This window comes from Staphylococcus simulans (assembly GCF_002902285.1).
Taxonomy (GTDB): domain Bacteria; phylum Bacillota; class Bacilli; order Staphylococcales; family Staphylococcaceae; genus Staphylococcus; species Staphylococcus simulans.
On record NZ_PPRU01000007.1, the window covers coordinates 57,672 to 112,396 of the forward strand.

General features: G+C 35.6%; 53 protein-coding genes (1 of these 53 only partly in view). 38 read left to right on the forward strand and 15 right to left on the reverse strand.

All coding sequences use genetic code 11. From position 1 onward, the window contains the following. The 5 genes from CD112_RS01560 to CD112_RS01580 all read left to right on the forward strand — a co-directional run. Positions 1-1,902 carry the 3' portion of a bifunctional glycosyltransferase/CDP-glycerol:glycerophosphate glycerophosphotransferase gene (locus tag CD112_RS01560; protein WP_002479996.1) on the forward strand. Its footprint begins 273 nt before the window's first position, so 1,902 of the gene's 2,175 nt are visible here — the last part of the coding sequence; its start codon lies off the left edge, out of view; it ends in the stop codon at positions 1,900-1,902. 87 nt (positions 1,903-1,989) lie between these two features. Continuing rightward, positions 1,990-2,562 carry a DUF488 domain-containing protein gene (locus CD112_RS01565; RefSeq protein ID WP_057510092.1) on the forward strand — a complete coding sequence of 191 codons (573 nt, stop codon included), beginning with the start codon at positions 1,990-1,992 and terminating at the stop codon, positions 2,560-2,562. A gap of 206 nt (positions 2,563-2,768) precedes the next feature. After that, positions 2,769-3,161 carry a (deoxy)nucleoside triphosphate pyrophosphohydrolase gene (locus CD112_RS01570; RefSeq protein WP_061055170.1) on the forward strand — a complete coding sequence of 131 codons (393 nt, stop codon included), beginning with the start codon at positions 2,769-2,771 and terminating at the stop codon, positions 3,159-3,161. Between the two features lie 5 nt (positions 3,162-3,166). Beyond that, positions 3,167-6,040, forward strand: coding sequence for a DEAD/DEAH box helicase (locus tag CD112_RS01575; RefSeq protein ID WP_170121951.1), 2,874 nt, complete (start codon positions 3,167-3,169; stop codon positions 6,038-6,040). Positions 6,041-6,225: 185 nt separating this feature from the next. Next, the gene (locus CD112_RS01580; protein WP_231911525.1) at positions 6,226-6,726 is read left to right on the forward strand and encodes an AAA family ATPase; all 501 of its coding nucleotides are present in this window, start codon (positions 6,226-6,228) and stop codon (positions 6,724-6,726) included. A gap of 56 nt (positions 6,727-6,782) precedes the next feature. On the opposite strand, the gene CD112_RS01585 is transcribed toward CD112_RS01580, so the two are convergent. Both CD112_RS01585 and CD112_RS01590 read right to left on the reverse strand, forming a co-directional pair. Next, positions 6,783-7,931: a low temperature requirement protein A gene (locus tag CD112_RS01585; RefSeq protein ID WP_103363728.1), complete on the reverse strand. Its 1,149-nt coding sequence runs from the start codon at positions 7,929-7,931 to the stop codon at positions 6,783-6,785. A 199-nt stretch (positions 7,932-8,130) separates the two neighbouring features. After that, positions 8,131-9,021 carry a fructose bisphosphate aldolase gene (locus CD112_RS01590; RefSeq protein WP_103363729.1) on the reverse strand — a complete coding sequence of 297 codons (891 nt, stop codon included), beginning with the start codon at positions 9,019-9,021 and terminating at the stop codon, positions 8,131-8,133. Between the two features lie 229 nt (positions 9,022-9,250). Between CD112_RS01590 and CD112_RS01595 the strand changes: the two genes are divergently transcribed. Next, positions 9,251-9,952, forward strand: a complete 702-nt coding sequence (locus tag CD112_RS01595) for an MOSC domain-containing protein (protein ID WP_023015593.1) — start codon at positions 9,251-9,253, stop codon at positions 9,950-9,952. Positions 9,953-10,381: 429 nt separating this feature from the next. Here CD112_RS01595 and CD112_RS01600 read toward each other — a convergent pair whose 3' ends face one another. Both CD112_RS01600 and fmdA read right to left on the reverse strand, forming a co-directional pair. Further along, positions 10,382-10,642, reverse strand: a complete 261-nt coding sequence (locus CD112_RS01600) for a zinc ribbon domain-containing protein (RefSeq protein ID WP_023015592.1) — start codon at positions 10,640-10,642, stop codon at positions 10,382-10,384. Then, entirely contained in the window at positions 10,642-11,835 is a 1,194-nt protein-coding gene (gene fmdA / locus CD112_RS01605) for a formamidase (RefSeq protein WP_002479988.1), read from the reverse strand. Before fmdA ends, CD112_RS01600 begins: the two co-directional genes overlap by 1 nt. 178 nt (positions 11,836-12,013) lie before the next feature. Between fmdA and CD112_RS01610 the strand changes: the two genes are divergently transcribed. Continuing rightward, positions 12,014-12,367: a DoxX family protein gene (locus CD112_RS01610; RefSeq protein WP_103363730.1), complete on the forward strand. Its 354-nt coding sequence runs from the start codon at positions 12,014-12,016 to the stop codon at positions 12,365-12,367. 76 nt (positions 12,368-12,443) lie between these two features. On the opposite strand, the gene CD112_RS01615 is transcribed toward CD112_RS01610, so the two are convergent. Together CD112_RS01615 and CD112_RS01620 are read right to left on the reverse strand one after the other, a co-directional pair. Then, positions 12,444-13,124 (reverse strand): type 1 glutamine amidotransferase domain-containing protein, encoded by a 681-nt coding sequence (locus tag CD112_RS01615; protein ID WP_070626800.1) that lies wholly within the window; start codon positions 13,122-13,124, stop codon positions 12,444-12,446. Between the two features lie 50 nt (positions 13,125-13,174). Next, positions 13,175-14,092 carry an NAD-dependent epimerase/dehydratase family protein gene (locus tag CD112_RS01620; RefSeq protein ID WP_103363731.1) on the reverse strand — a complete coding sequence of 306 codons (918 nt, stop codon included), beginning with the start codon at positions 14,090-14,092 and terminating at the stop codon, positions 13,175-13,177. A 403-nt stretch (positions 14,093-14,495) separates the two neighbouring features. On the opposite strand from CD112_RS01620, the gene adhE reads away from it, so the two are divergent. Then, positions 14,496-17,117, forward strand: a complete 2,622-nt coding sequence (gene adhE, locus CD112_RS01625; protein WP_103363732.1) for a bifunctional acetaldehyde-CoA/alcohol dehydrogenase — start codon at positions 14,496-14,498, stop codon at positions 17,115-17,117. 129 nt (positions 17,118-17,246) lie between these two features. Here the strand turns inward: adhE and CD112_RS01630 are convergent, their stop codons facing one another. Together CD112_RS01630 and CD112_RS01635 are read right to left on the reverse strand one after the other, a co-directional pair. Further along, the gene (locus tag CD112_RS01630; protein ID WP_061055178.1) at positions 17,247-18,200 is read right to left on the reverse strand and encodes an alpha/beta hydrolase; all 954 of its coding nucleotides are present in this window, start codon (positions 18,198-18,200) and stop codon (positions 17,247-17,249) included. A 92-nt stretch (positions 18,201-18,292) separates the two neighbouring features. Then, positions 18,293-18,598: an ArsR/SmtB family transcription factor gene (locus CD112_RS01635; protein ID WP_002479982.1), complete on the reverse strand. Its 306-nt coding sequence runs from the start codon at positions 18,596-18,598 to the stop codon at positions 18,293-18,295. A 255-nt stretch (positions 18,599-18,853) separates the two neighbouring features. On the opposite strand from CD112_RS01635, the gene CD112_RS01640 reads away from it, so the two are divergent. From CD112_RS01640 to CD112_RS01670, 7 genes are all read left to right on the forward strand, one after another. Continuing rightward, on the forward strand, positions 18,854-19,924 hold the full coding sequence (locus tag CD112_RS01640) for a MupG family TIM beta-alpha barrel fold protein (RefSeq protein WP_231911526.1): 1,071 nt from the start codon (positions 18,854-18,856) through the stop codon (positions 19,922-19,924). Further along, complete coding sequence (gene murQ / locus CD112_RS01645; protein ID WP_103363734.1) at positions 19,914-20,798, forward strand: N-acetylmuramic acid 6-phosphate etherase; 885 nt, start codon at positions 19,914-19,916, stop codon at positions 20,796-20,798. Before CD112_RS01640 ends, murQ begins: the two co-directional genes overlap by 11 nt. A 14-nt stretch (positions 20,799-20,812) precedes the next feature. After that, complete coding sequence (locus tag CD112_RS01650) at positions 20,813-22,252, forward strand: PTS transporter subunit EIIC (protein ID WP_103363735.1); 1,440 nt, start codon at positions 20,813-20,815, stop codon at positions 22,250-22,252. 5 nt (positions 22,253-22,257) lie between these two features. Next, positions 22,258-23,118: a MurR/RpiR family transcriptional regulator gene (locus CD112_RS01655; RefSeq protein ID WP_023015584.1), complete on the forward strand. Its 861-nt coding sequence runs from the start codon at positions 22,258-22,260 to the stop codon at positions 23,116-23,118. A 32-nt stretch (positions 23,119-23,150) separates the two neighbouring features. Next, positions 23,151-24,014, forward strand: coding sequence for an alpha/beta fold hydrolase (locus tag CD112_RS01660; protein ID WP_103363736.1), 864 nt, complete (start codon positions 23,151-23,153; stop codon positions 24,012-24,014). Positions 24,015-24,124: 110 nt separating this feature from the next. Next, the gene (locus CD112_RS01665; RefSeq protein ID WP_002479976.1) at positions 24,125-24,742 is read left to right on the forward strand and encodes a CadD family cadmium resistance transporter; all 618 of its coding nucleotides are present in this window, start codon (positions 24,125-24,127) and stop codon (positions 24,740-24,742) included. A 40-nt stretch (positions 24,743-24,782) separates the two neighbouring features. Next, positions 24,783-25,118 (forward strand): ArsR/SmtB family transcription factor, encoded by a 336-nt coding sequence (locus tag CD112_RS01670; RefSeq protein ID WP_373364848.1) that lies wholly within the window; start codon positions 24,783-24,785, stop codon positions 25,116-25,118. Positions 25,119-25,188: 70 nt separating this feature from the next. Here the strand turns inward: CD112_RS01670 and CD112_RS01675 are convergent, their stop codons facing one another. The 5 genes from CD112_RS01675 to CD112_RS01695 form a co-directional block, all read right to left on the reverse strand. Continuing rightward, a complete protein-coding gene (locus CD112_RS01675) occupies positions 25,189-25,380 on the reverse strand; it encodes a hypothetical protein (RefSeq protein WP_103363738.1) in 192 nt (63 codons plus the stop codon). 82 nt (positions 25,381-25,462) lie between these two features. After that, complete coding sequence (gene yydJ / locus CD112_RS01680) at positions 25,463-26,185, reverse strand: YydJ family epipeptide exporter permease subunit (RefSeq protein WP_103363739.1); 723 nt, start codon at positions 26,183-26,185, stop codon at positions 25,463-25,465. 18 nt (positions 26,186-26,203) lie between these two features. Then, positions 26,204-26,836, reverse strand: coding sequence for a YydI family epipeptide exporter ATP-binding subunit (yydI, locus tag CD112_RS01685; protein ID WP_103363740.1), 633 nt, complete (start codon positions 26,834-26,836; stop codon positions 26,204-26,206). A gap of 369 nt (positions 26,837-27,205) precedes the next feature. Then, positions 27,206-28,333: a hypothetical protein gene (locus CD112_RS01690; protein ID WP_060804432.1), complete on the reverse strand. Its 1,128-nt coding sequence runs from the start codon at positions 28,331-28,333 to the stop codon at positions 27,206-27,208. A 20-nt stretch (positions 28,334-28,353) separates the two neighbouring features. Further along, the gene (locus tag CD112_RS01695; protein WP_103363741.1) at positions 28,354-29,565 is read right to left on the reverse strand and encodes a hypothetical protein; all 1,212 of its coding nucleotides are present in this window, start codon (positions 29,563-29,565) and stop codon (positions 28,354-28,356) included. A gap of 197 nt (positions 29,566-29,762) precedes the next feature. On the opposite strand from CD112_RS01695, the gene CD112_RS01700 reads away from it, so the two are divergent. The 11 genes from CD112_RS01700 (at position 29,763) to CD112_RS01755 (ending at position 39,835) form a co-directional block, all read left to right on the forward strand. Next, the gene (locus tag CD112_RS01700) at positions 29,763-30,647 is read left to right on the forward strand and encodes a hypothetical protein (protein WP_103363742.1); all 885 of its coding nucleotides are present in this window, start codon (positions 29,763-29,765) and stop codon (positions 30,645-30,647) included. A gap of 10 nt (positions 30,648-30,657) precedes the next feature. Beyond that, positions 30,658-31,353, forward strand: coding sequence for a hypothetical protein (locus CD112_RS01705; protein WP_103363743.1), 696 nt, complete (start codon positions 30,658-30,660; stop codon positions 31,351-31,353). Positions 31,354-31,924: 571 nt separating this feature from the next. Beyond that, positions 31,925-32,485 carry a tyrosine-type recombinase/integrase gene (locus CD112_RS01715; protein ID WP_103363745.1) on the forward strand — a complete coding sequence of 187 codons (561 nt, stop codon included), beginning with the start codon at positions 31,925-31,927 and terminating at the stop codon, positions 32,483-32,485. 54 nt (positions 32,486-32,539) lie between these two features. Continuing rightward, on the forward strand, positions 32,540-35,023 hold the full coding sequence (locus CD112_RS01720; protein WP_103363746.1) for a DUF4040 family protein: 2,484 nt from the start codon (positions 32,540-32,542) through the stop codon (positions 35,021-35,023). Continuing rightward, complete coding sequence (locus CD112_RS01725; RefSeq protein ID WP_002479965.1) at positions 35,010-35,435, forward strand: monovalent cation/H+ antiporter subunit B; 426 nt, start codon at positions 35,010-35,012, stop codon at positions 35,433-35,435. Before CD112_RS01720 ends, CD112_RS01725 begins: the two co-directional genes overlap by 14 nt. Continuing rightward, positions 35,432-35,779, forward strand: a complete 348-nt coding sequence (locus CD112_RS01730; RefSeq protein ID WP_023015572.1) for a Na(+)/H(+) antiporter subunit C — start codon at positions 35,432-35,434, stop codon at positions 35,777-35,779. The genes CD112_RS01725 and CD112_RS01730 overlap by 4 nt, the downstream gene beginning before the upstream one ends. Then, positions 35,766-37,262, forward strand: coding sequence for a Na+/H+ antiporter subunit D (locus CD112_RS01735; protein WP_373364846.1), 1,497 nt, complete (start codon positions 35,766-35,768; stop codon positions 37,260-37,262). The genes CD112_RS01730 and CD112_RS01735 overlap by 14 nt, the downstream gene beginning before the upstream one ends. Further along, positions 37,262-37,750 (forward strand): Na+/H+ antiporter subunit E, encoded by a 489-nt coding sequence (locus CD112_RS01740; RefSeq protein ID WP_002479962.1) that lies wholly within the window; start codon positions 37,262-37,264, stop codon positions 37,748-37,750. The genes CD112_RS01735 and CD112_RS01740 overlap by 1 nt, the downstream gene beginning before the upstream one ends. Continuing rightward, on the forward strand, positions 37,747-38,043 hold the full coding sequence (locus CD112_RS01745; protein WP_023015570.1) for a Na(+)/H(+) antiporter subunit F1: 297 nt from the start codon (positions 37,747-37,749) through the stop codon (positions 38,041-38,043). The genes CD112_RS01740 and CD112_RS01745 overlap by 4 nt, the downstream gene beginning before the upstream one ends. Next, positions 38,021-38,491: a Na+/H+ antiporter subunit G gene (locus CD112_RS01750; RefSeq protein WP_103363748.1), complete on the forward strand. Its 471-nt coding sequence runs from the start codon at positions 38,021-38,023 to the stop codon at positions 38,489-38,491. Before CD112_RS01745 ends, CD112_RS01750 begins: the two co-directional genes overlap by 23 nt. 351 nt (positions 38,492-38,842) lie before the next feature. Then, positions 38,843-39,835, forward strand: coding sequence for a D-lactate dehydrogenase (locus tag CD112_RS01755; protein ID WP_103363749.1), 993 nt, complete (start codon positions 38,843-38,845; stop codon positions 39,833-39,835). 131 nt (positions 39,836-39,966) lie between these two features. Here CD112_RS01755 and CD112_RS01760 read toward each other — a convergent pair whose 3' ends face one another. Continuing rightward, positions 39,967-41,340 (reverse strand): amino acid permease, encoded by a 1,374-nt coding sequence (locus CD112_RS01760; RefSeq protein ID WP_103363750.1) that lies wholly within the window; start codon positions 41,338-41,340, stop codon positions 39,967-39,969. 309 nt (positions 41,341-41,649) lie between these two features. Between CD112_RS01760 and CD112_RS01765 the strand changes: the two genes are divergently transcribed. The 4 genes from CD112_RS01765 (at position 41,650) to CD112_RS01780 (ending at position 45,397) form a co-directional block, all read left to right on the forward strand. Continuing rightward, positions 41,650-42,318, forward strand: coding sequence for an NDxxF motif lipoprotein (locus tag CD112_RS01765; RefSeq protein ID WP_103363751.1), 669 nt, complete (start codon positions 41,650-41,652; stop codon positions 42,316-42,318). 125 nt (positions 42,319-42,443) lie between these two features. Further along, positions 42,444-43,343 carry an ABC transporter ATP-binding protein gene (locus CD112_RS01770; RefSeq protein WP_023015569.1) on the forward strand — a complete coding sequence of 300 codons (900 nt, stop codon included), beginning with the start codon at positions 42,444-42,446 and terminating at the stop codon, positions 43,341-43,343. 1 nt (position 43,344) lies between these two features. Next, positions 43,345-44,937 (forward strand): ABC transporter permease, encoded by a 1,593-nt coding sequence (locus CD112_RS01775; protein ID WP_103363752.1) that lies wholly within the window; start codon positions 43,345-43,347, stop codon positions 44,935-44,937. Positions 44,938-45,046: 109 nt separating this feature from the next. Next, positions 45,047-45,397 (forward strand): zinc ribbon domain-containing protein YjdM, encoded by a 351-nt coding sequence (locus tag CD112_RS01780; RefSeq protein WP_103363753.1) that lies wholly within the window; start codon positions 45,047-45,049, stop codon positions 45,395-45,397. Positions 45,398-45,468: 71 nt separating this feature from the next. On the opposite strand, the gene CD112_RS01785 is transcribed toward CD112_RS01780, so the two are convergent. Beyond that, a complete protein-coding gene (locus tag CD112_RS01785) occupies positions 45,469-45,705 on the reverse strand; it encodes a hypothetical protein (RefSeq protein WP_103363754.1) in 237 nt (78 codons plus the stop codon). Positions 45,706-45,890: 185 nt separating this feature from the next. Here CD112_RS01785 and dhaK point away from each other — a divergent pair, with 185 nt between their 5' ends. The 8 genes from dhaK to CD112_RS01825 all read left to right on the forward strand — a co-directional run. Further along, the gene (dhaK, locus tag CD112_RS01790; RefSeq protein ID WP_070462755.1) at positions 45,891-46,856 is read left to right on the forward strand and encodes a dihydroxyacetone kinase subunit DhaK; all 966 of its coding nucleotides are present in this window, start codon (positions 45,891-45,893) and stop codon (positions 46,854-46,856) included. 21 nt (positions 46,857-46,877) lie between these two features. After that, positions 46,878-47,456 (forward strand): dihydroxyacetone kinase subunit DhaL, encoded by a 579-nt coding sequence (gene dhaL, locus CD112_RS01795; RefSeq protein WP_057510060.1) that lies wholly within the window; start codon positions 46,878-46,880, stop codon positions 47,454-47,456. 4 nt (positions 47,457-47,460) lie between these two features. Then, the gene (gene dhaM, locus CD112_RS01800) at positions 47,461-47,823 is read left to right on the forward strand and encodes a dihydroxyacetone kinase phosphoryl donor subunit DhaM (protein ID WP_002479950.1); all 363 of its coding nucleotides are present in this window, start codon (positions 47,461-47,463) and stop codon (positions 47,821-47,823) included. 173 nt (positions 47,824-47,996) lie between these two features. After that, a complete protein-coding gene (tagD, locus tag CD112_RS01805; protein WP_103363755.1) occupies positions 47,997-48,392 on the forward strand; it encodes a glycerol-3-phosphate cytidylyltransferase in 396 nt (131 codons plus the stop codon). Positions 48,393-48,662: 270 nt separating this feature from the next. Further along, positions 48,663-49,055: a glycerol-3-phosphate cytidylyltransferase gene (gene tagD, locus CD112_RS01810; RefSeq protein ID WP_002479946.1), complete on the forward strand. Its 393-nt coding sequence runs from the start codon at positions 48,663-48,665 to the stop codon at positions 49,053-49,055. Positions 49,056-49,102: 47 nt separating this feature from the next. Beyond that, positions 49,103-51,604, forward strand: a complete 2,502-nt coding sequence (locus tag CD112_RS01815) for a glycosyltransferase (RefSeq protein WP_103363756.1) — start codon at positions 49,103-49,105, stop codon at positions 51,602-51,604. A gap of 251 nt (positions 51,605-51,855) precedes the next feature. Continuing rightward, a complete protein-coding gene (locus CD112_RS01820) occupies positions 51,856-52,950 on the forward strand; it encodes an acyltransferase family protein (RefSeq protein WP_103363757.1) in 1,095 nt (364 codons plus the stop codon). Between the two features lie 224 nt (positions 52,951-53,174). Then, positions 53,175-54,725 (forward strand): CDP-glycerol glycerophosphotransferase family protein (locus CD112_RS01825; protein ID WP_103363758.1); only part of this gene is annotated, 1,551 nt, incomplete at its 3' end.

Below are 54,725 nucleotides of genomic sequence, written 5' to 3' on the forward strand. Positions count from 1 at the left end.
GCGGATGATGAATTAGCTTCTTATGCGATTCAATTCTATTTAAAAACAGTGAATGGTCTAGATGCCTTAATTGCACCGATTAATAAGTTTACACTCAATCAACCGCAATACATCGATCAGAATAAAATTAGATTGGAATATATGAACGCTGAGACAAACCCTAATTCATTCTTAAGAAAAAATACGGCTTGTAACATTTTATTTAAAACAGCAATCGTACACGCGCATCAACTTCAATTCGATGAGGCATTGAAAACGTATGTCGACAATTCTTTTGTAGTGGATTATCTGACATATGCAGAACGCTTTGTGCGTATTTTAGGTTTCCCGTTCTATTTCAGAGGAGAGGTTTATGATCCTTTTGAAACAGAACAACTGACACAACAAGCGTTCGACCAATTATTTGAAGATTACGCTGATGCTTATCTGCATACTGTGCAGAAAGTGAAAAATAAAAAAGTCCGTCAATTTATGACGCATAAAATGGCAAGTATGATTCGTAACGGTTTTGACCCTGCGAATAAACAAAATGCTTACCACTATGCACAACATCAAGACACACTTATTCAATTAGCTCAAAAATTGAAATGGCATCTCTTACAAGAAACAGATGGCGGTTCATTGTTTAAAGTAGAAATGTTGGCGTTAATGTTTAATCAACCTGACGCCGCAATTGCGATCAACAAATACAGAGGCATGTTACGTCATGTGAAGAATGTTGTGATGCGTAATAAAAATAAAAACCGTTCTATGTATCAGTTAACAGATGCGCCAGAAAATGTTTCTAACAAAACAATTGTTTTTGAGACATTCGGCGGTAAAAACTATAGTGATAGTCCAAAATACATTTATGAATATATGCAGAAATATTATCCGTACTATAACTATATCTGGGTATTAAAGAACCCGGCTAAAACTTATGTTCCAGGTAATGCGACTAAAGTGAAAAAAGGTTCGAAAGCTTATTATGAAGCTTATTCAAAAGCACATTACTGGGTTACGAACGCTCGCACGCCGCTTTATATCAATAAGAAAGAGAATCAAACGTATATTCAAACATGGCATGGTACGCCGTTGAAACGTTTGGCGAATGATATGAAAGTGGTACGTATGCCAGGGACAACAACGCCCGCATATAAACGTAATTTCAGAGAAGAGACAGAACGTTGGGATTATTTAGTATCACCGAACCGTTATTCTACTGAAATTTTTGAATCGGCCTTTTGGATGGATAGAGACCGTGTCTTAGAAATCGGTTATCCAAGAAATGATGTGCTTGTTAATCGTCAAAATGATACTGAGTATCTTAAAGATATTCGAGAGAAGCTTAATATTCCTAAAGATAAGAAAGTCATTACTTACGCACCGACATGGCGTGATGATGAGTTTATTAAAAAAGGACAATACTTATTCAATCTTAAAATCGACTTAGATAATTTATATAAACAATTAGGTGATGACTATGTCATTTTATTACGTATGCATTATCTGATTGCGAATGCTTTAGATTTATCTGGTTATGAAAACTTTGCGATAGATGTATCTGATTATGATGATGTCTCAGAAATCTTCTTGATTTCAGATGCATTGATTACAGATTATTCATCTGTGATGTTCGACTATGGTATTTTAAAACGTCCACAGTTCTTCTTTGCGTATGATATTGAGAAATACGGTAAAGGTTTACGTGGCTTCTATATGGATTACCATAATGATTTACCAGGACCTATTTTCACAGATGCGCACAAACTTGCTGAAAGCTTAAAAGATTTACCGAAAGTACAAGCAGAATATCAAGATAAGATTGATGCATTCTACAATCGTTTCTGCAGTATCGAAAACGGTAAAGCATCAGAATATATCGGTGAATTGATTCATCAAGGTATTGAAGAAAAAGAATAATACGTTAACACGCAAAAGTAGCCTTTAAAGAGACTGTTTTTGCGTGTTTTTCTTTTAACAGGCTATAGTAAGAGAGAGGTGAACATTATGGGACAAACCAAACAAAAGGTGATTTATACTGTCGGTCATTCTGATCATGATAAAGAAACATTTCTTGAAATGTTGAAACAATATCATGTTGAAGTCTTAATGGATATCAGAGCCTTTACGAAGAGCCGTAAACATCCGCAATTTAAAGACGACAATATGAAGTCATGGTTGAAAGAAGCGGGGATTGAGTATCAAACTGACCAATTTCTAGGTGGGCGCAGACAACCCAGTGAAACAGTGGGACGTACTTTGAATAGTGGTTGGCAAAATGAATCTTTCCATAACTATGCGGACTATACTTTAACAGACGACTTCAAAGAAGGGATTAAAAGATTAACAGAAACAGCCCAAAACCAAACGACAGCCTACATGTGTTCAGAACATCATCCAGCACGTTGTCATCGTCTGATTGTCAGTAATTATTTAGCTGCACATGGTTGGGACGTGTATCATATTATGCAGAATAATAAAGGTGACATTATTGCACAACCACATAAGTTAGGACAATGGGGTGCGATGCCAATTATTGAAGATGATGGGGAAGTAGTATATCCAAAAAAAACAGATTGACATATATAAATGAATGAGGTGTTTCTTTTATGAATCAGAACAACATATTGAATCAGCAACAAGTTAGAAGAAAATGAACAGACAGGCCGCGCCTGTCTATTTTTTATGAAAAAAATAAAAAATTGCTGCAATTGTGTGGCAATCTTTTATAAAAAATGAGATCCTGCTTATAAGTAATGAAATATTGATATGAGCGGAGGATACATATGAAAAAGTTAGTCAGAGTCGTAGGTGCAGTGATTGAACATCAAGGTAACATTTTATGTGCACAACGCAGTGAACAAATGAGCTTACCGTTATTATGGGAATTTCCGGGTGGTAAAATTGAACAAGGTGAAACAGATATTGAAGCGTTAAAACGTGAAATTCAAGAAGAAATGAAGTGTGATTTAGCAGTGGGTGAGAAAGTCACGACGACTACACATGAATATGATTTTGCGATTATCGAGCTGACAACGTATCGTTGTACTTTACAAGAAACGATGCCGACATTAACTGAACATAGCCAAATTAAATGGTTAGACCCTAAAGCGTTACACCAATTAGAGTGGGCACCGGCAGATATTCCGGCAGTCGACTTACTTGTTGAACAAGGGTAATGCCTATGGAACATTTAATTGAAGATTTAACCCAGTCGCTTCATAAAGGCTTTATTGATCGTTCTATTGTGCATCAAGGGCACCATGTGCCGAAATTGTTGCTGAATAATCAAGAAGAAAATGTGCTCGCAACGCTCATCGATGAACTAGAGAAATGTCAGTCCTTTATGATTTCGGTTGCTTTTATTACGCCGAGCGGTCTCCAAAGTCTGAAGTCACATTTATATGATATGGCACAACGTGGTGTTAAAGGCAAAATATTAACTTCCAATTATTTAGGTTTCAACTCCCCAAAAGTGTATGAAGAGCTGATGAAGTTAGACAATGTTGAAGTCCGTGTAACAGATGTCTCAGGCTTTCATGCGAAAGGTTATATTTTTGATCATGACGCCTATTCTACGTTAGTTGTGGGGAGTTCGAATTTAACTTCTAATGCTTTGAAAGTTAATTATGAACATAATATTTTATTATCTTCTCATCAAAATGGTGATTTAGTCCATAAAGTGAAAGACCAATTCAATGGGTTATGGGAAGAGAGCACTCCTTTAACAGAAGCTTGGATTGAGGCGTATCGTGAGGTTTATCAACCACAAATGACACAACGGTTGTTTGAAGAAAGTCAGAAACAAACGTTGTTGGAAAATAAAATACATGAAGCGGTTAAAATTGAACCGAATTTAATGCAGATAGAAGCGTTAAAAGGTTTGGCAGAGATGCGTGCACAAGGTGAAAATAAAGCATTGATTATTTCTGCGACAGGGACAGGTAAGACGATTATGTCTGCGTTAGATGTCCGTGCATTTAAACCTAAACGTTTCTTATTTGTTGTGCATAGTGAAACCATCTTAAATGATGCATTGGCAGCTTATCGTAAAGTGTTGGCAGATGAAAATGAAGCGGACTTTGCGAAGTTGACGGGGACTGAGAAGAATTTGGATGCGAAGTATTTATTCGCGACTGTACAAACAATGTCGAAGCCTGACATTTATCAACAGTTTGACCCGGCAGCTTTTGATTATATTGTCTTTGATGAAGCACATCGTTCAGCAGCACAAAGTTATCAAAATATCTTCCATTACTTTCAACCGAAATTTATGTTAGGGATGACCGCAACACCTGAACGAAGTGATGATCTCAGTGTCTTCGCGCAATTTAATCATAATGTTGCTTATGAAATTCGACTTCAGAAGGCATTAGAAAGTGATATTTTATGTCCATTCCATTATTTTGGTGTCTCAGATTATATTCAAGAAGGCCAAGTTGTGGATGATAACACACAAGACTTAAAATTCTTAGCGTCTGATGACCGTGTGAAATATATTCTAGAGAAAACGGATTATTATGGTTATTCTGGTGACGAATTAAAAGGGCTAATCTTTGTCAGTCGTAAAAAAGAAGCACAAGCTTTAGCACAAAAGTTAAATGCCAAAGGCATACCCACACAAGCTTTAACAGGTTCAGATTCACAAAAACAGCGTAACGAAGTGATTCAACAGTTAAAAGACGGCAGATTAAATTATATTATCACCGTAGATTTGTTTAACGAAGGAATTGATATTCCTGAAATCAATCAAGTGGTGATGTTACGGAGCACACAATCAAGTATTATCTTTGTACAACAATTAGGACGTGGTCTTCGTAAGAGTGCGAATAAAGATTTTGTGACAGTCATTGATTTCATTGGAAACTATAAAAATAACTATATGATTCCGATAGCACTGTCAGGTGACCATTCCCATAATAAAGATAGTTATCGAAAATTTATTTCAGACTATGCGCCATTAAAAGGCGTTTCAACAATTAATTTTGAAGAAGTTGCTCAAAAGAGAATTTTTGATTCGATTCAATCTGCGACTTTAAATAAGAAAGCTATGATTTTACAAGCATTCAATGAAGTGAAAGCACGCATTGGTCGCACGCCAAGTTTAATGGATTTCATTCATCAACATTCGATTGATCCAGAAGTGATTCTTTCGAAGTATGGGAATTATGAACAATTTCTAGTGGAGAAAACAGATATTACGACAAGAATCTCTGAAAATGCCTCTAAGAATTTGACGTTCATTTCTCAAGAATTAGCGAAAGGTTTGAAGAATACCGATTATTTAGCACTAGAGTTGTTGATGAGCCAAGATGAAAGTTTTGAACGTTTAGTTGAAAAACTTCAACATAGAGATAGTGAAATTGAAGAAGCGGATGTGCGTACCAGTTTGAAGGTATTAGATGAAACTTTCTTCAGTAAGAATATAGATAAAAGATATGGCACACCGATGGTTGAATGGGATAAAAAGACTAATCTTATCGGTCTTACTAAACCGTTTAAAATGAACTTGAAAAATGAAGCCTTTCGTCATCACGTCAATGATTTGATCGAAGTAGCCCAATATAAACATAAGCATGTCTATCAAAATCAAAATGACTTTATCTTGTATGAACGTTATTCGAGAAAAGATTTTGTGAAAGTGATGAACTGGGATAAAGATGAGTCTGCAGTTATTAACGGTTATAAACAAAAACATCATACATTGCCAATTTTCATTACGTATCACAAAAGTGAAGATATCAGCGACAATACAGCGTATGAAGATCAATTCATTAATCAAAATGAGCTGAAATGGTTCACGCGTTCACCAAGAAAGTTAAGTTCTGATGAAGTTCAAAAAGTAATGCGACACCAAGAACTCAATACACCAATGTATCTTTTCGTGAAGAAAGAAGACGGTGAAGGAACAGACTTCTATTATTTAGGTAAAGCTCGCTTTATGTCAGGTACTGAAGCACAAACGAAGATGCCGGATGGCAAAGATGTAGTCACAATGCATCTTGCTTTAGATACGCCGGTTCGAGATGATATTTACCGCTATTTAGTTGAGAAATAAACTGATTGCCTGACTCGAAAAAGAGTCAGGTTTTTTGTGATATATAGGTCAGAATAGAGATGAATCAGTCTTTTTGACCATAGATTTGCTTGTATGCGCATAGATGCATATAATCTTGATTAAACACATGATAACGATTCACTATTAAGAGGAATGAGACGGATAATAAGGCGGAAAGGATTCTGGTGATTGGCAGCCCTGGCACAGGAAAATCAACATTTGCTAAACAGTTAAGTCAGAAAATGAATATTCCAGTCTTTCATTTAGATAAACTGTTTTGGAAAAATGATCATGAAACAATTAATCAAGAAGAGTTTATAAAACAAGTCGAAAAAGTAATTGCTGAAAATGAATCTTGGATTATAGATGGGAATTATAGAGACACTTTACCTTTGAGATTAGAACAAGCAGAACTTGTCATTTGGTTGAAAGCACCACGTTGGAAATGTATTTTGAATGTGGTTAAACGTTATTTTAGATTATTAAAGAATGAGGATACTGGCGGCAATCCGAAGTCACTGCGATTCGAATTTGTAAAATATATTTGGGACTTTCCAAGCAATCATTTTCTTTCTATGATTCAAGCTAAAACAAATAGTTTAAATCGAGCAAAATGGATTGAGTTAAATGGGTTTAAAGAAATGAAGCATTTTATGCGAGAAAGTGAATTTAAAATAAAACACTAGCCCAAATGATTATTTTGGACTAGTGGTCATAGACAATGAAAATAAACTTTAAGTGCTTACTGATGTATAGCAATACTTGCACGTGTCAGTTTACGTTTATTTTTATAATAAACAAGTGCGATGGTTGAATTGACCATAGCGGACGAAATAATCAAGACATCGTCGTATTGGACGAAGGTGATACTGATGATATAACCAGTAATAATCAACGATACGGATATGATGAATAAACGCAATTTTCGATAGTAATCATGGAAATAGGACATATTCATCCATAATCCGAAGAAGAATAAGAAAATGCTGGCATACATAAAGTGTACTTCAAATAATCGATTGATTTTACCACTGCTGCTGAAGATAATAGCCGCATTCACGCCGCCTAATGCAATATTAATGATAAGGTGTGAATAATTTAATTTAAACCCGATGGTGCGATGACGATGGTTAATATAAAACTCTGTAATTGCCCAATAAGCTAAGAATAATCCAATTAAAATCATGAATTGGAAAATATAAAGATAATCAAATGTCGTAATACTGAAGATACTTGCGATACCTACTAATAATTCTCCAAATACGATGATAGTCAAAAGAGCATAACGTTCTACTAAATGCATCATATTGACAGGAGATTCTTTTAAATATTTACGAAATGGTACTAAACCTATTGCAGCAATCATCAATCCTAAGTTCCCTGGCACAAAGCGATAAGGTGGCGGTGTAAATGAACCAATGATTGAAAAGATTGCAACAAAAGATGTGACAATGACATAAGCAATACATGTCATTTTATCGCCTTTTGATTTTGTATGTCGTATTTGTAGTAAATATTGTAGACAAATACTTAAATAAAGTAATGACATATAAGTCATAAAGGGTACAAAGGTTTTATTGAAATCTGGATAGAAACTGTTGGATAAGAAAATCAAAAGAAAAATATTCACAATAGTGAAGCCTACATCTTTTGGTAATAGCTCACCAAAGCGGTTAGTGAAGACTGTTTGATGTGCCCATAATAGCCATAAAAATAGACTCATTAAAATATAAATAATAAAGGTATTTAAGGTTAAAGTGCCGTTACCTGTAAGTTGAAGTAATACATGTGCAATTTTCTGCAAAGCATATACGAAAATCAAGTCATAAAAGAGTTCATGAAAGTTAGCACGTTTATCTTGTAAGTAACGTGGTGTTAAATTAGACGCCATTTGTGTCATCTCCTGTTGTATTTAGTAGGCGACTTGTATTCTCTTTTTTTAAGTCTCTTGTATTTTAGTATGAATGGAATCAAAATAAAAGTGATTACATTTAGTGTTAACATGTAATCATTTAGATGATTAAATCAATATTAAGGCATAAAAAAAGCGAACCTCTTAGTAGAGATTCGCCTCAATAATTGAATGATAATTATGCTTTGTTTACTGATGCGTCGTAGATTGTATCAATCGCATCTTGTAATTTATTGTTAAATTCTTCGTCTGATTGGTTAACGTTCAAGTCAGTTACTAATGCACGAGAGAAGCTTGCGATTAAGCCATCGTTTTCTTTTAAGATTTTGTTTGCTTCTTCACGGCTGTAACCACCAGATAATGCAACAACACGTACCACTTGAGGGTGTTCGATAAGTTCTTTATAAGTGTTTGCTTTTGTTGGAATTGTTAATTTCAACATAACATTTTGATCTTTATTTAAGTTGTCTAACTCAGCTTTGATTGCTGCTGCTAAGTTTTCTTCGATTGCTTCTTTATCTTCTGCGTGAATGTTAACTTCTGGTTCGATAATTGGTACTAAACCAGCCGCAATGATTTCTTTAGCAACTTCGAATTGTTGTTTAACAACTTTTTCGATACCTTCTTTGTTGTTTTCTAAAATGTTAGAACGCATTTTTGTACCGAAGATATGACGTTCGTTTGCGCGTTTCAATAATTCATCTAAATCTGGAATAGGTTTCATTAATTGAACGCCTTCATTTTGGTCGGCTAATCCTTTGTCGACTTTCAAGAATGGTACGACACCTTTGCTTGCTAGGAAGTCACCAGTGTATTGTCCTTCAATTTCACGATCTATTGTTTGCTCGAATAGGATAGCTCCTAGGATTTTGTCTCCGTTGAAAGCAGGTGAAGTAATGATGCGTGTACGCATTTCGTGTACAAGGTCAAACATTTCATCATCGTTTGAGTATTCATTTTCTTCAATTCCGTAAGCTTTAAGCGCTTTAGGAGTACTACCACCGCTTTGGTCTAATGCTGCGATAAATCCTTTACCATTTTTAATTTTGTCAAATTGTTCTTGGTTCATTTATTGACACTCCTCTTTCCGCATTTTGCTATATCTCTTTCATCTCTAGTATGGTAAAAATGAAGTGATTTCGCAAATAGTTTAACTCATAAATGTAAAATAAATCACAAACGGAATTTTAGATGGATTATTGGCTTGAAACTAGGACATTAAACGTCTTGTTAGTATTCATTTGAAACTAAAATACGTTACAATAGTGTGAAAGGGATTTGTTGAAAGGGTGAAGACGGTGAGCAGAATAGAAACGTTATTTGTAGGCGGTGTGGAAACAGTAGGGCATCCGCACGCCGTTAATAAACTGGATCAGCAGTGGATGACTGCTGCGTATAAGAAAGCCATGCCGATACCTGTTTTTCTGACTAAAAGCGGTTTGGAAGGTGATGATGTGGGAGATAAGAAACACCACGGCGGACCAGAAAAAGCATTATTTGCGTATAGTGTCATTCATTATGATAAATGGGCAGAAGAATATCCAGATGCAGAATTCAAAGCTGGGACAAATGGTGAAAATGTATCTGTGACAGATATGGATGAAACGACGGTATGTATCGGAGATATTTATCGAGTCGGTGAAGCGTTAGTACAAGTCTCACAACCACGCAGACCTTGTTGGAAACCAGGCAGACGGGTGAAATGGATTGACTTCGGACAACGTATTCAAGATACAGGGCGTACAGGTTGGTACTTCAGAGTGCTTGAGGAAGGTCGTATTCAACAAGGCGATGTGTTTGAGTTAGTAGAACGCCCATGTGAAACATGGACAATTGCGAAGATGAATGATGTATTATATCATCATACAGACCATCCGCAACTGATGCGTCAGCTAATGGATAATGACTATACACCGCCGTCTTGGAAAGAAGAGTTAAGTCAATTGCTTGAAGGAGAAGCGGTGGATCATACACCAAGACTCTATGGTCCGAACATTTAAAAAAATACTTATTGTAATAAAAATAAAAGACACATGCACCGAAATGGCGACATGTGTCTTTCTTATTCATCTTATCTTATTGTCTGTCAGCCTCATGGCTGCGAAGGGGAGAAAACAGCCATGAGTGATTTATGACAGATTAACCTTTTACTTTTGTGGCAATGATTGGATAGGATTATTTAATCCAGTGTCGTTGCACGTTAACATCTTCAATATCGGTTTATTATTTTTATTATGTGCAACATTTCATATGCCAAGTGTTTGTATGGACATCAAGCATCATTCATTGAGGAGGGTATAACTCAACGTAGATGGATGTGCCTGGTTTAATTTTCAGTTGTAGGTTTATTGATCGCATGCAAATGGGCTGTATGTTTGTATGCGAATTTTATCATTTGTATGATGGGTATTCGATTTTTTTAGTATTGATTAGACCATCCAAGGACGGTTATGCGTATTTTGTTGTTTCGGTTTGTTTGGGAGTTTATCGTGCGAAACAACTTTTGGTTCTTGACCAGATTCAATTCTTCTTTTTAATTTTGAATCAATCTTTGAAGTATTGAATGGGACGAAGACGCGTTTTGCGTCTTGATTGCAGTCAGGGCAAACTGCATAATCATGATTTTCATTCATAGATTGATTTAGCGTAAATTCACCGTGTTTTGCGCATGCATAAGTGTAATTGGGCATTACTCATCAGGCTCCAAATTCGGAATGATATCATCTCTGAAGATTTCACGAGGTATTGCAATTGTACAACAAGCGTTTGGAACATCCACGATACCAGCAACTGTACCTTGGACGGGCGCTGTTCCAAGTAACATATAAGCTTGTTCACCTGTAAAGCCTCGTGTTTTTAAGAATTCAATCGCGTTTAAACAAGCGTTGCGATAAGCGGTATTCGCATTTAAATACTCTTGTTTTCCGCTGAATTCATCTACTGAAATACCTTCGAATACAATATAATCTGTATAGTTCGGCATTACAGGTCCTGGTTTGAAGGCTGGGTTCTTTTTAATTTGATATTTTTCCATGCCATTTTTAATCACGTTGACGCGTAAATCAATCCAACCAGGCATTTCGATACCGCCGCAGAATGTAATTTCACCATCACCTTGTGAGAAATGCAGATCGCCGACAGATAACTTTGCACCGTCGACAAAGACTGGGAAATAAATGCGGGAACCTTTCGATAAGTTTTTGATATCGCAGTTACCGCCGTTTTCTCTAGGAGGAACGGTTCTGGCACCTTCTTTAGCGACGCGGTCGAAATCTTTTCCTTCTAAAGTGCCAAGCACTACAGCATCCGTATCAGGTAAGTTTGCTAATACCGGCTCTCTGTTCGGATCTGTATCTACCAATGCTTGTTCACGTCGGTTCCATTCATCCAACATTTCTTGGGAAGGCGCAACCCCAATCAATCCTGGGTGAATCAATCCGACAAATTCTACACCAGGTACATGACGACTTGTCGCATAAATACCATTGAAATCCCAAATCGATTTTTGGGCATTCGGATAATGGTCAACGAGGAAACTGCCACCGTTTGTCACGTCGAAAATTCCGTTAAAGCCCCATTCGTGTTCTGGGAATGCGCCGATATCTAAGATGTCGACGACGAGTAAGTCGCCAGGCTCAACACCGTTGACATATACGGGACCACTCAGTACATGTACACGGTTCAAGTTGACATACTTGATATCGCTTGGGTCGTCATTGTTTGAGACTTGACCATCGGTCCAGTCTAAACATTCCATCCTAAATGATTCCCCGGGTTCAACTGAAAATGCAGCCGGAATGTCCGGGTGCCATCGGTTGTGTCCGGGATGTGCTTGCTGATCCATTTTCTTATTCAAATCCACACTAAATAATTTCTTAGGCATATGCCTACCCCCTTGCCGAAATAATTTGTGACTGAAGATTCTGACTAGAAATAGTATTCCTCAAAAAGTTACATTTTAAACTCGTTTTCTGAATTTTTGTGAAAAATATTGATTTTTTGTTAAAAAGTTACAATTTGTGAAATAATAGAAAGGATGACTATAAAAAGAAGGTGACGAAATGCATAAAGGATTACGTTTGGTTTTAGGAGGTCTATTCAGCCTAGCAGGAGTCATGCACTTTGTGCGTTCTGATGCTTTTACTCGCATCGTTCCGAAGTATTTACCATTACGTAAAACAGCAGTAATTGTAACAGGTATTGTTGAACTAATCATTGGTGGCGTTCTATTCTGGAAACGCCCAAGCCAAGCATTTAAACGAGGTATCAATGCTTTTTTAATTTCGGTATTTCCAGCTAATATTTATATGGCACGCAAACAATTACCGTTAGGCGATTATCAACTACCTAAGTGGGCTTTATACAGCCGCTTGCCATTGCAATTTGTCTTAATGGCATTCATTCGCAAACTATAAATAATATAAAAATAAAGCTTCTCCTTGTTTTGAAAATTAAACAAGAAGAAGCTTTTTTTAGTCTTTAATGATTCAATTAAAGAAGTCGACTGACTGCTTGTGCCACTTGTTTAGGTGACTGTGGATTTTGGCCTGTTACAAGTCGTCCATCTGTTTCAACTTCAGGTGTGAAAGGTAACATGGCTTTTTGATAATCTGCGCCACGACGTTTAATTTCATCTTCTAACATGAATGGAACAAGTTTTTTACGATTTGCGAGCAATTCTTCTGTATTAGAAAAGCCTGTCATTTGTTTTTGGTCAATGAAGTATCTGCCATTATTGTCTTTAACGTTTAATAACGCTGCGATACCATGACATACAGCTGCCACAATACCGTTGTGACCATAAACTTCATTAATCGCATTTTGAATGTATTTATTATTAGGGAAATCAAACATTACCCCATGGCCGCCAGTGAAGTAGATAACATCGTATTTTGATGGATCTGCTTCTTTAATCGATTTAGAGTATTTTAATTGTGTCATAAATTTTTCATCATCATAATAACGTTTTGTCACTTTATCTAAAAAGACAGAGTTCAAGCTGACTGGGTCTATTGGCGTTTCGCCGCCTTCAACACTGAAAATGTCGATTTCGTAGTTGCCGTCGTTAAAATAATCATAAAAGTGAACAAGTTCTCCTAACCAAAGTCCTGTTGGTTTTGAAAATTCACCGAAATGATCTGTACTTGTGTTGACTATCATAATTTTTTTCATACTTTAACCTTCTTTCTATGGAAAAGCCCACTTCTTCTTAAATACCCTGTTTAAGCATTAAATACTGTTTTAATTCCTTCATCGTAAGAAGTGATGTGGAATTCTGGGAAACGTTGCTTAAATTTATCTGAATTGAAAATATTATTGTATTTATATCTTGGCAGTAATTCCATCAGTTCTTTGACTTGATCATTGAATAAGCTGCCAATTTTAAAGCCCCACATTGGTAAGACATGGTAGCCGATTTTTTGATGGAGTACTGCTTCTGTTTTTTTGATGAGCTTCTCATATGTCAGACTGCCGGCTACTGGTAAATGCCATGTTTGGCCATAAGCGTCTGGTGTATTGCCAAGTAACGCTAGCGCACGACTTGCATCTGGTGTCCAAATTAAAGTACGCAACACTGAAGCACTGACAGGAATAATCGCTTTTTTGCCAGCTTTAATACGATTGAATACTAAAGTATTGGTAATACTTTGTGTTTTATCAGGACCATAGAATTCAGGTGCACGACCAATTACCACTTGTAAATTTTGTTCATTCATCGCTTTGAGGACCATTTCAGCCATCTGTGCACGGACCACTGATTTGCGTCCTACAGGTACAAATGGGCTAGATTCTGTTTGTACATTTGCGTTTTTTTCATACATGTATGTGTTATCGAAGAAAGCCAGTTTAGCATTGGTTTCAAGGCAAGCTTTAATAACATTTTTCATCATGACAGGGAAGCGTTGTTCCCACATTTCAGAATTGGCAGGCAAGCCGACTGCGAAATAAACAACATCACTGCCTTCAATTGCATGGTATGCTTCTGCGTAGTTCATTAAATCTGCGGCAACGAGTTCATCACTATCATGAATTTCTTTAGGTTTTCTGCCGACTAAACGAATGTCTTTTGTGTAATTTTTATAAAGTTCTCTTGCAATTTCGTGGCCGATTTGGCCATTACTTCCTAGAACAGTTTGCATGCTTTATCACTCCAAATTTGTGTGTTTATTTTACTTTTTCCTTATGTTCAAGTTCGTAAACATAGTTGGTAAAAAATTAAGCAGTGACTTCTAAAATATCAACTGCTCCTTAAATGATCATCTAAGTAAAATTTATTTTACCTTGCTCAATGTGAAATAGGAATTGATATGCTCACAACAACTTAATTTTTTTCAGAACAATTAACAAGGGTAATGTAAGCGCTTAACTAATTGCGGTTCTAAGTCTTATATGAATTTGTTTAATTATGATGTTCACACAATCGTAACGAAATAAAATAAAAATATGTGTTTTTCATTTACTCCAAGTAAAAAATAGGATATTCTTTTTGTGAAATAATTCACAAAGTAATTCAGAAGCATTCATGTCGAGGAGGAAATAGAAATGACTACATCTACTCAAAATGAGAAACAACCAACAGAAGTACAACCTGAAATTAATCCCACGCAACAAATGATTGATGCACTTGCAGAAAATGGACAACATGCATTACGTGAATTAGCAAAGCTTGATCAAACACAAATTGATCACATTGTTCATGCGATGGCAATGGCAGCTGTAGACAAACATATGGAACTTGCGAAAGTTGCCTATGAAGAAACAGGCCGTGGTATTTATGAAGATAAAGCTATCAAGAATCTATATGCATCAGAATATATCTGGCAATCTATCAAATACAATAAAACAATTGGTGTCATTGATGAAGATGAACAACGTGGTTTGACGTATGTAGCTTCACCTGTCGGTGTAGTATGTGGTGTAACACCGACAACGAACCCGACTTCTACAACAATTTTTAAAGCAATTATCGCAATTAAAACAGGTAACCCGATTATCTTCGCTTTCCATCCAAGTGCACAACAATCTTCTGCACTTGCGGCGAAAGTCATTTATGAAGCAGCACTCAAAGCAGGAGCACCAGAACATATTATTCAATGGATTGAACATCCATCATTAGAAGCAACTAAATTATTAATGAACCATGACAAAGTGGCATTAGTACTTGCGACAGGTGGTGCAGGTATGGTGAAATCTGCGTATTCAACAGGTAAGCCAGCATTAGGTGTAGGACCAGGTAACGTACCGGCATATATCGAAAAGTCTGCGAAAATCAAACGTGCAGTCAATGATGTCATTGTATCTAAGACTTTTGATAACGGCATGATTTGTGCTTCTGAACAAGGTGTCATTGTAGATAAAGAAATCTATGATGAAGTGAAAAAAGAATTTGAAGCACATCAATGTTATATCGTTAAGAAAAAAGAATTATCTAAATTAGAAAGTATCGTGATGCGTGAAGACCGTTGTGCAGTCAATGCAGATATCGTAGGTAAACCAGCCACTGAAATTGCGGCATCAGTCGGAATCAAAGTGCCTGAAGGTACGAAAATGTTAATTGCGGAACTTGAAGGTGTAGGACCAGATTATCCGTTATCTCGTGAAAAGTTATCTCTAGTACTCGCAATGGTTAAAGCAGAAAACCGTGAACATGGCTTAGAATTATGTGAAGGTATGCTTAATTTAGGCGGCTTAGGTCATACTGCAGTCGTGCATACAGAAGATGAAGCTTTACAAAGAGAATTCGGTATTCGCATGAATGCTTGTCGTGTGTTAGTCAACTCTCCATCAGCTGAAGGTGGTATCGGTAATATCTATAATGAAATGATTCCATCATTGACGTTAGGTTGCGGCTCTTATGGACATAACTCAGTTTCTCATAACGTTTCAGCTGTCGATTTAATCAATATAAAAACAATCGCTAAAAGGAGAAATAATATGCAATGGTTCAAACTTCCACCTAAAATTTTCTTTGAGAAAAACTCTCTTATGTATTTAACGCAAATGAAAGAAGTTGAACGCGTTGTAATCGTGACAGACGAAGGCATGGTAAACCTTGGTTATGCGAAACGTGTACAAGAAGTACTAGCACGACGTAATGATGCACCTGATGTGCGTATCTTTAGCGATGTTGAACCCAACCCATCAACTAACACTGTCTATAAAGGTTTAGAGTTAATGGTTGAATTCCAACCGGATACAATTATCGCAATCGGCGGCGGATCTGTTATGGACGCGGCGAAAGGTATGTGGGCATTCTTCGAACACCCAGATTTATCATTCTTTGGTGCGAAACAAAAATTCTTAGACATTCGTAAACGTGCTTATAAAATTATGCCAGCACAACGTGCGAAAATGGTTTGTATTCCAACCACTTCAGGTACAGGTTCAGAAGTTACACCATTTGCGGTTATCACAGATAGTGATACGCATGTCAAATATCCATTAGCAGATTATGCCTTGACGCCAGATGTAGCTATCGTAGATTCACAATTTGTATTAAGTGTGCCGAGAGGGGTCACTGCTGATACAGGTATGGATGTGTTAACACACGCAATTGAATCTTATGTATCCGTAATGGCGAGTGATTATACACGTGGCTTGAGCTTACAAGCGATTAAAATTGTTTTCGATGATTTAAAAGCTTCAGCGAATGATGGAGATCCAGATGCAAGAGAACGTATGCATAATGCTTCAACACTTGCAGGTATGGCGTTTGCTAATGCATTCTTAGGAATCAGTCACTCAATCGCACATAAAATCGGTGGAGAATACAACATTCCGCATGGTCGTACGAATGCGATTTTATTACCGCATGTCATCAGATATAATGCGAAAGATCCGCAAAAACATGCGATGTTCCCTAAATATGATTATTTCAGAGCGGATCAAGATTATGCAGATATTGCGAAATTCTTAGGCTTAAAAGGTAAAACAACAGAAGATTTAGTGGAAGCTTTGGCAGATGCTGTTTATGAATTAGGTCAAAGCGTAGGTATCGAAATGAATCTTAAAGCACAAGGTTTAACACAAGAAGTATTAGATAAAACAGTAGACCGTATGGCTGAACTTGCATACGAAGACCAATGTACAACTGCTAACCCTAAAGAACCATTAATCAGTGAACTAAAAGATATTATCATCACTGCTTATGATTATCAAAAATAAGTCGCTATGACCTTTCCAAATGACTAAAATTCAATCATCCATTCAAAACACGTCCTTGATATAAGGGGCGTGTTTTTTGATACATAGAAAAAGACCGATGCTTTTGACATCGGTCTTAAAGTGAATACTTTATTGTTCGTTTTGTTTGTTGATCCAGTCTGTAGATAAATCCATTGCTGCACGTGTCGCATTTGTTTTGTCTAAATCGTTAACCATCACAAAGTCATGAATTGTACCTTGCATACGTGCATGTGTCACATCATTACCAGCTTCTCTTAATTTGTGTGCATAAGCTTCGCCTTCATCACGTAATACGTCAGCTTCAGCGTTAATAATCATCGCTTTTGGTAAGTCTTTTAATTCTTCTAATGATGCACGTAATGGTGAAGCAGTAATTTCTGCGCGTTCATTTTCATCTGTTGTATATTGATCCCAGAACCACTGCATACCTTCTTTAGTTAAATAGTAACCTTCCGCAAATTCATTATAAGAATCTGTGTCAAACGCAGCATTTGTTACAGGGTAATAAAGTAATTGTTGATGGATTGGTAAGCCATTACGTTGTTTTGTCATTAAAGTCATTACAGCTGACATATTACCGCCGACTGAATCACCCGCAACTGTTAAACGGTTTAAATCTAAGTTTTTATCCTCTGCGACATCTTTTAATTGTTGTAAGACGTCGTAGTTTTGTTCAATTGCTGTCGGATATTTCGCTTCAGGTGATAAATCATAATCAGGGAATACAACGACTGAATTTGTACGTACCGCAAGTTCTCTGACAAGTTTGTCATGTGTATGCGGGCTTCCGAATACCCAACCTGCACCATGAATATAATAAATCACTGGTAATTTTTCTTGGTTTCCTTTTGGACGAATGAATCGAACAGGAACTTCGCCATAAGATTTTGTTTCAAATGTTGTATCTTCAATATCTACATCATATTTTTTAATATCTGATGATTGTACATCTTCTAATAATTTTCGACCTTCTTCTGGAGGTAACTCATATATACGTGGATGTGGGTCATTGGCTTTCGCAAAGTCAAGTGCTGCTTGTTCTAAAATAATTTTTTGAGTCATAATCAAGCTCCTTCATATATAGAATGTCTCTTTCTCTGGTAAAAGTATACCACTACGTTTACGAACTTAAACATAGATATGCTCAAAAAATGTTATTTTTGTAAATCATCTTCAAGAGAAGCAGTTAAAGCCTTTAACCAATCCAGTGTCGGACCTAGGTCAGAGCGATAGTAACGTTCAAGTCCTTTTTGTTCAACAGAAAGTATTCCTGCATCTAACATCAACTTTAAATGATGTGAAACTGCAGGGCGTGAGATGGTTACTAGTTCAGTTAATTGATTTACAGTTAAAGGTCCTTTTTTACATAACAGTACTAATAGTTCTTGGCGTCTACCATCTTGTAAGATGTTTAAAATCGGTGTGCCTTCATTAAAAAGTTGAAGTGTTTCTTTAATCATAGTCGGCCTCTTTTCTAGCATTAATGTGATATTACTGCCTATTGTAGCACGTCTATAAGGTGTAGTGGAGGTTTGAAAATAAAAATATTTTTGAACTCTCGTTACAAAAATACATATATTCAAGATTGATATTGTAATAGTATTACAACTATGTGATAATGTAAGCGATTACACATAATTGATTGCTTAATTTGATTCTCAGTCTTACATACTAAAAAGCAGTTGATTTAAATAGAAATAAAAATTTAAAAAGAGGTGGTTGGATTGGACTTAGGGTTTTCTGTCTATTTAGGAGAAGCGTTTGACGAAACATATATCGACAAAATGTTGAATCATGGATTTCGATATATATTTACATCACTTCAAATTCCAGAAGATGACCAAGATACGTATTTGACGCGGTTAAAACAGTTAGCCGTAATAAATGGGAACCGTGCACAAATTATTGCTGATGTGAATGGACAAACACTGCGTCAACTGGGTTTGTCTTTGAGTGCACCAGAATCGATTCGTGATGTGGGCATTGATATTGTTCGTTTGGATGAAGCGGTCGATATAAATAGTTTGGCAGAGTATGTAGAAGCAAAATATTCAGTGATGTTGAATGCGAGCACAGATGCATTTCAAATTCTACGTGAGTTGAGTGATCGCGCAATTTCTCAAGAGAATATCTTAGTTGCACATAATTATTATCCTAGACCTGATACAGGCTTGGAACGTACTTTCTTTCAACATATAAACGAGCGATTAAAAGGAGCATTTCCTGAAATTCAAATCATGGCGTTTGTCCCTGGTACTCTATTAAGAGGACCTATCTATCGCGGTTTACCAACACTAGAAGACCATCGTCAGTATCATCCATTAGCCGCAGCAGTCGAGCTGGAAGAGGATTTGTGTGATATTGCTTGTGTGGGAGACAGTCAAATTGACGATTTTATGATTCATCAATTCGATACGTATTTCAGATTAAACCGTGTTGTTTTACGAACAAATTTAAGCTCAGACAGTAAATATTTAGGGACTTATCATAATCGACCAGATGTCGCACGTGATGTTGTGAGAGCCATTGAAGCACGAAAAACATTTACTGAAGAAGTATCGCCGCATAATGTAGTAGAACGTCGTAAAGGTGCTGTGACGATAGACAATGCATTATATGGTCGTTATATGAATGAACTTCAAATTGTAAGGTGTGATTTACCTAAGGATGAAGCGGTCAATGTATTAGGTTATGTCGACGCCCGTGATTTAAATTGTATAAATATGATTGGGTCGAATACCGCATTTGAATTCGTTTCAGTTGAGGAGGAAAGTCATGGACATTAATAAAATGACAACTGAGCAACGTAATGAGAAAACGATGCATCTAGATGAATTAAGCACTGAAGATTTTGTTGCTTTGATGAACCAAGAAGATCAAACCGTAGCACAAGCGATTGCGAAAGAAAATACGTCTATTGCACGTGTGATTGATATTGTTATTGAAGGATTTAAGCAAGGCGGCAGATTGATTTATATGGGTGCAGGTACGAGCGGCAGGCTAGGTGTGTTAGATGCTGCTGAGTGTGTACCGACTTTCGGTGTAACTCGAGATGATGTGATTGGTTTAATCGCAGGTGGTGCTAAAGCAATGACTGAAGCTGTAGAAGGTGCTGAAGATAGTAAAACGCTTGGCGAACAAGATTTAAAGCATCTTAAACTTAATGAAACTGATACAGTGATCGGATTAGCAGCGAGTGGCAGAACGCCTTATGTCATTGGCGGTCTAGAGTACGCGAATACGATAGGTGCGAACACAGCAGCGATTGCTTGTAATAAAAATACAGCGATTGGTGCAGTTGCGGATATTGTGATTGAAATAGAGGTGGGTCCTGAAATTCTGACAGGTTCTACACGCTTGAAGTCTGGAACAGCACAAAAGTTAGTGTTGAATATGATATCAACTGGCGCAATGGTCGGTATCGGTAAAGTTTATGAAAACTTAATGGTAGATGTTCAACCGACAAATGAAAAATTGAGAAGACGTGCGTTAAATATCATTTCAGAAGTGGCTAATACTTCAGAATCTGAGAGTAAAAAGTTATTTCATGACAGTAACGGTCATGTGAAAGCGTCAATTGTTATGGGATTACATGATATTACGTATGAAGAAGCTGTTGAACGTTTAGAAAAAGCGAATGGTTTTATCAGAAAAACATGAGGAGCTGAACAACAATGTCAAAAGAAAAAAAGATTGCCCAGGAAATATTAAATAATGTTGGCGGCAAAGCAAATTTAGAACGTGTGATTCATTGTATGACACGTGTACGTATGGATATTATTGATTACTCTAAAGTGAATCTAGAAGGACTCAAAGCAATAGACGGTGTCATGGGAGTAGTAGAAGATGAAACACTACAAGTTATTGTAGGCCCAGGGACTGTCAATAAGGTCGCACATGAAATGAGCGAAATGATTGGCACACCTTTAGGTGAAAAAATCGTTCATCATGAACCTTCGCATCAAACAGATAAAGAACATGTAGAATCAGAAGCACAACTCTTTAAAAGTCAGATGAAGGAAAAACAGAAAAAGTCTAAATGGAAAAAAGTACTGAGAGTCATCGCAAATATTTTTGTACCTTTAATTCCGGCATTTGTTGGTGCAGGATTAATCGGTGGTATAGCGGCAGTGCTGACGAACCTATTGTCTGCTGGTTATATTGAAGGTGCGATGTGGAAGCAGTTGACTTTAGTCTTTGATATTATCAAAAGTGGTTTGCTAGCATACTTAGTCATCTATGTCGGGATTAATGCAGCTAGAGAATTTGGCGCAACTCCAGGACTCGGCGGTGTGATTGGTGGTACTACCATGTTGACAGGCATGACACCTGAACAACCATTGCATAATATCTTTAACGGTGAAGCATTAGCGCCTGGACAAGGTGGGGTTATTGGTGTCATCTTTGCGGTTTGGTTACTATCAATTGTTGAAAAACGTCTGCATAAAATTATTCCGAATGCGGTGGATATTATTGTGACACCTACGATTACCTTATTAATTATGGGACTTGCGACGATATTCTTAATTATGCCGATAGCGGGTGTAATCTCAGAAGGTCTATTAGGTATTATTAACTGGGTGCTAGATATTGGCGGTGCATTTAGCGGATTTATCCTTGGTGCGACATTCTTGCCATTAGTTATGTTTGGTTTACATCAAGTTTTAACACCGATTCATATAGAAATGATCAACCAAGATCATGCAACTTTCTTATTACCGATTCTTGCGATGGCTGGTGCAGGTCAAGTCGGTGCGGCATTAGCGCTTTGGGTAAGATGCCGTAAGAACAAAAAGATTATTCGTTTATTAAAAGGTGCATTACCTGCAGGAATATTAGGTATTGGAGAACCTTTAATTTATGGTGTGACTTTACCATTAGGCCGTCCATTCATTACAGCATGTATTGGTGGAGGTATCGGCGGTATCGGACACATTGGTGCTGTTGCTATTGGACCGAGTGGTTTATCATTGATTCCTTTAATTTATGACAATATGTATTTAGGCTACATTGCAGGAATATTAGCTGCATATGCGGGAGGATTTATCGCAACATACTTCTTCGGAACAACAAAAGAAATGACTGCACCTCAAGATGTTGAAGAAGAGGTGTAAAACATATGGGAAATGAACAACTATTAATTTATATTGAAGAACAGATGGAACAACTGACTAAAAACGAACAACAAGTGGCACGATATTTGATTGAAGCACCGGAAGCGGTATTAGAAATGAGTGCACAAGCGTTAGGTAAAGAAACGCAAACAAGTTCAGCTACTGTTATCCGTTGTGTGCATAAATTAGGATTCAAAGGGCTAGTGGATTTGAAGTTAGCCATTTCGAGTTATTTACCTAATCATCAGGCTAGTGTGTATCAAGAAATGGAGCAAGATGAACCTGCTAATGAAATTAAAAGTAAACTGTTCAATCGAGCAGCGTATACTCTGAAAACAACAGAAACTTTATTAGATGATCAAACGTTAGAAACAATTGCTGAAAAATTAAGACAATGTAAGAAGTTAGTTGTGTTTGGAGTAGGCGCAAGTCATATTGTGGCAGAAGATATCTTTCAAAAATTTACAAGAGCTGGCATGAATGTTGTTCATAGTTCGGATGCACACATTATCGCTACAACGCTAGCTGGAAGTAACAATGAAGGTACTTTAATGATAGGTATCTCAAATTCAGGCCAAAACCGAGAAACATTAAAGTTAGCGCAAGTCGCGCGCCATTATCATGTTCCGGTTATCGGTATGACCAGTCGAAAAGATTCAGAACTCGCCAATGAAGCGGATGAGTGTTTGTTCCATGACGCAAGCTCAGATCGTAGTTTACGATTAGCCGCAACAAGTTCGTTAATCGCACAGCTCATCACTGTTGATACTTTGTTTTACACATATCTTGCAAAAGACTATACAAATCATATCGCACATTTAAGTCAGACAAGAGATGCAGTTGATTTATATGTTGATGGAGATTGAGGTATGATGATAGTAATGATGGAGTTAAAGGAATGAGAGAAATGTATGCTTTAGAAACAAATAATGCAATCATTCGTTATGACATGATGGGACATGGACCGATTTTGTTATGTATTCCTGGCGCTAGCGGAATCAATGATAGTTATTTGGATTTAGCACATAAGCTAGAAGATCATTTTACTGTTGTCTTACCTGATAGACGAGGTTATGGAGCAAGTGAATTGTTAACGGCTTTACCAAGTTCTATCGCAAACACCAAAGATACGTATTGTTTAACCATGGATGTTGAAGATATTAAAACATTAATACAAACGCTTAGTAATCATCCTGTTTATCTTTTTGCGACAGACACAGGTGCTGTGCCTGCATTAGAATTTGCGTGTATGTATCCAGAATTGGTTAAGACATTACTTGTTCATGAGCCTTTAAATACTTCTGTACTTCCAAACAGAGAAGATTATGTGCCGCAAACTGAACAAATCGCACGTACTACAATGATTGAAGGAGTGCCGGCTGCAATGCGTCAGTATGAACGTTTGATTAATCCTTCGCACTCAGATATGCAGGTGTTAGTAGAGAATACGATTGCTCCTTGTGCGGTTTGTTCACCGAGTACTTCACAAATACGCAGTAGTGAATCAACAAACATTTGGCTTCAATATGAACTCCGGCAATATATCAATTATCAAATTGATATAGAAACTTTGAAGGCCAAAGATGTTTCAATCAAGTTCTTACAAGGTGAACAATCGAAAGAATCGCTAGGGTATGAAGCGGCTAAATATTTTGCGCATAGCTTAAATGCAAATCTGTTTCAAGTTACAGGTGGACATTACGGTTATGCACAACAACCTAAACAATTTGCGAAAGCTGTTAAAAAGATACTGCGTTCATAATGATAGAGTTCAAGACCTTCGTTATATGAAGGTCTTTTTATTATGACCTGTGATTTTAACTTTTAGAGTGTTATAATACATTCAAATTTATTTTTGAATGAGGTGACAAAGTGATACAGACCGCTTTGACTGCAGTCATACTTTATACAGCGACTGCTTTAGATTTATTAGTGATTTTGTTGATTTATTTCGCACGTGCACAAACCAAACGTGAGTATCGTGATATTTATATTGGACAGTTTTTAGGTTCAGGTGCCTTAATTGTCATCAGTTTGTTTTTTGCGTTTGTCTTACACTATGTACCTGAGAAATGGATGTTAGGTTTATTAGGTATCATCCCTCTATATTTAGGAATCAAAGTTGCATTGTTTGATGATTGTGAAGGGGAAGCACGTGCCAAGAGAGAGTTGGATAAAAAAGGACTGTCCAAATTAGTTGGCATTGTTGCGCTTGTTACCCTAGCAAGCTGTGGAGCAGATAATATCGGTTTATTTGTACCGTACTTTGTCAGTTTGACTTTAGCGCAAGTTATTGTGACATTAATTGTATTTGTAATCATGATTTTCTTATTGGTATTCTCTGCACAAAAATTAGCAAAAGTTCCGGGTATTGGTGAAACTGTGGAGAAATATAATCGATGGATTATGGCAATTATCTATATTGGCTTAGGTTTATACATTTTGATTGAAAACAAAACTATACAAACATTGTTAAGCTTTGTTTCATAGAAAGGATGGGGGATAGGTGTCTAATGAACAATGTGACATCATGTATGTGCATGAAGATAAAGTAAAAAATGCTTCTAACTTCTTAAATGAAACACACACTATTAAGGCAATGAATACTTTAAACGCAATAGGTGATAAAAAGAAATTAACGATTTTATTTGCGTTGCTTGAAGAAGAGAAACTGTGTGTTTGCGACATTGCGAAATTGCTTCAAATGAGTATTGCCTCTACTTCTCATCATTTACGCATACTCTATAAAAAAGAAGTTATAGATTTCCGCAAAGAAGGGAAAATGGCGTATTATTTCATCAAAGATCCTCAAGTTGATAAATTGCTGCGCTTTATGCTGATAGAAGTAGAAAACGAAAATAGTTAAATATATAAATAACTGTTGTGAATCAATTTTGCAGAATGATAGCACAACAGTTATTTAAAAATATACAACGCTATTTGTTTTGTCTTTTACGATTAGTGTTATAAATGATAGAAGCAATTGCCACATAAATTAATGGACCGACAATTAAAATAATAGAAGCCATGCTTGCTTGGATATAAAATTTAAATAATAGAAAACCTAAAAAGGCAACCATTAAATACACAGGTATCATGAAAGGTTTCCAGAACATTGAGTCATTCATATTTAATGTACACACCTTTCTATTAGGGAGTATGTAGAAAAAAGAGGCGGATTTAACTCTGCCTCTTGTTTATGTTTTCAAGTTATAGCCCTAATTGCAACCAACGTTTTCGCGCAAAGAAAAGTACGACGAAGTTGATCGCAAAGAGTAAAAAGAAATAAACAATCAGTAATGTAATATCGTAAGAAGTCAGTGCTAAGGTATCTCCATTCAATGTAGCATCGACGTTAGGGTACATGACATTGCTTGCTTCAAAAGGCGAAAGGATGCCGAAGATGGTTGGATTAAGCATTACTAAGACAATAGAAATAACCCAATAGATTAGGCTGACAATAACACTGATTAAAATTTTGGAAATTAAAATACTGATTGTTCCAATGATTAAGATATACTGCAAGATTAATAAAGAAAACATGATGATTAAAAAGAAATAATGCGAGAAATTACCAAACATCAAAGAAATGGCAGTGATGCCAATACATACAAATACAAAGCATTCTAAGAAAATGACAAACATCTTTTTGTAAAAGAAGGTGAAGTCTGTATTTCCTAATAACTTATAAAATAAGATATTTTGATCTGCATACTCTTTATTGAAGTAATAAGCGATGATGAATGAAAAGAGTATGAATCCAGTTTCTACCGCAATCGTATATGTGTTGAAGAAATATTCACCATATGACAAGCTTTGACCATCATTCATAAAGGTGGTAAAGCCATAACCTAAAACGAATAGTAATAAAAAAAGCGAACCAAGAATCAGTGTTATTTTGTTAAACGCTGTTTTTCTTAACTCTAACCTCATTTTGTACACCTCAAGTTTTTAGAAACAAATGTATTCATCGACAACTGCTTCTTTAGAATCATATTCTTCAATCGTCAGGTCTTTAAATAAAAAGTACTTACCAGGTAGGTATGTTAAATCTTTTGCGCTATGTGTAATATTGATAATTACTTTTTCAGGATTATCCGAAATATAGTTATTAAAGAAAGTATAGAAGTCGTGAACTGTTGTTTCATCTAAGTCTTTTGTGATCTCATCTAAAATGATGATAGGTTTGTCTTCTGATAGAAAACTTAATAGCTTCAGCTTTTCTTGTTGTCCTTTGTTTAATTTTCGAATAGGGATGTGATCAGGAATAGTTTCAATCCCTAACAAGTCACCCAAGTAATCGATTTTGACGGTACAAATAAAATAACTCTTGAGTAATTGAATGAGAAAATCTTTAGTGATATCTCTTGGAATACATGATGCATTACTAATCAAAGTTGTGTTTTCTGTAATCTCTGGGCGCATATGACCGCTGTAATTGAGTACGAAATCTTTAGCTAATTGAGACTTGCCAACTTCATTTCTGCCAATAATATGATTGATTTCACCTTTGTGAAATACCAAGTCAGTCGGCTGTAATAGGATTTTGCTTTTGATACGCAATACATACTGCTTGATTTCCATTTAACTCGGCTCCCTCGCTAAAATTGTAAAGTTTCGAGTGATACTATTTAACAAGTTTTAACAAAATTTTTAGGAATTCTTAAATATAGCGTATCATAAATATCAAATCATTATAATTTGTCTTTTGGTAATAATTTGTGAATTTTTTGTCATGCATGAGAAAATTACAAAAAATAATTCGCTTACAAGACATACTGCTTATTTCATTTGATACTTAATTGGAGGTTAAAGCGTTTTGTATAGAAGTATTGATTTTAAGCGGTTTTAAGAGGTTCGGATGTCTGAACGCAGACATCCGTTAGGCTACCGTATGGGGTATAAGTAAATAAAAAAAGAAACCAAGATGTCATTGCATCTTGATTTCAATAGTTAGTTATTATCAGAACGTTCTTTGATTAGGGCTTTTCTCATTTGTTGTCTAGAACCATACGTACTTTCTCGTACCAGTTCTTCGTTACGCATACCTGCACCAATGGCACCCGCAATTGTTGAAAGAGAAGCTGCGAACCATGCGATAGACAGATAAAGAGTAAATGTGGCAGGATGTCCGAGTTCTAAAGTCTTTCCTAAGAAAGGCGCTGGTAATAATACAGAAGCCGCAATCAAATATATTGTAAAGAGTGTTACATAATAAATAATGACTGACGTTGTCAGTGTGGTCAGAGTTGTTAAATTATACAACCGCGTAATACGTTTATTAATACTGAAGCGTTCACTTTCCCATAAGTTATGCGCTAAGATAATCCATAAAATCATACCGAAAATCGCAAAGAGGGACATGACTGTTAATCTCCATGTGGTAAAGGTATTACTTAAAGACCACATGGTGGAGAAGATTAAACCGGATGCGCCGGTTGTAAATGCGATTGCGATTACACTATTCATACTTTGCATTAATCTTAATGGGTTATTCGCAAAGGTCATTCCACTGAGTAAACGGAAGTAACCAGATGTTTTAGATGCGACAATATAACGGATATGCATTGTATGTGTATCATCAGTGTAAGTACGGATTTTTCTTAGTTTTGAGAAAGGAAATATTTCTCGATAGGTTGCTTGATGATTTTCATCTTCATTGTTTTGATTTGGGTTGTCACTGAAAAATAGATTGATTTCATGAATAATCGTCAGCACTGTTCTTTCTAGACGTTTGGTAACAGGACGCCAACCATAAGCGGGAATTGAAATAATACTTGCTCCATTTTCTTCGTTGATATCAACAGCGATGACTGACTCATTATCATGAAGTAATGGTAAGTCAGTTAAACTGATAATATAGTTCCAGTTATAACGATCTAAGTAGTCTTCAGTTTTTTGATAGGCTTGGTCTGCATCTTCTGCAGATCCTGTTAACGCATCAACAATGACTTCAATTTTCCATTCGTATTGAGATGAAATGTAGTCATTTAATAAACCGGGTAATGTGTCTACTAATTTATGCGAAAGTTTATTCGCAATACCAGGTGAAGCGATAATGCCTACGACAAGTTGTTCCATATATTTACAGCCTCCTTTCTTTAATTGTTTTGATTGTTATCATTATTATCTTTTTGGTGTGATTCTGATGAATAGTAATTAGAAGCTTCCCATTCTTTTGCTTCTTCATAGCGTGCACGTTGACGATAAGAGTAAGTCATAGCACGAATTTTCTTTTCGTTTTCGACAGATGCGCCTAAAGCACCTGCTAAGAAACCAAGTGATGTCACAAACCATACAAGGTACAAGAACTGTCCGAGGGTACGCTGACCTTCATTAATCGTCTGCATGTTATATAAATCATTCGGCACGAATAAAGCGACACTGATTGTAAGCAGTAAGAATAAGATGAGATAGCTGAATACAATAATAATCAATAGAGTTAAGACAGTTGTTACATTGTAAACTGTTCGATAAGTTTTAGTTGTTAACGAAGTTTCATGTTCCCATAACGAGTGTGCATACATAATCCAAAGGGTCATTCCGCCAATGGCTAGTGTCGTCATAAAGATAAATCTTAAGTTAGTATATTCAATACTTAATTGCCATGGGGTAGAGAAAATGGTTAAGTATGTAGCTGTCGCAAAGGAAATAGAAATAATCTTTTTGAAGTTTGGAATTTCTTTAAGTGGTTGATTGGCTCTGGTCATTCCAGCTAATAATAAAATCCAACTTATAATAAGTGGGTTTAAAATAAACTTGGTTGTTGTTTTGGAGTGTGAGGTATCATCTCCGGCTTCTTGATCATCTTTCGTTTCCATATCATTCTCTTGTTTATCATCGAATATATTTCTAATGGGCTTTACACGTGTAAATAATGAAAGATTTAATTTTTTCGTTTGATAATCCTCATTCGATTGATGTAAATATATAATTTCCGCAAAATAAAGCAGACATTGTTTCAATTTACGTTTCACACCAAATAAACCTAAAGCCGGAATTGAGATTAATCCAGTAGCCATAGGTTCATCTAAATTACCTACTATTACTTTACGTTGTTCGACAATGGGTAAGTCTGTCACAACAATCGCATAGTCCCATTTATGATGGGTTTTAAGAGATTGAGCTGCGTCTAAACTTTTGTTGACGTCTTCCGCAGAACCAATTAATGGGTCAGAAACACATTCGAAAGTCCATTTGATATCTTCTTTTAATTTACTATTTAGTGAAGTAGGCATTTGTTCAGCTAGTGTCTCTGATAAATCCATAGGAAACCCTGGAGCAGCAATGATTCCTACTTTAATCTCACTCATAAATTGCCTCCTTTCTCTCTACAAAGTTATGAACAAAATTAATTTTGAATTCATTTATAATTACATAATTAATAAGTTCCCGCAATGACAAGAAACAAAACTTATTAAAAAGACGAATTTGATAAGGATTACATAGTGGAAAAGTAGCTTCTAATGTATAATATATATAAAGAATAAAGTATCGGGAGGTATACATCATGAAACGACATCATTTATTGCTTGGACTGCTTTGTTCAACTCTACTTTTAGCAAGTTGTGGCCATAGAGAAAACAACGAAAAACAAGCAGACCAAAAACAAGAAGAAACAACAGACACTCAATCACAAGACCAATCACCTAAAGAGAAAAAACAAACACATACGACGTACCACACTAAACAAGATATAAAAATAGAAGTGCATGAAGCGGAGAAAAAAGACAAAGCACATGCTGACACTGATACAAATAAGAATGCACAAACTAAACAAACACAACAAGAAACTGATAAAACAACACAAGCCACTGAAAAAGATGCTCAATCCTCAGATTCATCAAAGAAAAATGAAGAACCAAATTTAGAAAGAGATGGCGGTAAAGTCAAAGGGCCTGAGGCTCTTGCACCTGGTCCTGAAGCAGATATGGATAGAAAACATATCGCGATGATGTTGTTAGACCCTAAATTAAACAAAACTTACGTTAATGCTAAAGATTTAAAACAAAAAACTTATAAAACAGATGACGGTCAACAAGTGCGCATTCCAAACTATGTACTTTTCCAATCTCTAGAAGTACCGCAAGTTGAAAATGGTCCTGAAGGCATGCAGTATTATTTTGTAACACATACAAAAGATCCTGACAAGAAAACAGTAATCGGTGTATCTGATAATGAAATCGTTATTGGTAAATCAACAATCAGTTCTGAAGATGCAGTATCTCAAAAAGTAAAATTAGATTATAATCAATTCATTCAAGAAGAAGAGACACAAGTCTTTAAAGTGAAAGAACTTGAACAGTTGAAACTCGATTCAAATGAAATCAATGCGCTAACACGACATATCTATCAAGCAACACCGCACACATTACAGTTTGTCCCTGAGAATTGAGGCGTAAAAGATGAAACAACTTAGAATGATACTCACAATGATCTTGAGTCTACTTTTATTAGCCGCATGTGGAACACAATCACAAGAAGATAAACAAACTTCTAAGTCATCAGAACAGAAAACAGAGACAAAAGAAACAAACGCTAAACAAGACAAAGTAACATCAGAAACAAAAAATAATAATCAAACCAATACTTCAAAAGAAAGTACAGAGAATCAAAAAGAAGAACCGCAAACACAAAAAGGACCTTTAACAGAACAAGAGATTAAACACAATGTAGCATTGATGATATTGAATCCGAATTTTGATCAAAAATATATCACAGGGCAAGAAGTGTTAGAAGGTAAATATTCGGCTATAGTTCAAGATCAAATACACCACTTCAAAGTAAATGAAGTACGTTTATTACAAGGGAGATTTGAACCTACTGTGATTCAAGCACCTGAAGGCATGAAGTTTTATACATTTGATCCGCAATCGGGTCCATATGCAGTTTATATTGGTGTGTCTCGTGATAAAGTTGCGGTTTGGCGTTCACAAGCAGCCTATGAAAATTATCCTGAAAAATTATCTGATGGCAGTATTACTGAATATAATATTTCTGATTTAAAGAAAATGAACATATCATCAGCACAAATACAAGCAGTCGCAAATAAAATCGTAATTGGGAATAATGAAAATCAAAAACCTATTCGATTGGACTAATAGTAAGAAGTGAGCTTTGGCTCGCTTCTTTTTAATGGAAATAATTAATAAAAGTTTAAAAGAATGATACAGTGAAGTTAAGAGAGATAAGAACTGTGACAATTAATGGTAAAGGATTTTAAAACGTCTATCAGATTTGGAGGTCTAATTATGAGCCGTTTTTGTTATGCGATAAGAATAGGGTTAATCGCATTTTTAGTCTATTGTACAATGCAATACATAATTCCAATGCCAAATGAAAAGTTATATATCCTCATTTATTCAGCCGTATTAGGCATATTAGTCATTTTATTTTCATATTTCTTAGTAGGGAAACCTCCAAAAGTAATGAAGCATTCTAAGAAGGATAAAGAATTTTAGCGCGATTTGTGATATTAAAAATTAATACAAGTTAAAGGAAGTGAGCTTTGGCTCGCTTCTTTTTTATGCTTTTTAACAAATAAACGATTTTAAATTTTTTGAAAAAATGAGACTTCGTTACTTTAATGTTACTTAAATATGAATTATAATGATTAAGTATCATTAATTTAATGTGGCAATATTTTGTTAATTAGAAAGGAGTGGGCTTTTCATGGAATGTGTGTTGCCGATTAAAGATAAATCAGATATTGAAGCTATGTATGAAACGTTACGTGAACATAACCAGCGTGATTATTTGTTGTTTCGTTTAGCGATACATACAGGTTTAAGAATTAGTACGTTAATTCATCTAAAAGGACTAGATGTTTTAACACAAGATGAGCATTGTCAGGCTGTGATTAATGTTTGGCGACAACCTGGGATATCTGAAATTAATGTGCCATTGCCTCAATCGTTATGTGAGGAATTGTATGAATTTATGAAAGATAAAGGAATTGGTCATGACGATTATCTATTTCGTTCTATGAAAACAAAGCGTCCGCTCTCTCGCCAACAAGCGTATCGTATTATTCATGATGCTGCTGTTCAAAATGGACTCTCTCAAATCGGTCTTCAATCTTTACGAAAAACTTTTGCTTATCATGCGTACCAATCGGGTACACCGCTTACAGTGATACAAAAATACCTCGGTCATCAGACTTTATCTGAGACCCTCAAATTTATAGATGTTCCGCAACAAAACCGCACGATTACGATTCAATTAGATCTTTAATTTTTATTTTTAGATATGACTTTAACTCAACTATAGAAAGGAGTCTCACTTCTTATGAGCCTTATTTGGCTGTTTGTCTTTATTATTGTTGTGATGTTGTTCGTACTCATGACAAACCTGCCGAATCGTTCTGCACGACCAGCGTCAGCATCAGAACAAGCACAACAAGAAATTACGCATAACACAGGTCGGTACAGAACAACTATAAGCAGACAAGCTGGATGGATAGCGTTAAGTGCGCCCGTTATTAGCGCAATTTATTTTATAACCATGATTCCACGCATCGCCGCCAATCAACTGGTTATGGTTTCATTGCCGTGGATGCCGTCAATCGATGTAAATTTTGCGTTCAGATTAGATGGCTTGTCTTTAATCTTTGCCTTGTTAATCACTTTAATTGGTACAGGTGTTGTATTATATGCGAATGCATACCTATCAAAAGCACATGATGATTTGCCAAGGTTCTACGTGTATTTATTAATGTTCATGTTTGCGATGTTAGGCGTTGTGCTAGCAAATAATACCATACTGCTGTACGTATTTTGGGAGTTGACGAGTATTGCGTCTTTCTTATTAATTGCTTATTGGTATAACCGACCAACAAGTCAGGCAGGCGCAATGAAATCATTCTTAATCACTGTCTTTGGCGGTATGTTTATGATGGTCGGGTTTGTGATTTTATTTAATATTACCGGTACAAATACTATATCTGAATTAGTGCAAATTCCCGTTCGCCAAACGATGTATGAATCTCCTTGGTTCCCACTTGCGGTTGTCTTTATTTTATTAGGTGCCTTTACGAAATCGGCACAATTTCCATTTCATATCTGGTTGCCAGATGCGATGGAAGCACCGACACCTGTCAGTGCTTACCTGCACTCTGCGACAATGGTTAAAGCCGGATTATACTTACTATTTCGTTTTACACCGATATTAGGTTATGAGCCATGGGTAGCTTATATTGTTATCACAATTGGTATTATCACTTTAATGGTCGGTTCCTTTGTGGCAGTTGGACAACGTGATTTAAAAGGATTGCTTGCTTATTCCACAATCAGTCAACTCGGCATGATTATGTCGATGGTCGGCTTTGGATTTTTAGCATATAGTCACCAAGCACAAGGGTTCCAAGCCTTTTATGTTGCGAGTTTATTTGCGGGACTGTTTCATTTAATCAACCATGCGCTCTTTAAGAGTGTGCTCTTTATGGGTGTTGGTATTGTAGATCATGAAACAGGCACACGTGATTTATCGCGTTTAGGCGGTTTACGTAAACTCTTGCCAGTCACAACTGTGATGATGACCATCAGCGCAATGGCGATGGCAGGTCTCCCGTTATTTAATGGTTTCTTATCAAAGGAAATGTTCTTTGCGACATTGGTCAGCGCGAAAAAACTTACGATGTATGACCAAGTCTTTGTTTCTGTGATATTGATTGTTGGTGTGGTTGCCAGTCTCTTTACGTTCATTTACAGCTTACGTTTAGTCAAAGATACTTTCTTTGGCCCGTTACACAAAGAGGGCTTACCGCAAGTACCTGAACATGAGCCAGTAGGACTGTATATTGCGCCGGCAGTGATTACACTCGGTATGCCATTATTCTTTATTATCCCGAACGTCTTAGGGCGATATTTAATCGGTCCTGCCTTACGTGATATCGGACATTCAGATAAAGTGGCACCATTTATTCCGCACATTGCCGCATGGCACGGTTTAAGCCCTGAGTTATGGATTACCTTAACGATTTATGTCGTGGGTATTTTACTCTTATGGCGTTCACGTTGGATGAATGTTTACAACAAGTTACCAGAGTTTCTATCCATCAACAGTATCTATCGCGGTATGTTAAGCGGAAGTGAGCGTTTTAGTAGAAGCGGGATGCAGTTGATGATGAATAACCGATTAAATCAATACTTACATGTGATTTATTTCTTATTCTTCGGTATGTTGGCTTATGGTTTTATTCGCGTCGGTTGGATACCTGTTGAAGGTTTCAAAGTGAAGCCGATTACGTGGTTTGAAATTTTAGTCACTGCCAATATTGCTTTCTTATCTGTTGCATTAGTGTTCTTACGTGAACGTATGGCGATGATTATTATTAACGGTGTTATCGGTTATACGATTGCGATTGTCTTTGTCTTAATGAGAGCGCCAGACTTGGCGATGACACAGTTAGTGATTGAAACAATTACGACTATCTTATTCTTATTAGTCTTTTACCATTTACCAAACGTACGACGAGATAAAGTACATGTCGGGAAAGAAGCGGTCAAGCTATCTATTGCTTTATTAATGTCGCTCTTTGTCGTGACGTTTGTGATTATTGCACAACAAGAACAAGCGTTTAATAAGATTTCAAGTTTCTATGAACATAGTGATAAATTGGCAGGTTCTAAAAATATTGTCAACGCAATTCTCGGAGACTTCAGAGCACTAGATACCATGTTAGAAGGCATTGTCATTATGATAGTGGGTCTCGGTATCTATTCCTTAATTAAATTCAAAATCAGAAAGGGTGATTCAGATGCACGAAAATGACATTGTATTAGAAACGATTTCTAAAGTAGCAGTTTTCATTATTTTGACCTTCGGTTCTTATATTTTCTTAGCGGGTCATGATAATCCAGGTGGCGGCTTTATCGGCGGTTTAGTTTTCAGTTCAGCGTTTATCCTGATGTTTCTAGCCTTTGATGTGGAAAAGGTCATTCGTTCACTGCCGCTTGATTTCAGAGCAGTAACGATTACAGGTTCTTTATTATCCATTGCTACCGCAATCGTGCCAATGTTTTTTGGACACCCTTTATTGTCACATGAGGATGTTTACGTCACATTGCCTTACTTAGAGAAAGTGCATCTTTCAAGTGTGACATTGTTTGAATTCGGTATTTTATTAACAGTCGTCGGTTCAGTGACGACAATTATGCTTGCGATAAGTGGTGATAAAAGTTGAACGTCATACTTATTATAATTATTGGTATTTTAACTTTTGCAGGCACATATATGATTTTATCGAAAAACTTAATTCGTATTGTTTTAGGTACTGCTATTTATACACATGTCGCAAACTTAGTCATTTTAGCGATGAGCGGCTTTGATGGTACAAAAGTACCGATTATTAACGATGAAGGCAGTAATTATGTAGATCCCTTACCACAAGCGTTGATTTTAACCGCAATTGTCATCGGATTTGCGGTTTCCGCATTCTTACTTGTCTTAGTCTATCGTACTTATAAAGTGACACGGGTAAACCGAATTGAAGCGTTACGCGGTGAGGATGATGATGTCGATGAATAATATGATGTTAATCCCACTGTTGTTGCCTTTAGTCACAGGATTAATTTTATTCTTCTTTAAAGAACGTTTAATGGTTACGAGACGTATCGCGATTACGATTCAAATCATCAACACAGCAGTTTCAGCTTATTTATTAGCGTATGTCTATCAACATCAACCGCTAGTAATAAATTTTGGTGATTGGCAGCCGCCATTCGGCATTCAATTTGTCGGCGATACTTTAAGTATTTTCTTTGTCACAATTGCCAACTTAGTGGTTACTTGTGTTATTTATTTTGGTTTTGGTAAGCGTGAACATCTTGCGAACCGTTATTTCTTACCATCTTTTATTTTATTTATGCTGACAGGTGTCAACGGCAGTTTCTTAACTGCTGATATTTTCAACTTGTACGTGATGTTTGAAATTATGTTGATTGCGTCGTTCGTCTTATTAACACTTGGACAAACACTAGAACAATTACGTGCGAGTGTCATTTATGTCGTGATGAACGTTGTCAGTTCTTGGTTCTTCCTTATCGGTGTCGCTTATTTATATGGCACACTCGGCACATTGAACTTCGGTCATTTAGCGATGCGGATAAGTGAAAGTGACCAACCGCCGATAATGACAATGATTGCGATTATTATGATCTTCGTGTTCGGCGGTAAAGCAGCTTTAGTCATGTTTATGTGGCTGCCTAAAGCCTATGCCGCATTGAATACTGAATTAGCTGCGTTATTTGCGGGATTGATGACAAAGGTCGGTGTGTATGCGTTAATCCGTGTCATGGTGTTGTTATTTGATCAACAGCCTGATATTACACATCAACTCATGTACTATATGGCAATCATTACGATGATTATTGGTGCTATCGGTGTACTGGGTTATGAAGATGTGAAGAAAATAGCTGCTTATCAAGTTATCTTGTCTATCGGCTTCTCAGTCATGGGTATCAGTACCTTGAATCAAGCAGGTGTGACAGGTGCGATTTTCTATGCCGGTCATGACATGATTATTAAGACCTTATTATTCTTAGTCATGGGTGTCTTTGTTGTCTTAACAGGTTGCCGAAGTTATAAACAAATGGGCGGTTTGATTCATACGCATCCGTCATTAGGTATTATTTTATTTATTGTCACATTATCTATTGGCGGCGTACCGCCATTCAGTGGATTTCCTGGGAAATTACTGATTATACAAGGTGCACTCGCTGAAGGGTATGTGGTCGGTGTCGCACTGATGATTATCACCAGCTTGATTGCGATGTATAGTTTATTGAAAGTCTTTTTCTATATGTATTTCGGTAGAGAAGAGATGCCTGTAGTCCAACGACAACCAATCTTGCCGCATAAGTTGATTGCGATGATTTTATTAACAGTTGCGACTATCCTGATGGGGCTTTGTGCCGAATGGATTTTAGATGTCGCACATCATGCGGCTGAATTTAATATAAACCCTAGTGACTATATCAAATCAGTTATCCCAAATGTGGAGGTGGAATAATGTTAGCCCAACTAACCCTGAATATTTTAATTGCTGTACTATGGACGCTCTTTCAAGACGAAGATAAATTCCACTTGTCTACATTTATTGCGGGATATCTGATTGGTATTGCGATTGTATATTTAATCCATCGATTCTTCTTTAAACGTGTCTTCTACTTAAAGAAAGTCTGGATTATTTCTAAATTCATTTTGATTTATAATATGCAGCTGTTGATATCGAGTTTATCAACCATCAACTATATCTTATTTAAATCACATGACATGAACCCAGGTTTATTAATTTATGAAACGTCATTGAAAAGAGACTGGGCGATTACTTTACTGACCTTGTTAATTATGTTGACACCAGGCTCGCTCGTACTCAGGGTATCACCTGATGGCAGTCGTTTTTTTATTCATGCAATCGATGTTTCTGAAAAAGACAAAGCAGTTTTAACCAAGCAGATTAAGAAATATGAACGTTTGATATGGGAGGTGCTCAAATGATTGAAATGGTCATAGATTGGATGATACGTAGTGCTTTAGTCATTTACGGTATTGCGGTGATTATCGCTTTGATACGTGTGATTAAAGGACCGACAACACCTAATAGGGTGGTCGCATTTGATAGTATTGGTGCGATGATTATCTCTATTGTAGGCTTACTCAGTATCGTCTTAAACACCTTAACTTTCTTAGATGCGAGCTTAATTATCGCTATCCTCGCATTCTTGAGTACCATTGGTATCTCACGCTTCGTAGAAGGAGGACGAATCTTTGATAATAAACGAAATCGTTAGTTTATTCGCAGCTGTCCTTATCTTGTTGGGATCTATTGTCGCTCTCATTAGTGCCATCGGTATTTTAAAGTTTGATGATATCTTCTTGCGTGCACACGCCGCAACGAAAAGTTCAACCTTATCTGTGTTGTTTTCATTAATTGGTGTATTTATTTATTTTTGGTTTACACGTGATTATTTCAGTGTCAGAACGCTATTAACGATCTTATTCTTATACATGACGTCACCAGTCGCTGGGCAAATGATTGTACGTACGGCTTATAACGTTGGTTCGTATATGTATATGAAAGACAACACCCAAAAAGGGGCTTCTTTGAATATTGCTTATAATAAAAGAGAAGCTAAGAAAAGCAGAAAGTTACGGGCTGAACGCAGACGAAAAGCAACTGAAGCGTTCACAAAAGGTGAGCATCAGCCGACAATTCGTTATAAAAAGAAAGATGACTAATCTAATACGCACGCTATAGTGAATTTCTAAACTATGGCGTGCGTATTTTTAGTTCAGCCAACCTCAATACTGTTTTGTCGTAGAGTTCCAAAATAGAAAGTGTCTAGATGTTTATAATCCAATAATTGTTCCAGAATCATGGTATATAGACACCGCTTTGTACAATGTTATTTAAAATTTTAAAAGTATTGAACAATCATATATGCAAACGTACGCAAATGGAGTATAATCAGTTTGACAGATTATTCAGATTAATTTATAACCTATTGACTTTGTGAATGTATTCACATAATATATTAGATAGGATATGAATTACTCTACTATACAACTTTTAGAATTGAGGGAGTAATTATGACAAAAATTAAATTTTTTGGTACACGTGATTATGAAAAAGATGTAGCTTTGAACTGGGCTAAAGAGAATGATGTTGAAGTTTCATTCTCAAATGACTTCTTAAGCTATGATACTTTGGATCAGCTTGAAGGGTTTGACGGCGTTACAACAATGCAATTCGGCAAACTTGAAAGAGAAGCTTACCCTAAATTAGAAGCAATGGGCATCAAACAAGTCGCACAACGTACTGCAGGTTTTGACATGTATGATTTAGAATTAGCGAAAAAACACGGTATTATTATCTCAAACGTGCCTAGCTATTCTCCTGAAACAATTGCGGAATACTCAGTAGCTGCTGCATTAAATCTTGTACGTAGATTCCCACGTATTGAAAAACGTGTTCAAGACTATGACTTTACTTGGGATGCGACAATTATGGCAAGACCAGTAAAAGACATGACAGTCGCAATTATCGGTACAGGACGTATCGGCGCATTAACTGGTAACCTTTTCGCAGGCTTCGGTGCTAAAATTGTAGGTTATGATTTATATCCAAATGATTCATTAGATTTCTTAGAATATAAAGATACGATTGAAGAAGCAGTTAAAGATGCGGACATCGTTTCTTTACACATGCCAGGTTCTGCAGACAACCACCACATTTTCAATAAAGAAATGTTTGCGAAATTCAAAGATGGCGCAATCTTAGTTAATGCAGCACGTGGTGCAGTTGTAGATACAGAAGCATTAATCGATGCGGTCAATGAAGGCAAATTAACAGGCGCAGCTGTCGACACTTACGAGTTCGAAATGCCTTACTTCACATTTGACTTTACTGGTAAAGAACTTGAAGATGAAACATTCAAAAAATTAATCGAAAATGACAGAATTCAATTAACACCACATATCGCATTCTTCTCTGATGAAGCGGTACGTAACTTAGTTGAAGGCGGATTAAACGCTGCACTTAATGTCATCAAAACAGGCGATACACCAACACGCTTGAACTAATTATTGTGAGTCGAAGTTATTTTATATAAAGGAAGTCGGATCAGCTCAACTGATCCGGCTTTTTAATTTGTTTCATTTACACAAAAAACAGGTGAAGACTTCAAATCTCCACCTGTTTGATGTGTTGTGTATTAATGTTTAATGCGATTTAAGCCACGGTTTTTAAAGCCGCCGACTTTATATGCGATAAATAATAAGATTAACCAGAATGGTGAGAAGTATAAGGCTACTCTTGTATCTTCAGCTAAGAATAAAATCGCGATGACAATAATGAAGAAGACAAGGGTACTATATGAACCAACTACACCAAAGAAGTTTTTAAATTTTGAAGCAGCATGTAATTCAGGATGTGCTTTACGATATTTGATATAACAAACTAAAATGATTGTCCAAATAAAGATAAAGAAAATTGTTGCGACTGTAGTTACGACTGTGAATACAGTATCTGGAATAACATAGTTCAATAATGCTGCTAAGAATAAGACAACCCCTGAGAAAATCAATGCATTGTATGGTACCCCGTGACGATTGGCTTTACCTAAAGCTTTAGGTGCGCTGTCTGAAACAGCTAAACCATAAACCATACGACTGTTACTGAATAATCCGCTGTTTGCGGCACTAGATGCTGAAGTTAATACCACAAAGTTTACGATACCCGCAGCAGCTGGAATACCGGCTAAAACGAATAAGTTAACGAATGGACTTTCTTTAGGATCTAATTTATCCCATGGTGTGATACTCATAATAACCATTAAGCTTAAAACATAAAAGATGATGATACGAATACCGACGCTGTTAATGGCTTTCGGTAAGTTCTTTTCTGGATCTTTTGTTTCACGTGCAGTAACACCGACTAATTCAATCCCTACGAAACTAAATACTGCCATTTGGAAAGCGAGTAAAAAGCCCATAACCCCATTAGGGAAGAATCCGCCGTGAGAGTAAAGGTTGCTGAAACCACTTTGAATGTGGTTAGGTGATGAGAATCCAGTAAAGATTAAATAAAGACCAATGACAATTAAGAATAAAATCGCAATAACTTTAATGATCGCAAACCAGAATTCGATTTCCCCATAAGCTTTAACTGTCATTAAGTTTAGTGCGAGTAGTAAGATAACTGTGATAATCGCTGTTAAGTAAGGTGGGAAAGACGGCCACCAGAAATTAATATATTTAGTTACAGCTGTGATGTCCGCAATACCTGTAGCTACCCAACAAAACCAGTACGTCCAACCTGTAAAGAAACCAGCCATATGGCCTAAATAATCTTCCGCAATATCAATAAATGAATTGTATTGACTGTTTGATAAAAGAAGTTCACCTAATGCACGCATCATAATGAACAAGAAGAACCCGATAATGATGTAGGCCAAAAGAATGGATGGCCCAGCTAACGCAATACTTTTCCCTGCCCCCAAGAAAAGCCCCGTACCGATAGCGCCCCCGATGGCGATCAGCTGAATGTGACGATTGGTCATACTGCGTTTTAAATCATTGTTTTCCATGATGTTACACCTCTTTGTAGTTTTTATATAGAGAACGGATGGCGTGCAGAGTGAAACTGCGAACTGCATATCATCTATTTTCTTTTTATGTTGTACGGAATAGAATATGTGTATGGAAGTATTATACACTAACTTTAATGAGTTGCGTGACTAATTTTTAATTTTTCTAAATCAAATTTCAATGAAAGCGTTTTATATATGATTTTAGAAGATAACATCATACATTATGAGATTTAGGGTAAAAAATGACTGAGCGAGTGAATTATTAAAAAGATAAAATAAGGCGCAGAATCAAAGGAGAAGGTAACAGTGAAAAAATTAATAACGGGATTGCTTTTTGCGTCTATGACATTGATATTATCAGGATGTGCTTCTTCAGAAGTGAAAGAAGTCAAACAAGAGGCCAAACAAGAACCGACGCAAAAAGCACCGCCACAACAAGAACACAAGAAAGATACTGGATCTGCGAAATCAGAAGGACAACAAGTGGATTTAAATCCGTCTATCTTTGACAAGAAGAAAAAGAATCAAAAATTGAGTAAAGCAGAATTAAAACAAGATATCCAAACGTATTTGAATGCTGATCATGATATCACACGTATTTATGAACACTATCAACAAAAGCTGCATTCAAAAGAAGGGCTTTCTAAACGCGATGCAAAACATATTGAAAAAGCCAGTGAGCTAGCAAGTACGAATGATAATAACTTTGCGCAATATATTAATGAAAATCGTTTACCGAAAGGTTATGACGGACATGCGCATAAAATTAATCGCTACATTACAAACTCTAACCAATACCTCAGAGATATCGATGAAAAAATAGATACTGCAATTGCTTCTTCAAAAAATGGACGTGTTTCTGTAAAAGAAGTCGGTGCGATTGAAAAAGGAAACGATAAACCTAACAAACGTGAACAAAAGAAAATTGAAAAAATATTGGAAGAAGAAAATATAGATACACGAGCATTCAAATAATCATGAGGGCATTCTTTTTGGAATGTCCTTATTTATTTATGAACCTTTTCTTGAGTGAAACAAGTGTATAATGGAGTCAAGTTCTTAAAGTATAGATGAATAATAGAAATAAGAAGGTGATCTATATGACATCAGTTCTAGAAATTAATAATCTCACAAAACGCTTTGGTAAATTCGAAGCACTCTCTAAATTAAATATGAGGGTTGAAGAAGGAGAAATCTTCGGCTTTATTGGTCCGAACGGTTCAGGTAAATCAACGACAATTAAGACGATGTTAGGCCAATTAAAACCAAGTTCCGGGAGTGTTACGTTATTTGGTAAGGATGCGTTTAAAGAAGCAGTAGCCATACATGAACGCATTGCGTATGTCCCAGGTGATGTGAATTTGTGGCCGAATTTAACTGGAGAAGAAGTTATTGAGTTCTTATTAAGTTTACAAAAGTCAGTGAACCATGAACGTAAACAAATGTTAATTCGAGATTTTGAGTTGGATATTCACAAGAAATGCAGTACGTATTCTAAAGGGAATCGACAAAAAGTTGCTTTGATTGCCGCACTAAGTATGGAAGTAGATTTGTATATTTTTGATGAACCAACGTCTGGTTTAGACCCATTAATGGAGCGCGTCTTCCAACATCATGTAAAAGCGTGTCGTGAGCGTGGAAAAACAGTGCTATTATCAAGCCATATTCTTTCTGAAGTAGAACAACTATGTGACCGTGTAGGAATTATACGTAAAGGTGAATTAATAGAAACAGGCACATTAGATGAAATGCGTCATTTAACACGTATGCGCTTTACCGTCATGACACAAGAGATACTAACACATTTAGAAGCGCAACCAGGTGTACATGATGTAACCAAACAAGATGAAACGTATCAATTTCAAGTGGATACTGATCAAACCAGTACAGTGATTCAATATTTAAGTCGCTTCAACATTAAAAAGTTAGAAAGCCAACCGATGACTTTAGAAGATTTATTCTTACGACACTATGGCGAGCAGCTAAAAGAAGGTGAGTAAGATGACACAAAAGCGACTGACACTTTCTAAGATAATGTTGTTTTATTTGAAGCGGAATAAATGGTCTATCATCTTTTGGTTAGTAGGATTAATCGCATTAACCTTAATGATTCCACAATCATTTTCGAATTTGTATCCTGATAAACAAGCATTAGTACCACTGTTTGAAATGTTTAAGAATCCTGCGATGCAAGCGATGCTTGGTAAATTCTCTTTAGACCAAATGACTATAGCGACGATGTTCAACTATGAGATGTTGATGTTTACTGTGATTCTCGTCAGTATTATGAATATCTTATTTGTTTCGAAAGATTCAAGAGGGGATGAAGAAGCGGGACGTTTAGCGATGTTATCTGCTTTACCGATAGGACGTACGACATTGATTTTGAGTACGATAATTCAACAAGGAATCGTTAATGTCATTTTAGGTATATCAATCAGTATAGGCTTGATGTTTACAGGTATTGATCATTTTACTGTTGAAGGCGCATGGCTATACGGCATGCTTATTGCGATATCAGGTTTTATGATAAGTATGTTGACATTACTTGTCGCGCAATTAACCACGACACAAAGTCAGACAACAGGCATCAGTATCAGTTTGTTATTGATAATGTATTTAATCCGTGCCATAGGCGATGTGTCGGCTTCTTGGCTTTCTTACATTGTTCCCCTTGGTTGGATCACACGCGCTGATATTTATAGTCATAATCATTGGTGGCCGGTTGCTGCGTTATTTGGAATATCTCTCATATTATTAATTATTGCGGAGATATTGAATAGACACCGTGATATGGAGTCTGGGTTATTGCCAACGTTTAAAGGGCATTCGCGTGCATCATCTTTATTAAAATCACCTTTAGGACTACAACTTCATTTACAGCGTACGGGAATAATCGTTTGGGCTATAGGTATGTTGATGTTAGGTTTGTCGTATGGTTCGGTATTTGGAGAATTAGAAAATTTCTTTAAAGAAAATCCGCTGTTACAAAGAATGTTGACTGGCAAAGGAAATAACTATGCTGAACAATTTGTGCCGATATTGATGGCAATTATGGGCATGATTTCAACCATACCTGTTTTAATGGCAATCTTTAAAATCCAAAAGGAAATCAGATTAAGCCATACAGAAAGTATACTGGCTTTGCCCATACATCGCATACGTTATTTAATGAGCTTTATTTGGATTGGATTGATCAACAGTGTCTTGATGATCAGTTTAGCTGCGTTAGGAATGTATATGGGTGCTGTCTCAAGTATGGATAAACCTATTGCTTTTAATAAAATCTTCACTGCAGGGTTAGTTTTTATTCCAGCAATATTAGTCTTTGCGGGATTGGCTGTCTGTATTATCGGTTGGTTTAAGAAAGGGAGTTTAATTGTCTATCTCTATTTAGCTTATTCTTTCTTAGTCGTATATCTAGGACAATTATTAAATATAAAGCAATGGTTGAAAAAAGTGACGCCGTTTGGGCATGTACCACGTCTGCCGATTGCGGATATGGATTGGTCTGCGACTATAATTATGCTTGTGATAGCAATGATACTATTTATTTCAGGTATTGTTGGTTTTAAATATAAAGATATTTCTTAGACATGAATATAGAAAACAATTCGAAAAAATTAAATTCTAATCGCTGATATATCTTTTTCTATGGAAATATGGTAGATTTAGAGGGTCATTACAGAGCATGGAGGAGAACATGGAACAAACATTACCTAATTGCCCGAGCTGTGGTTCGGAATATACGTATTTAGATGGTGCGATATTTGTCTGTCCGATGTGCGGACATGAATGGACGCAAGATTCAGTAGAAGAAGCTGAGGAAGCGTTAAAAGTACGAGATGCCAATGGTCAAGAATTACAAGACGGTGACACTGTGACAGTGATTAAGGACTTGAAAATCAAAGGTGCTTCATCTGTGATTAAGCAAGGTACGAAAGTTAAAGGTATCCGTCTGGTAGATCCTGAAGACGGTCATGACATCGATTGTAAAATTCCAGGTGTCGGTCAAATCGGTTTAAAATCGATTTATGTTAAGAAAATCAAATAGTATTGCGTTGATGTAAACAGATATCAGCGTAGGAAAGCCCTCCTATTCAAACCGAGTAGGAGGGCTTTTTGTTAATGTTTGTATTTAAGTTTTCGTTTTAAAACGGTACTGATGATATCGCTGATTAAACAAGTAGCAAATAACAGTGATACAAAAATAATGTTAGTAGTGCTTTCAATTTTAAATCTTGCTGAAAAACCATTTGTTTGCATATTAAAGTAGAAGTTAATGGACAATAAAACTAATAAAGCAATAAAACTGACAATCGTGACAATATCGGCAACACGCTTAGCAAAAGAAAGATTCATAGTAGACACACCTTCTTTGTATGTGATTTATATTGCTTTTCTTAATTGTAATATAACATATTTTTTAATTGAATGATTGTAGAATCTAACCTCTTATCACATGAATAATCATTAGTCAGACTATATAATAGAGGTGTATCTAAAATATGAATTGATGATTGAACACAAAAAGGGGTTGTGCACATATGAAAAAATTAATTCAAGATAAAACTACAATACTTTCAGATATGTTAGAGGGTTTAGCACTTTCAAATCCCGAGCAAACTGTCATTTCTGAGACGGTTGTTGTTAGAAAAGAGAAAAAGCAACAAGGTGTTGCGTTAGTTTCTGGCGGAGGAAGCGGACATGAACCTGCACATGCAGGCTATGTTGCACAGGGAATGTTAGATGCGGCAGTATGCGGTGAAATCTTTACATCTCCGACACCGGATAAAATTTTAGAAGCGATTAAAGCTGTTGATAATGGTGACGGTGTCTTATTGATTATCAAAAATTATGCCGGAGATGTTATGAACTTTGAAATGGCGCAAGAAATGGCTGAAATGGAAGGTATCAAAGTCGGTAAAGTGATTGTCAGAGATGATATTGCGGTAGAAGATAAAGAGATGCGCCGTGGTGTAGCAGGCACAGTTTTTGTGCATAAGTTTGCAGGTTACCTTGCTGAACAAGGTGAATCGCTAGAAACGATTGTAGAACAAACTGAAGCATTATTAGCTGACATGCGTACTATTGGTATGGCGCTTACACCGCCATTTGTACCATCCACTGGTAAGTATGGCTTTGATTTAGAACCTGGGGATATGGAAATCGGTATCGGTATTCATGGGGAACGTGGATTGAAGAGAGAAGCGGTTAAACCTATCCAAGATATTGCGACTGAATTGGTTCAAGCTTTGAACGAAGAAGTCCAAGCGAAAGAAGTCATAGTGATGGTAAACGGCATGGGCGGCACACCGCTTTCAGAATTAAATATCGCAGTGAAGTATATCCAAGCAGCACTTGAAGCAGAAAATGTTTCAGTCAAAGACTGGTTTGTCGGTGATTATATGACATCGTTAGATATGCAAGGTTTTTCATTAACGTTATTAGAAAGTACTGAGGACCGTTTGAACGCATTAAACGCACCGACAACAAGCCGTTATTTCGGATAACGCACAAGGAGGAAATGAACTATGAATGCAGAAACATTAAAACAACGTTTAATTCATTTACAAGAAATTTTTCAAGAACGTGAAGATACATTAACAGAACTTGATCGTGCCATTGGTGATGGTGACCATGGTGTCAACATGGTCAGAGGCTTTAATGCCTTACCACAAGCATTAGAAAATGCGGACACAGTCCAAGATGTTTTGAAAACAACAGGAATGACTTTAATGTCTAAAGTTGGTGGTGCTTCAGGTCCATTATACGGTTTCAGTTTTGTCAAAATGGCACAAGTTGCGGAAGATGAGATTACAGAAGACAACTTACCTCAATTGTTAGAGGCATTTTCACAAGCGGTACATCAACGCGGTAAAGTTGAACTAGATGAAAAAACAATGTACGACGTGATTGAAAGAGCGAGAGAAGCGGTAGAAAATGGAGAAACTGTTGATATCGCATACCTTCAAACACTCGCAGATAATACAGAAGATTTAGTTGCGACAAAAGGACGTGCAGCTTACTTCAAAGAAGAGTCAAGAGGTCACACAGATCCAGGTGCACAAAGTAGTGTTTATATCTTAAACGCATTGATAGGAGATGAGTAAATCAATGACAGCGATTATTGTAGTCAGTCATAGTGAAGAAATCGCAAACGGCATCAAAAAACTTATTAGCCAAATGGCTGAAGGCGTGCAAGTGATTCCAGTCGGCGGCAGTGACGGTACTATTGGAACATCCTTTGAACCTATCCAACAAGCAATTGAAGGTTTAAAAGACGATGCGATTTGTTTCTATGATTTAGGTTCAGCAGAAATGAACTTAGATATGGCTATTGAAATGTACGATGGACAATATAGAGTAGAGAAAGTAGAAGCACCTATTGTAGAAGGCAGCTTTCTAGCAAGTGTCAACATCTCTACTGGTATGAGTTATGAACAAGTTGTAGAATCAGTTGAAAGTGAATATAGATAAAAATAACGGCGCATTTGTGTAAGCAAGTGCGTCGTTATTTTATTTAGTATAGAGTAGAAATGCGTTAAATGATATAATTTTATAAAGGAATTGTGCGAAGTAGAAAAGCATCAAAATATAGATGCTTTATTTTTAAATACTACATCAATAGAAAATACGAAAGAGTGAAGACTATGAAAAGAGTGATTACATACGGTACATATGATTTACTGCATTACGGCCATATTGAATTGTTGAGAAGAGCAAGAGAAATGGGAGATTATTTAATAGTTGCCCTTTCAACTGACGAGTTTAATAAATTAAAAAATAAGAAGTCTTATTATAATTATGAACAAAGAAAGATGATGCTGGAGTCAATTCGTTATGTTGATTTAGTAATTCCCGAAAGTAATTGGGATCAAAAAACGAAAGATGTTGACCGTTATGAAGTAGATACTTTTATTATGGGACATGATTGGGAAGGCGAATTTGATTTTCTCAAGGACAAATGTGAAGTGATTTACCTAAAACGTACAGAAGGCATATCTACTACTCAGATAAAAAAAGAACTTTATGGAGACAAAAGATAATATATTCAAGTTAAGAAGCTGAAATTGACCTATAGTTAGTAAATATTATAGGTAATTGAAGCTTCTTTTTATATTAAATGTAAAACTTCCTTACAAGTGTTATACTTTTGTAAAGATTCATTAAACTCTATTAAATATATTAAGTTTATACTAATGAGTAAATGTATGTATGAACGTATTTTCGAAATAAATGCATAATTGTTTGCAAAATACATAGTAGAGTATGTGTTTCATCATAAATAAAGAAAAACGAATGAAAGAGTGGACAGTATGAAGAGAGTAATTACTTATGGAACTTATGATTTATTACATTATGGACATATTGAATTATTAAGACGTGCAAGAGAAATGGGAGATTATCTTATTGTGGCATTGTCTAGTGATGAGTTTAATAAAATTAAGAATAAAAAATCTTACTATAGCTATGAACAAAGAAAGATGATGTTAGAATCAATTCGTTATGTAGATTTAGTAATCCCTGAAAATGATTGGGGCCAAAAACAAAAAGACGTTGATCGATATGAAGTAGATACATTCGTGATGGGGCACGATTGGGAAGGTGAATTTGATTTCTTGAAAGAACAGTGTGAAGTCATTTATTTAAAACGTACGGAAGGTATTTCTACGACACAAATCAAGAAAGAGTTATACGGTAAAGAATAAAGCTTTTGTTTTAATGTTGATAAAAAAGATAAATAGGAGTGTCTACATTGAATAAAGTAAGCGGATTTATACTGAATCAAGCGAAAAGAAAATATAAGTTTATTGAGCAACCTGTCAAATCGAAGTTTAAGAGCAAGTATGTCTTAAAAACAACGAAATATGCGAACTTTTATAAAAAGAACAAAGTTAACGATAGACAAATAGTTTATCAAGCACGAGATGGTAAGAGTATGACAGACAGCCCTTATGCAGTTTTTAAATATCTATTAAGAGATAAGAAATATAAAAAATTAGAACATATCTGGGTTGTAGATTCTGAGAAAAAACGTAAAGCATATGCTAAACAATATAAATCATTTAAAAATGTGCGATTCATTGTAAAAGAAAGTGACGATTATTTAAGTGTACTTACAACTGCTAAGTATATTATCAATAACTCAACTTTCCCCGCTTATTTTACAAAGAAACCAGAACAAGTGTATGTAAATACTTGGCATGGCACACCTATTAAAGCTATGGGCCTAGATGTAGAAGATAACTTAGTCGGCTCTCAAAATATTATTAAAAACTTTTTAAGTGCAGATATATTAGTCAGTCCGAACCCTCATACAACAGAAGTGTTCAAAAGAGCGTTTAGTTTAGAAGGTATTTATAATGGTGTTTTAGCTGAAATTGGTTATCCAAGAATTGATTTAACGTTGAATAGTGATAAAAAAGATGTACGTAAACATTTAAAACAAAATGGTCTTAAATTAAAGAAACGTAAAACACTTTTATTTGCGCCAACATGGCGTGGGACTGATGTTAATAACCCCGAAGATAGTGTGGCTGACATTCATGAAATGGTCTTAGAACTTGAAAAGAAAACAGAATATCAGGTTATTGTTAAAGTACATCCTTTTGTTTATAAAACAGCATTAAATTATAAAGAACTAAAGCCATATCTTGTTCCTGATTCATTTGATACGAATGAATTGTTAGCAGCTGTAGATTTGTTAGTAACGGATTACTCTAGTATTTTCTTTGATTATCTTGTAACAGATCAATCTATTGTTTTTTATGCGCCTGATTATGAGGATTACAATAGTGACCGCGGACTTTATATTAATACAGATCTACTTCCTGGACCGTCGGTCTATGACATAGATGAGCTTGTATCAGCTGTTAATGAAGCGGAAACAAACCAAGATGTATATCAAACTAAATATGAGCGTTTTAAAGATTTATATGTTCCTTATGAAGATGGACATGTAACTGAACGTCTTGTTAACAAAATGTTCCAGCCAGTAGTTAGTAATCAAGAAAACGCTAAGAAGAAAATATTGATGTATCCAGGCGGAATGAAAAATAATGGTATTACTACATCTGCAATTAATTTATTAGAAAATATTGATTACGATAAATATGATGTAACGATTTTCTTGGGAGATACAAAGAATCGTGAAATCTTAGATAATTTGAAAGAAGTTAATAAAAATGTACGTATTATCTTAAGAAAAGGACCTTTATTAGGTACTACTTTAGAGAAATACAGAGATATCTTTGTTAAAAATAGAGGTGTTAAATCTGTATTGGAAGAATCAGTTTATCCAACAGAAGTATTTGAACGCGAATTTAGAAAGATTTTCGGAATTTCAAAATTTGACGTTGTAGTAGACTTCAGTGGTTATTCTATGTTCTGGTCAAAAATTCTATTAGGAACAGAATCTAAACGTAAACTAATGTACCTTCATAGTGACATTAAGAGTGATATGAATCGTAACGTAAATGGTATACGTCCGCATTACCAAAACTTAAAAGGTGTCATCAGTTTATATAATCGTTTTGACTATTTAGTCAGCGTTTCAGAAGAAACATGTAGAATTAATAAAGAAAACTTAGCAACGTCTAAAACAAAAGATAAATTTACATCAGCTATGAATACAATTAATTTAACACGTATTAATAAATTAAAAGACGAAGATACAGATTTCTTTATGCATCGCGGACAAAAAGTATTAGCATATTTAAATAATGGAGAAATCGTGAGTGTTCCGTTTAATGATCAAGATTTCAAAGTTATGGCGATGGGTAGGCTTTCTCCAGAAAAAGGCTTTGATATTTTAATTGAAGGCTTCAAAGATGCAGTTAAAGAAAATCCAACTGCGAAATTGTACATTTTAGGTGAGGGGCCGTTACGCTCTAACTTAGAACAATTGATTCGCAAACTGCAATTAGAGGACAATGTTTTCTTGGTGGGTCAAAAACGAAATCCATTTAACATTATGAAGCAATGTGATGTCTTTGCGTTAACTTCTCATTATGAAGGGCAGTCTATGGTGTTGCTTGAAGCGTTAACAGTTGGTGTTAATGTACTTGCCTCAAACATCCCGGCTAACAGATATGTTTTACGTTATGGTGACTTCGGAATTCTTACAGAAAATGAACCAGAAAAAGTCGGTGAAAACATTAAGAGTTTCATGAATGGTCAGATTCCTGTCTTTGAAACATTTAAAGGACAAAACCATAATGAAACTGCACTAAATGAGTTTTATTCATTATTAGATTAATAAAACGGTTAAAGATAGGCTTGCGCGCCATGCGTAAGTCTATTTATTTTTGAAAATAACTTTCGATAGAACTAAATAGTGTTCTTAACTCTATTGCGTAAATGATGTAAGTTACATATAATTAATAATGATGAACGTATTTGTGAAAACATATCTCTTTTAAATATCGCTTGCTGATATTTAAAAGAATTTTTTATGTATTCATTGAAAGCGTTTTAATACTAGGGATAAATATTAAGGGAGTACGCAAAATGAAAAAGAAAGTAGATCTGACATATGCGCGTGCTATTTTTTGTGTCATTATCGTTATTGTTCATGCAATGACAGGTTTTGTGAATGATCCGCATATCACAGAGTTCCAAAAACGAAGCGCAAGTTACATTCAAGTCTTATTATTTAGTGCGACACCGTGCTTTATTATGTTATCTGAAATGTTGTTAGGTATGAGGTATTCTAAACATATACCTAATAACTTTTTAACTAAACGCGTGAAGTTTATTTTAATACCATACATTTGCTTTGCATTATTTGTGATTGTCGAGATATATTTTGATCCAAGTAAAAATTTCTCAATGAGTCACTTATTGATTAATATTTTGTTAGAAGGTAAATTCTTTGGATGGTTTGTACTGGTTATTTTCCAATTCTTTGTATTACATATGTTGTTTTATAAAGTGCTAGATCGCATGAAACCACTTATACCTATCGTTGTGTCATTAGTTATTAGTTTTGGACATGCTTTTTTAATGTACTATAGTACAACTTATTTAGAGTTTTGGAATACGTATTATCCATTATTTAACCGTACAATTATTTTGAATTGGTTGTTTTACTTTGTTATCGGTTTCTATATAGGTAAGAACTTTGATGCAGTGATGCAGTATGTGCAACAAAAAGTACTATATGTACTTGGGGCACTTTTACTAAGTGGACTAGTTATAGCATTCGATTTCTTTGTGTTGAACGTTACATGGAGAGAATCAAATCGTTTTGACCTATTCATCTTCACAGCAGCATTCTTTGTTTTAGCTATTTATGTCGCAAAACAATTAAGCCGATATCACTTAACAGCTTTATATATGATTAGTGAAATCTCGTTCTTTATCTATTTATCACATCAAATTATTATCCAACATATTTCTAGAGGACTAGCTTCATTTGTGAAGTATCCTTTCGCATTCTTTACATTAACTACTATATTCACACTAGGTTTTTGTGTAGGCTTAGCTATCATACTATCTTTCTTCCCATACGTAAGAATAGTCGTTGGCAGAAACACACTTTATCCGATGGTGTTGAACAATTATAGTATTAAACCAGAACCAGAAGTATCAGTAAAAGAATAATTTCAAAATAAGCGTATTATGTCGAGAACTTAACCTAACGTCATAATGCGTTTTTATTTATGGTTGATTGTGTATGTGGGTATTTCTTTAATGGAAATTATTTTCTGCTAGCAAATAAAGGCTTATAAATAAAATATAATCAATGTGAAACGATGTTATAAGTTTTGGAATATAGTATAATTACTTGAACAGTTATTAGTCTTATTACATCGGAGGAAATACAATTGATTACTAAAGACAAGGCTAAAGAGATAGCGAAATTTATTACGAAACCTATTGAAGAGAACTTATTAAATGAGAGAATTCGTCTAAACGCGTATTATCTAGATTGTATTCGTTTGAATAAAGTGAATGAACAATCGATTTTATTAGAATCATATCACGGAGTTAATTTTACGGGAAATGCTTATGCATTGTTTAGAAAATTAGTTGAATCATACCCGAACTTTAAATGCTATATTGCAATAAAAAATACAGAAGACCCTATGATTAAATGGCTGGAAAAAGAATATAAAAATAAAAATTTCTCAGTTGTTGAATATGAAAGCAAAAAATATTTGAAGTTATTAGCAACATGTAAGTACTTAGTTAATGATACATCGTATATGCCATATTTTTGTAAAAGAAAAGGGCAAGTTTATTTAAATACATGGCATGGAACACCACTTAAAACGTTGGGGAAAGATATTAAAAAAGCTGGATTTAATGATCATAAAAACATACAGAAAAATTTATTTTCTGCAGATAAATTAGCTATGCCTAATAGATTTACTGCTGAAAAACTGATTAAAAGTAATGATTTGGATGGTATTTTAAATGCTGAAATCGGAATATTTGGTAATGCTCGAGTAGATTTAACGTTAAATAGTAATCGAGAAGCTATGTTAACCAAGTATAATTTAGTGAACGATAAAAAAATTGTGCTTTTTGCACCAACATGGAAAGAAAACGGTTCTGTTGATGAGAGTGTAAAACAACTAATTGAACAGACTAATTTAATACAAAAAGCATTGGGTAGTGATTACCATGTATACCTAAAAACTCACTATTTTGTTTATGAACAAATGATGAAAATGGACTATGGTAATCATATGATTCCTAATTGGGTTGATACTAATGAAATTTTGTCTACTGTCGATTTATTAATCACTGATTACTCAAGTATATTCTTCGATTATTTACCGTTAAAAAAACCTACTCATTTCTTTATGCCTGATAAAGCAGAGTATGAATTTGAGAGAGGAATGTATTTAGATTTAAAAACCTTGCCAGGTAAAATTTCAAATAATATAGAGGAATTAGTTGAAAATATCCAAGTCAAAGAGAATGAATACTTAATCGAATATAAGGAAAATATCGATAAATATTTGGAATTATATTGTTCTCAAGATAACGGAGATTCTGTAACAAACACTTTGAAATTTATGTTTAGTGATTTGTCAGGAGAAAAATTATTTAAGTCAACAAAAAAAATAGTAGTATTTTATGGTGGTGGATTTTACAACAATGGGATTACTAATTCAATTATTAATCTAAGTAAAGTCTTTAATTATGATAAATATGAATTTGTTATCATAGAAAATCAGTTAGTTAATGAAGAAAAGCTTCAAAACATGGAACGTCTGGATAAAAGAGTGCATGTTATTACTAAGTTTTCTTATACCAATCGCAATATTTTTGATACTATTAGTCAAAATTTATTGTATAGACAAGGATTTAATTCAAAATTCATTATAAAAAGTCATTTGAAGAAATATTTTTCAATGGATTTTAAA

Coding starts and splice junctions, on each gene's coding strand:
- CD112_RS01565 (WP_057510092.1), top strand. CDS start 1,990: ATGGGACAAACCAAACAAAAGGTGATTTATACTGTCGGTCATTCTGAT.
- CD112_RS01570 (WP_061055170.1), top strand. CDS start 2,769: ATGAAAAAGTTAGTCAGAGTCGTAGGTGCAGTGATTGAACATCAAGGT.
- CD112_RS01575 (WP_170121951.1), top strand. CDS start 3,167: ATGGAACATTTAATTGAAGATTTAACCCAGTCGCTTCATAAAGGCTTT.
- CD112_RS01585 (WP_103363728.1), bottom strand. CDS start 7,931: ATGGCGTCTAATTTAACACCACGTTACTTACAAGATAAACGTGCTAAC.
- CD112_RS01590 (WP_103363729.1), bottom strand. CDS start 9,021: ATGAACCAAGAACAATTTGACAAAATTAAAAATGGTAAAGGATTTATC.
- CD112_RS01600 (WP_023015592.1), bottom strand. CDS start 10,642: ATGCCCAATTACACTTATGCATGCGCAAAACACGGTGAATTTACGCTA.
- fmdA (WP_002479988.1), bottom strand. CDS start 11,835: ATGCCTAAGAAATTATTTAGTGTGGATTTGAATAAGAAAATGGATCAG.
- CD112_RS01610 (WP_103363730.1), top strand. CDS start 12,014: ATGCATAAAGGATTACGTTTGGTTTTAGGAGGTCTATTCAGCCTAGCA.
- CD112_RS01615 (WP_070626800.1), bottom strand. CDS start 13,124: ATGAAAAAAATTATGATAGTCAACACAAGTACAGATCATTTCGGTGAA.
- CD112_RS01620 (WP_103363731.1), bottom strand. CDS start 14,092: ATGCAAACTGTTCTAGGAAGTAATGGCCAAATCGGCCACGAAATTGCA.
- adhE (WP_103363732.1), top strand. CDS start 14,496: ATGACTACATCTACTCAAAATGAGAAACAACCAACAGAAGTACAACCT.
- CD112_RS01630 (WP_061055178.1), bottom strand. CDS start 18,200: ATGACTCAAAAAATTATTTTAGAACAAGCAGCACTTGACTTTGCGAAA.
- CD112_RS01635 (WP_002479982.1), bottom strand. CDS start 18,598: ATGATTAAAGAAACACTTCAACTTTTTAATGAAGGCACACCGATTTTA.
- murQ (WP_103363734.1), top strand. CDS start 19,914: ATGGACATTAATAAAATGACAACTGAGCAACGTAATGAGAAAACGATG.
- CD112_RS01650 (WP_103363735.1), top strand. CDS start 20,813: ATGTCAAAAGAAAAAAAGATTGCCCAGGAAATATTAAATAATGTTGGC.
- CD112_RS01655 (WP_023015584.1), top strand. CDS start 22,258: ATGGGAAATGAACAACTATTAATTTATATTGAAGAACAGATGGAACAA.
- CD112_RS01660 (WP_103363736.1), top strand. CDS start 23,151: ATGAGAGAAATGTATGCTTTAGAAACAAATAATGCAATCATTCGTTAT.
- CD112_RS01670 (WP_373364848.1), top strand. CDS start 24,783: ATGTATGTGCATGAAGATAAAGTAAAAAATGCTTCTAACTTCTTAAAT.
- CD112_RS01675 (WP_103363738.1), bottom strand. CDS start 25,380: ATGAATGACTCAATGTTCTGGAAACCTTTCATGATACCTGTGTATTTA.
- yydJ (WP_103363739.1), bottom strand. CDS start 26,185: ATGAGGTTAGAGTTAAGAAAAACAGCGTTTAACAAAATAACACTGATT.
- yydI (WP_103363740.1), bottom strand. CDS start 26,836: ATGGAAATCAAGCAGTATGTATTGCGTATCAAAAGCAAAATCCTATTA.
- CD112_RS01690 (WP_060804432.1), bottom strand. CDS start 28,333: ATGGAACAACTTGTCGTAGGCATTATCGCTTCACCTGGTATTGCGAAT.
- CD112_RS01695 (WP_103363741.1), bottom strand. CDS start 29,565: ATGAGTGAGATTAAAGTAGGAATCATTGCTGCTCCAGGGTTTCCTATG.
- CD112_RS01700 (WP_103363742.1), top strand. CDS start 29,763: ATGAAACGACATCATTTATTGCTTGGACTGCTTTGTTCAACTCTACTT.
- CD112_RS01705 (WP_103363743.1), top strand. CDS start 30,658: ATGAAACAACTTAGAATGATACTCACAATGATCTTGAGTCTACTTTTA.
- CD112_RS01715 (WP_103363745.1), top strand. CDS start 31,925: ATGGAATGTGTGTTGCCGATTAAAGATAAATCAGATATTGAAGCTATG.
- CD112_RS01720 (WP_103363746.1), top strand. CDS start 32,540: ATGAGCCTTATTTGGCTGTTTGTCTTTATTATTGTTGTGATGTTGTTC.
- CD112_RS01725 (WP_002479965.1), top strand. CDS start 35,010: ATGCACGAAAATGACATTGTATTAGAAACGATTTCTAAAGTAGCAGTT.
- CD112_RS01735 (WP_373364846.1), top strand. CDS start 35,766: ATGTCGATGAATAATATGATGTTAATCCCACTGTTGTTGCCTTTAGTC.
- CD112_RS01740 (WP_002479962.1), top strand. CDS start 37,262: ATGTTAGCCCAACTAACCCTGAATATTTTAATTGCTGTACTATGGACG.
- CD112_RS01745 (WP_023015570.1), top strand. CDS start 37,747: ATGATTGAAATGGTCATAGATTGGATGATACGTAGTGCTTTAGTCATT.
- CD112_RS01755 (WP_103363749.1), top strand. CDS start 38,843: ATGACAAAAATTAAATTTTTTGGTACACGTGATTATGAAAAAGATGTA.
- CD112_RS01760 (WP_103363750.1), bottom strand. CDS start 41,340: ATGGAAAACAATGATTTAAAACGCAGTATGACCAATCGTCACATTCAG.
- CD112_RS01770 (WP_023015569.1), top strand. CDS start 42,444: ATGACATCAGTTCTAGAAATTAATAATCTCACAAAACGCTTTGGTAAA.
- CD112_RS01775 (WP_103363752.1), top strand. CDS start 43,345: ATGACACAAAAGCGACTGACACTTTCTAAGATAATGTTGTTTTATTTG.
- CD112_RS01780 (WP_103363753.1), top strand. CDS start 45,047: ATGGAACAAACATTACCTAATTGCCCGAGCTGTGGTTCGGAATATACG.
- CD112_RS01785 (WP_103363754.1), bottom strand. CDS start 45,705: ATGAATCTTTCTTTTGCTAAGCGTGTTGCCGATATTGTCACGATTGTC.
- dhaK (WP_070462755.1), top strand. CDS start 45,891: ATGAAAAAATTAATTCAAGATAAAACTACAATACTTTCAGATATGTTA.
- dhaL (WP_057510060.1), top strand. CDS start 46,878: ATGAATGCAGAAACATTAAAACAACGTTTAATTCATTTACAAGAAATT.
- dhaM (WP_002479950.1), top strand. CDS start 47,461: ATGACAGCGATTATTGTAGTCAGTCATAGTGAAGAAATCGCAAACGGC.
- tagD (WP_103363755.1), top strand. CDS start 47,997: ATGAAAAGAGTGATTACATACGGTACATATGATTTACTGCATTACGGC.
- tagD (WP_002479946.1), top strand. CDS start 48,663: ATGAAGAGAGTAATTACTTATGGAACTTATGATTTATTACATTATGGA.
- CD112_RS01820 (WP_103363757.1), top strand. CDS start 51,856: ATGAAAAAGAAAGTAGATCTGACATATGCGCGTGCTATTTTTTGTGTC.